Raw genomic sequence first — 56,216 nt, 5'->3', positions numbered from 1 at the left:
CCAGGATGGTCCCGATGTTGCTGGACTTGGCGAGCACGCCGTTCAGGGTCAGGTACCAGGTGTCGTGGTCGACGTCGTCCTGGAAGAGGCGGTCGCCACGGTGCAGCCGGTTGGGTACGACCACGTGGGTGAGCGGGGTCGCGGCGTTCTCCTGCAGCACGGCCGCCATGGACATCACCTTGGCGGTGGAGCCGGGCTCGTAGGCGTCCTGCAGGGCCGCGTTGCCCATGGCCTCCGCGTCCGCCTTGGACAGGTGGTTCGGGTCGAAGCCGGGTGCGTTGGCCATGGCCAGGATCTGGCCGGTGCGGGTGTCCTGGACGACGACGTACCCGCGGTCCGCGTTGGACCTCTCCACCTGCTCGGTGATGGCCTTCTGCGCGGCCCACTGGATGTCGCGGTCGATGGTCAGCTCCACGTCGGAGCCCGGTACGGCGGGGGTCTCGTTGGACCCGGCCGTGGGCACCTCGCGACCGCCGGACTGGGCGTAGCGGATCTTGCCGTCCTTGCCGGACAGCTGTTTGTTCAGCGCCTGCTCGATGCCGCCGCCGCCCTTGCCGTCGGCATTCACCCAGCCCAGTGTCCCGGCGGCGAGCTCGCCGTTGGGGTACACGCGCTGGCTGCTGGGGTCGGCGAAGACGCCGGCCAGCACGTTGGCGGTGTTGTTGTCCGTCGCCGCCTTCGCGGCGAGCGCGTTCCTCAGGTCCTTGATCTGCTTCCAGACCTGGGGGGTCTGCCGGGTGGCGAGCCGGGTGTACCGGGAGTTCTTGTTCTTGGGCCGCAGCTTGTTCACCAGCGTGGCCTGGTCCTGCCCGAGGATCGGCGAGAGCAGCGCGGCGGCCTGCTCGGGCCCGTCGTCGATCTTCAGCTGCTTCCGGCTGAACATCGTGGGGTCGGCCGTGATGTCGTACGCGTCCTCGCTGACGGCGAGGGCCACCCCGTCGCGGTCGGTGATCCCGCCGCGCTCGGCGGCCAGCGTGTGCACGACATACCGGTTCTGCTCGGCCCGCGCGGCGTACGCGCTGGCATCGACGGCCTGCACCTGGAGCAGCCGTACGACGAAGGCGAGCAGCACCAGGGTCAGCACGAGGCTGATCATGCGCAGCCGGGGCCGCGGGTTGCCGAGCCGGAGGGTGCGCTGGCCCGAGAACCGCGCACCGCTCGGCCGCCGCACCGGACGCGCCCCGGGCCCGGGCTGGCGCCGCGCGGCGCCACTTCTGGGCCGCGGTGGCTTGGCGGGCCCGGGCACACGGCGACGCGGCGCTTCCCTGTCGGACACTTCCGTCACCTGCCGGGGGTCGGGGTGGGGATGGGCTGGGGGATCGAGGGCGGCGGGGGGACGGCCGCCGCCGGGGCGGGGAGCGCGGGGACGGGCTGGGGGCCGGTGCGGGCGGACGGCCCCTGGGCCGGTGCGGTGGAGGGGAGGGGGGACCCCGTCGCGGCGGCGGGGAGGGCGGCCCCTGTCGCGGAGGGAGCGGGGGACGGAGCCAGGGTCTCGGGGGCGACCGGGGCGGAGAAGACGGCGGAGCGGGGGGCGGCGCTCGGGACGCCCAGGACCTTGCCGTCGGGGCCGAGGAAGGCCGGGTCGCCGCCCGGGACCATGCCGAGTTCGTGGGCCCGGCGCTGGAGGGCGTCGGGGGACGAGTAGGCGTCGATGTCCCGCTGCAGAGCCTGTTCCTCGTCGGTGAGGCTCCTCGTCCGCTTCTGCAGATCTGCCAGTTTGAACGAGCCTTCACTGAGCGCGGAGTTCAGCACCAGCAGCCCGATGAGGCCGCCGCCGAGGAGCAGGACGACGAGGAGGACGAACGGGGTGCGGGCGGCCTGGGCCCGGCCGGCCGGGAAGAGCCGGGCGAGTCGCGCGGCCCGCCCCCTCAGTTGGGGTTTCCTACTCACGGCTCCCCCGGTGGGTTCGGGGATCCAACCGACTCCCTCTGAGAGTCCGGGAATCCGGCCGGTCCCCCCGATGAGTCCGGGAATCCAGCCGACGCGTCTCGCTCACTCGGCGTCCTCCCTGATGCGCTCGGCGCCGCGCAGCCTGGCCGGTGCGGCCCGGCGGTTCTCGGCGACCTCTTCCTCGGTGGGAAGTTCGGCACCCCGCGTGAGCAGCTTGAGCCGCGGCTGGTACCGCTCCGGCACGACCGGCAGCCCGGGCGGCGCGGTCGACGCGGCACCGGCCGCGAACACGTGCTTGACCAACCGGTCTTCGAGCGAGTGGTACGACAGCACCGCGATGCGCCCGCCGACGTCGAGGGCCTGCACGGCGGCCGGGATGGCCCGCTCCAGGACGGACAGTTCGCCGTTGACCTCGATGCGCAGCGCCTGGAAGGTGCGCTTGGCGGGGTTGCCGCCGGTGCGCTTGGCAGCCTGCGGCAGGGCGTCCCGGATCAGCTCGACGAGCCGGGCGCTGGTGCTGAAAGGCTCCTTCTCCCGCTCGCGCACGATCGCGGACACGATCCGCTTGGCCTGCTTCTCCTCGCCGTACGCGCGCAGGATGCGCACGAGTTCACCCGCCGGGTAGGTGTTGAGCACCTCGGCGGCGCTGATGCCGGACGTCTGGTCCATGCGCATGTCCAGCGGCGCGTCCTGGGCGTAGGCGAAGCCGCGGTCGGCCTCGTCCAGCTGCATGGAGGAGACGCCGAGGTCGAACAGGACGCCCTGCACGCGCGCGGTGCCGAGCCGGCGCAGCACGTCGGGCAGCTCGTCGTAGACGGCGTGCACGAGGGTGGCGCGCTCGCCGAAGGGCGCCAGCCGCTCACCGGACAGCCGCAGCGCCTCCTTGTCCCGGTCCAGGCCGATCAGCCGCGCCTCGGGGAACCGGGTCAGCAGCGCCTCGCTGTGTCCGCCGAGGCCGAGTGTGCAGTCGACGACCACCGCGCCCGGCCGCTCCAGGGCGGGCGCCAGCAGATCCAGGCACCGCTGGAGCATCACCGGGACGTGTCGACTCTGGCTCAAGGGGGCCTCTCATCTTCCGGCAGGGCCGCACGCACCGCCGGGTCCCCGCCAGCTCGTGTAGGGGAGGCCTGCCGGCGCCGGAAGCGTCAGCCGGACCGGGAGCGGGAGGAGGCCGAGCCGTACGTACGCGCCGCGCACGTGGGGAGACGGACCGGGGTGAGCCGGGGTCTCCGGGGGTTTCACCAGCAGGGAGAGCCACGCCTCCCGCTTCGCGTCACTTTAGTCCACCCTGTCTCGCGGTCAATCAACCGGCCTGCGCGTCGCCTACCCCATCGCGGAGAGGGCCGCAATTCGAACTGATTCACCCGGCCGGAGCAGGTTTGCCCTCCCTGTGGGTTAGCTCACAACAAGCCACGATGACGTTCTTTGTCCCCTCTCACAGCGGGCCAGGACCGACCGTGACCAGTAACGTCATGAGTATGACGACTTCCGCAGCAGCTCCCACTGGATCCGAAGGCGCCATAACCGACAGCGGCACCGTGACGGACCGCCTGGTTGAGGCCAACCAGACGTACGCCGCCGAGTTCTCCGACCCGGGCATGGACGCACACCCCGTCCTCCAGGTCGCCGTCGTGGCGTGCATGGACGCCCGCCTCGACCTGCACGCCGCGCTGGGCCTGGAGCTCGGCGACTGTCACACCATCCGCAACGCGGGCGGCGTCGTCACCGACGACGTCATCCGGTCCCTGACCATCAGCCAGCGGGCGCTCGGCACCCGCAGCGTCGTCCTCATCCACCACACCGGCTGCGGTCTGGAGTCCCTCACCGAGGAGTTCCGGCACGAGCTGGAGATGGAGGTCGGCCAGCGGCCGGCCTGGGCGGTGGAGTCCTTCCGGGACGTCGACCAGGACGTGCGCCAGTCCATGCAGCGCGTGCGCACCTCACCGTTCCTGCCGCACACCGACGACGTGCGCGGTTTCGTGTTCGACGTGCGCACCGGTCTGCTGCGCGAGGTCGACCCGGCCTGACCGGGCGGACCGGCCGGCCGCCCCGAGAACGCGCCGCCTCCCACGCCGTCCCCTTATCGAAATCACGGTCGAAAAAGACGTAAGACCGACATCGTGCGGGCAGTTGTCCACAGGCGAGTGACACGAATCGGTAACGGCGGCAAGAATGCGGGGTGTGGCATCGCGCGGAACTATTCCCGCGTGGTGTCCGTGTTTCGGGGTGGGCCGGTTTCGCAAGCAGCGTCGGCCCGGAAAGAACGGGCCGAGGAGGGCCGGGTGACGACCTATGACGATCGAGCGAGCCTCACTGATCTGACCGCCACGGTGGAGCGGGTGCGTGGTTCGGTGGAGGGCGTGATCGAGGGCAAGCCCGAGGTCGTACGGCTCGCGCTGACCGTGCTGCTCGCCGAGGGCCACCTGCTGATCGAAGATGTCCCCGGCGTGGGCAAGACGATGCTGGCCAAGGCGCTGGCGCGGTCCATCGACTGCTCGGTGCGGCGCATCCAGTTCACGCCCGACCTGCTGCCCTCGGACATCACCGGCGTGTCCATCTGGGACCAGCAGCGCCGGGACTTCGAGTTCAAGCCGGGCGCCATCTTCGCGCAGATCGTGATCGGCGACGAGATCAACCGCGCCTCGCCCAAGACCCAGTCGGCGCTGCTGGAGTCCCTGGAGGAGCGCCAGGTCACCATCGACGGGCAGACGTACGAACTGCCCAGCCCCTTCATGGTGGTGGCCACGCAGAACCCGGTCGAGATGGAGGGCACCTACCCGCTGCCCGAGGCCCAGCGCGACCGCTTCATGGCCCGCGTCTCCGTCGGCTACCCGAGCGTGGAGGCCGAGCTGCAGATGCTCGACGTCCACGGCGGGGTGAGCCCGCTGGAGGACCTGCAGCCGGTGGCGCACGCGCACGAGATCGTGAAGCTGATCGAGGCGGTGCGCTCGGTCCATGTCTCCGAACCGGTCCGGCGGTACGCGGTGGAGCTGGTCGCCGCCACGCGCACCCACCCCGACCTCAGACTCGGCGCCTCCCCGCGCGCGACGCTGCATCTGCTGCGCGCGGCAAAGGCGTCCGCGGCCCTCGCCGGCCGGGAGTACGCCCTGCCGGACGACGTCCAGGCACTCGCCGTCGCCGTCCTCGCGCACCGCCTGCTCCCCACCGCCCAGGCCCAGCTGAACCGGCGTACGGCCGAGCAGGTGGTGCAGGAGATCCTCCAGCGCACCGCGGTACCCGCGGCGCCCGGACAGCAGAGCGGGTTCGGCGGCCTCGGGCGGGGTGTTCCGGCCTATCCGCAGCAGCCCCCGCGGAGTCTGTGATGAGCGCCGGGGGGACCGGGCAGGCGGAGGCCGACCGCGAGGAGACGGGCGGCGTCCGTACGGCCCTCGCGGGCCTCACGACCCGTGGCCGTTCCTTCCTGGCGGCCGGGATCGCGGCCGCGATCTGCGCGTACGTCCTGGGCCAGAGCGATCTGCTGCGGGTCGGCCTGCTGCTGGCCTCGCTCCCCCTGATCTGCGCGACCGTGGTGTACCGCACGCGCTACCGGGTGGCCGGCACCCGCCGGCTCGCCCCCGCGCGCGTGCCGGCCGGCAGCGAGGCCCGGGTGCATCTGCGGATGGACAACGTCTCCCGGCTGCCCACCGGCCTGCTGATGCTCCAGGACCGGGTGCCCTACGTCCTCGGACCGCGCCCCCGGTTCGTGCTGGACCGGGTGGAGCCGGGCGGCCGCCGCGAGGTGTCCTACCGGGTCCGCTCCGACCTGCGCGGCCGCTATCCGCTGGGCCCGCTGCAACTGCGCCTGACCGACCCCTTCGGGATGTGCGAACTGACCCGCTCCTTCTCGACGTACGACACCCTGACGGTCATCCCGCGCGTGGAGCCGCTCGCGCCGGTCCGCTTCAGCGGCGAGGCTCAGGGGTACGGCGACGGACGGCAGCGCTCGCTGGCCCTCGCGGGCGAGGACGACGTCATCCCGCGCGGCTACCGCTACGGCGACGACCTGCGCCGGGTGCACTGGCGGTCCACCGCGCGCTACGGCGAGCTGATGGTGCGCCGCGAGGAGCAGCCCCGGCGTTCGAGGTGCACCGTCCTGCTGGACACGCGGGGCGGCGCCTACGAGGGCGCGGGCCCCGACTCGGCCTTCGAGTGGGCGGTCTCCGCCGCCGCCTCGGTGCTGGTGCACATGCTCGAACGGGGCTTCTCGATAAGGCTGCTGACCGACAGCGGCAGCGTGGTGCCCGGCGAGGGCGCCGACGGGTTCGCGGGCAGCGGCCAGGAGACCGCGGAGGCGGCCGGGCTGATGATGGACACCCTCGCGGTGATCGACCACTCCGACGGCACGGGCCTGTCCCGGGCCTACGACGTGCTGCGCGGCGGGAACGAGGGGCTGCTGGTGGCCTTCCTGGGCGACCTGGACGAGGAACAGGCCACGACGGTCGCCAAGATGAGCCGGCGCGGCGGCGGCGCCGTCGCCTTCGTGCTGGACCCGGACACCTGGGCGCGGGAGCCGACCGATGTGCCGCGGCCCGGTGACCGGCACGCCGAGCGGCTGCGCATGCTGCGCGAGGCGGGCTGGACCGCGCTGAGCGTGCCGCGCGGTGCCGCGCCGAGCGCGCTGTGGCAGCAGGCGGAGCGGGAGCGCTCGGGCCTGGCCGCCGTGAGCAGGGAGACGGTGCGATGAGCGGGCGGGCGCGACTGGCGCTGTGCGCGGCCGCGGCCACCCTGATGGCCTCCTGCGCGCTGCTGCCCCTGGTGGCCGAGCCGACCTGGCTGCTGCAGCTGGTCCCGCTGGTGGCCGTGCAGACCGGGGTGGGCGCGGCGGCCCGCCGGGTGCCGCTGGGCCGACCGCTGACCGTGGCGGCGCAGGCGCTGGTCACCCTGGTCCTGCTGACCCTGGTCTTCGCGCGGGAGTACGCGATCATCGGGCTGATTCCCGGCCCGGAGGCCTTCCGGCACATCGCCGAACTGCTCCAGCAGGGCTCCACGGACGTCAGCGAGTACGCGATACCCGCGCCGCTCACCGACGGCATCAAACTGATGCTGATCGGCGGTGTCCTGCTCATCGGTCTCCTGGTGGACACGCTCGCGGTGACCTTCCGCAGCGCGGCCCCGGCCGGGCTGCCGCTGCTCGCGCTGTACTCGGTGGCCGCGGGGCTGTCCGACGGCGCGGCCGACTGGCTGTGGTTCCTGGTGGCGGCGGGCGGCTATCTGATGCTGCTGCTCGCGGAGGGCCAGGACCGGCTGGCGCAGTGGGGCCGGGTCTTCGGCGGCGCTCCCCGCTCCCCCGGCTCCCCCGAGGGCAGCGCGGTGGCCCCGGTGCGCACCGGGCGCCGGATCGGCGCGGTCGCGCTCGGCGCGGCCCTGGTGGTGCCGCTCGCCCTGCCCGCGATGCAGGGCGGCCTGCTGGACGCCGCCGGCGCGGGCATGGGAGCGGGCAACGGCAACGGCGGCACGATCTCCGCGGTCAACCCGCTGGTGTCGTTGCGCGACAGCCTGAACACGGACGACGACCGCCAGGTGCTGTCCCTGAAGACCAGCGCGAGCGACGTCTCGGACCTGTATCTGCGGATCGTCTCCCTGGACGACTTCGACGGCACCACCTGGAAGCCGGCCCAGCGGCACATCGTCGGCGTCCCGGACAGGTTCCCCACGCCCATGGGCCTCGGCGCGGACGTCAGGCGCAGCACGGTGACGACAACCGTCTCGGCGGCGAGCTGGTACGCCCAGGACTGGCTGCCGATGCCGTACCCGCCGAGCGGGGTGAAGATCGGCGGCCGCTGGCGCTACGAACCGGTCGGCATGACCCTCGTCGGCGACCACGGCCAGACCACCCGTGGTGCGACCTACCAGGTGACCAGCCTGGACGTGCGGCCGACCGCCGAGCAGCTGGCCGCCGCACCGGAGCCGCCGGCGGCCCTGAAGCGCGCATACACGACGGTGCCGTCCGTGCTGCCGCAGGTGGTGGCGCAGACCGCCAAGCAGATCACGGCGGGCGCGCGGAACCACTACGAGGAAGCCGTCAAGCTCCAGGACTACTTCGCCGTGTCGGGCGGCTTCCAGTACGACACCCAGGTGGAGGTCGGTCGCGGTCCCGACGCCATCGCGAACTTCCTGAAGAAGAAGCAGGGGTTCTGCGTCCACTTCTCCTTCGCGATGGCGGCGATGGCCCGCACCCTCGGCATCCCGGCCCGGGTCGCGGTGGGCTTCGCGCCCGGCACCCCGCAGGCCGACGGCTCGGTCGGGGTGAACCAGAAGGACGCGCACGCCTGGCCCGAGCTGTACTTCGCGGGCGTGGGCTGGACCCGCTTCGAGCCGACGCCGACCCGTGGTACCACGCCGTCGTACACGGTGTCGAACACGCCCGGTACCTCGCTGCCGGACCAGGACCTGCCGTCGCACCAGTCGTCCACGGCGCCCTCGGCGGCGGCCTCGCCGAGCGAGAGCTGCACGCCCGAGCTGGTCAAGCTGCAGGGCTGCGACACCGCGTCCGCCGCTGCGGCCCCGCACGGCGGCGGCGGGGGCACGGGCCCGTGGTGGTATCTGCTGATCGGCCTGGGCGCGCTGGTGGTGGCGGCGGTTCCGCTGTCGCCGCTGCTGTGGCGCGTGCGGGTGCGGTCGGGGCGACTTGGCGGGCATGCCCGGACCGAGGAGGGCGCGGTCGCGCACACCCTGGCGGCCTGGCAGGAGCTGACGGACAGTGCTTGGGACCACGGCATCCCACCGGACGAGTCGCTGACGCCGCGCCGGGCGGCCGCCCGGATCGTCGAGCTCGGTGAGCTGGATCCGGCGACCGGTGCCGCGGTGCATCGGGTGGCGGACTCGGTGGAGCAGGTGCTGTACGCGCCCCGGCCGCGCCCGGCGTCGGGTGCGGCGGAGGATGTGCGCCGGGTGATCGAGGCACTGCGGGGCACGGTGAGCACCGGCGCCCGGCTGCGGGCGCTGTTCCTGCCGCGCTCGTCGGTGCGGGTGCTGTGGGCGGTGTCGGCCCGCTGGTCGGCGCTCAGGGCCCGGGTGGCGGCGGCCAGGCCCGGTCTGCGCCGGCCGTCGGAGCAGCAGGGCTGAGACGGGTCATGGGTGAGGGGCGGCCACCGGCGGTGGCCGCCCCTCATACGTTGTCTGTCGGCGTCCGCGGAAACCGCCGGACGGCTAGCGGCCCTGTTCGTCTCGGCGGCGCTGCCAGCGCTCCTCGATCCGGTCCATCATGGAGCGTTTCGGCCGCGCCTGGCGGCGGACTGCGCCCGCGGGCTGCTCACCCGGCTTCGGGCCCCTGCGCCAGCCGGTGACGGCGAGTACGGCACAGCCCAGCATGACGAGGAAACCCACCACGCTGACCCAGATCAGCTGCGCGACCATTCCGGCCATGAGGAGCGCGATACCCACGAGAAAACCTGCGACCGCCTGGTAGACCCGCCGCCGGGTGTACGTACGCAGTCCGCTTCCCTCAAGCGCTGACGCGAACTTGGGATCTTCGGCGTACAGCGCTCGCTCCATCTGCTCGAGCATGCGCTGCTCGTGCTCCGAGAGCGGCACGGAGTCCTCCTCATCGTGCAGTCGCCGGGGCGACCCGGGGGGTCCCTTCAGGATAGGCAGGGAATCGCCCCCGTGAAACCCGCCCCTCTACGCCAATTGGCCAACCGGAACCCGCCATGACCGAACCGGCTCGCTGAGGCTTCCATTCCCCTGCGGCCGACCCGTCATGCCGGGTGGTGTAGCTCGATCATACGGCGCAAACCCCTCGATCGGAGGTCTTGTGGCGTACTCCATCCGCTGCCAAGGCCCTGATCAGGGACGGGTCCCGGTGGTGCGTTCAGGCCTCGGCGGCACCCCGCGTCTCTCCGAGCACATGCAGCTGGGTGGCGACGGAGTGGAAGGCGGGCAGTTCGGCCGCGGCCGCCTCCAGCTTCAGGAGCGCGTCGAGAGCGCCGGGCTCGGTGTCCACGAGGACGCCGGGCACCAGGTCGGCGAAGACCCGCACGCCGTGCACGGCGCCGACCCTGAGGCCCGCGCCCTCGACCAGCGCGGTGAGCTGCTCGGCGGTGAACCGGCGCGGCACCGGGTCGCCGGCGCCCCAGCGGCCCTCGGGGTCCTGCAGCGCCTGCCGGGCCTCCGTGAAGTGACCGGCGAGGGCGCGGGCGAGCACCGCCCCGCCGAGGCCGGCCGCGAGCAGGCTGAGGACGCCCTCGGAGCGCAGCGCGGCGACGGCGTTGCGGACGCCCTCGGCCGGGTCGTCGACGTACTCCAGGACGCCATGGCACAGCACGGCGTCGTAGCCCCCGCGCTCGACCACGTCGAACAGGCCGTGCGCGTCGCCCTGGACGCCCCGCACCCGCTCGGCGACACCGGCCTCGGCGGCCCGGCGCTCCAGCGCGAACAGTGCGTTGGGGCTGGGGTCGACCACGGTGACGCGGTGGCCGAGCCGGGCGAGGGGCACGGCGAACTTGCCGCTGCCGCCTCCGGCGTCGAGGACGTCGAGTGCGTCCCGTCCCGTGGCCTTGACCCGGCGGTCGAGAGCGTCCTGGAGGACCTCCCAGACCACGGCCGTACGCAGGGAGGCGCGGGATCCAGGGGTGTCGGAGCGCAGCGACGCCCACTGAGGGTGGTGGTGGGAGACGGGCGGGCGCATCGGGTCCGACACGGCAGTTGACTCCTCGGCAGAGCTGAATGGCTTCAGGCGACTCCAGCCTATTGCCTCCGGCGTCCCACCGGTCACCGCGGCCGGGTGGGCCGCGGTGCGTCTCGTCCGGCGGACTTCTCGGTGGTCAGCCCGCGTCCGGAAGGTCACCGCGCGCGCTCGGTCCGGTCACCTCCCCGGTCTCCGTCGCGTCCCTGCGAGGCTGGGGCAGGACGGGCTGGAGGACGAGCATCCGCTCGACGATGCGCAGGAACATCGCCACGTCCCGTATCAGGTCGTCGGCGTCCCGTCGACTCGCCGCGCCCTGGATGCCGGCCTCGGCGCGGGCGCGGCGGGCGGCACCGGAGGCGAACAGGGCGCTCCACTCGGTCAGTTCGGGGGCGATCTCGGGCAGCACTTCCCAGGCGCTGCGGATCCGGGCGCGGCGGCGTGGGGAGGTCTCGGGGCGGCCCAGGGCGGCGAGCACCGCGGCGGCGGTGCGCAGCGCGGCGAGGTGGGCCGTCGCATAGCGTTCGTTCGGCGTGTCCAGGACGGCGGCCTCCTCCAGTCCGGCGCGGGCCTGGGCGAGCAGGTCGAGGGCGGCGGGCGGGGCCGTGGCCCGGCGGAGCACGGGGTGCACATCGCTCGCCGGGCCGGTCAGTGAGGGGGCAGGGCCGGTGGCGCGGCGCCGGCGGGCGGCGGCTGCGGACGGGTTGGCCATGACGAACCTCCTGTCGTCTGGGTGACGGCACGGGTGCCGTATGTGCCCATCGTGCGATATGCCACTGACAATCCGTTCTGACCTGGGGTTTTGCTTCGATCGAAGGTTCGGGCGTATTTTTGCACTGACCAGTCAGTTCAAAAATACTGTCGCAGCGACAGGGGGGCTTGTGGACGGCGTGGACGTCAAGGCCGAGGGCCTCGGGCTCAAGGGACCACGGGGGTGGGCCTTCCGGGGCATCACCCTCGATGCGGAGCCCGGCTCACTCATCGCGATCGAGGGACCGTCCGGCTCCGGCCGTACCTGTCTGCTGCTCGCGCTCACCGGGCGGATGAAGCCCACCGAGGGAACCGCCGCCGTCGGCGGCTTCCGGCTCCCCCGGCACATGGCCCGGCTGCGCCGGGTCAGCGCGGTGGCCAACGTGGCCGGGGTGACCGACCTGGAGCCGGCTCTGACCGTCGGCGAGCACCTGCGCGAACGCGCCCTGCTGCAGAGCCGCTTCGGCGACTCCCTGCGCGACCTGCTGCGCCCCCGCGCCCAGCGCCTGCACGAGGCGCGGCTGCGCGTCGACGCGGCCCTGGCCGCGGCAGGACTGAACCTCGAAACGCTGCCCAAGGGCTCCCGCACGGCCGTACGCGACCTGCAGCGGCCGCAGGAACTGCGTCTGTCCCTCGCCCTGGCCCTGCTCGGCCGGCCCGGACTGATCGGCGTCGACGACATCGACCTGAAGCTCTCGGACATCGAGCGCGCCGAACTGTGGGACCTGCTGCGCTCACTCACGCGCGCGGGGACGACGGTCGCGGTCGTCTGCCGCACCGCCCCCGGCGATTGCGTGATCGTCTCCACCGAGGAGCACGACAAGAGCGAGGACGAGCACGACATGGACGACACGGACGACAAGAGCGTCGAGAACAGCGACCCGAAGGAGGACGTCGATGCGCTCGCCTAGGCTGGCCGCACTCGAACTGAGGCGCTTCGGGCGCGGGAAGCTGCCGCGCGCCGCCCTGGTCGCGCTGCTCGTGCTGCCGCTCCTCTACGGCGCCCTGTACCTGTGGTCGTTCTGGGACCCGTACGGCCGGCTGGACCGCATCCCGGTGGCGCTGGTGAACGACGACAAGGGCGCCACGGCGGCCGGCAAGAAGATCACCGCCGGTGACGACATCGTCGGCGGGCTGCGCGACAGCCGGACCTTCGCCTGGCACGAGGTGAGCGACGAGGAGGCCCGCAAGGGCGTCGAGGACGGCACCTACTACCTGTCGCTGACGATGCCTGCCGATTTCAGCCGGCGTATCGCCTCCAGCTCCGGCGCTGCCCCGGAGACGGGTGCCCTTCAGGTGCGCACCAACGACGCGAACAACTACATCGTCGGCCAGATCTCCCGCACGGTCTTCAACGAGGTCCGCTCGGCCGCCTCCACCAAGGCCTCCCGCACCTTCCTCGACAAGATTTTCGTCTCCTTCTCCGACATCCACGACAAGACCGTCACGGCCGCGCAGGGCGCCGACAGGCTGAACACCGGTATCGGGAAGGCGGAGAAGGGCTCGAAGGACCTCGCCGACGGACTGAAGGACGCCCGGAGCGGCAGCGGCGAGCTGGCCAAGGGCGTCAAGAAGCTGAACTCGGGCGCCGGTGACCTTCAGGTCGGCTCCCGGCAGGTGGCCGACGGCACCCAGGAGCTCGCCGACAAGGTCAACGGCGTCTACGACAAGGCCGGTCCGTTCCTGAAGGACAACGAGAAGACCATCGGGGACACCGCCCGGCTGGTCGGCGACTCGGCCAAGACCGTCGAGGACAATCTCGACGTCCTGGTGAAGCGCGCCCCGGACGCCGCGAAGCTCGCCCATGCCAACGCCGCCATCATGGACGAGTTCTACAAGGCACGCTGCGAGACCGCCCCGATCCCCGACCCGAACTGCGCCGACTTCAAGCGGGCCAGGACGGCCACCGAGGAGGTGGCCGGCGTGGCCGACGACCTCAACACGCTGATCGCCGACCAGAACGGCGACCTGAAGACGATGCGGGACAACCTCGGCACCCTCCAGAAGCAGGCCGCGGCCCTGGAGGACCGCGCGCCGCATCTGTACGAGGACGTCGACGACGCGGTCAAGAAGATCAACAAGCTGAACACCGGTGCCCAGGAGGTCGCCGCCGGCGCCAAGAAGCTGCACGCCGGGCTCGGCACCGCCCAGACCGGCGCCAGCGCGCTGGACAAGGGCATCGGCACGGCCGCGTCGGGCGCCGACACCCTGAACGGCGGCCTGTACAAGCTGTCCGACGGCTCCGGCAAGCTCGCCGGCGGACTGCACGACGGCGCCGGAAAGATCCCGGACTACGACAAGAAGGACCGCGACCAGCGCACCGACGTGATGGCCGACCCGGTCCAGCTGGCCTCGCACGACCTGCACAAGGCGCCGAACTACGGCACCGGCTTCGCCCCGTACTTCATCCCGCTGTCCCTGTGGGTGGGCGCGATGGTCGCCTACATGCTGATCGCGCCGCTCAACCGGCGTGCCCTGGCGGCCGGTTCGCCGGGCTGGCGGATCGCGCTCGCGGGCTGGCTGCCGGTGGTCGCGGTGGGGGTGCTCCAGGTCGGCGCCCTGATGGCCGTACTGCACTGGGTGATCGGTCTGCAGATGCTGCACGCGGCCGGCACGATCGGCTTCCTGTGCCTGGTCACGGCCTGCTTCGCGGCGATCGTGCAGTGGCTGAACGCCCGCTTCGGCGCGGCGGGCCGGATCCTGGTGCTCGCGCTGCTCATGCTCCAGCTGACCTCGGCGGGCGGCACGTACCCGGTGCAGACCAGTCCGGGCTTCTTCAACGCGGTCCACCCGTTCCTGCCGATGAGCTACATCGTGGCGGCGCTGCGCCGGCTGATCACCGGCGGCGGGCTCGGCCCGGTCTGGCAGGCGTGCGCCGTGCTCGTCGCGTTCACCGCGGGGGCGCTCGCCCTGACCGCCCTCGCCGCGCGGCGCCGCCAGGTGTGGACGCTGGACCGGCTGCACCCCGAGCTGAGCCTGTGACCCCCGGCCGTCCGCCGCACACGCGCGTACCTGTGAGAATCGGGGCCATGGAAAGCAGCAGCGCCAGGTCCGGGGGCGGCACGCGCCGTGAGGCCACCCGGCAGAAGCTCTACGAGGCGGCCGTCACGCTCATCGCCGAGCAGGGCTTCTCCGCGACCACGGTGGACGAGATCGCCGAGCGGGCAGGAGTCGCGAAGGGCACGGTCTACTACAACTTCGCGAGCAAGTCGGTCCTCTTCGAGGAGTTGCTGCGGCACGGCGTCGGTCTGCTCACCGCCTCGCTGCGGGAGGCGGCGGAGCAGACCGCGCGCGCGGGCGGCAGCAAGGTGGACGCGCTGGACGCGATGGTCCGCGCGGGCCTGGTCTTCATCGACCGCTACCCGGCCTTCACCCAGCTGTACGTGGCCGAGCTGTGGCGCACCAACCGGGCCTGGCAGTCCACGCTGATGGTGGTCCGGCAGGAGGCCGTCGCGGTGGTCGAGGGGGTGCTGCGCGAGGGCGTGGCGGCCGGCGAGTTCAGCGACGAGATCGATGTGCAGCTGACGGCGGCCGCGCTGGTCGGCATGGTGCTGGTGGCCGCCCTGGACTGGAAGGCCTTCCAGCCGGAGCGCTCCCTGGACGACGTCCACGCGGCCCTGTCCCGGCTGCTGCAGGGCCGGGTCAGCGGCAGGGACTGAGCACCCTGCGGGCAGGGGAAAGGCGCCGGTCCCTTGCCGGACCGGCGCCTTCCCGTTCCCCTTGTTCCCCCGTACTCCCCGTACGGTCCTCCCCCGATGGTCCCCCGCGGGTGGTCGTCCCCGCGGGTCCCCCGACTCGCTTCCGCCGACGGATCGGCGGAAGGAGCGGCTCGGTGACGGGCGCCGTTCCGCCGCCCCGTGCCGGCGGTGCCGGGCCGTGCCCCTTGCCGTGCCTCCACTCTCCCGTTCCCGCCGCTCGCGGCCCATCCGCGCAGGTACTCATCTCGTCACCTAAGTACGGATACTCAGCCGTACGCGCGCGTGCCCACACCTGCGGACCGCCGGCTGACTACGATCGCGGCCGTGTCCGTACTCCCCTTGGTCTTCACCAGCGGCTGGGCCAGCGGCATCAACGCCTACGCGGTGGTGCTGCTGCTCGGCCTGTTCGGCGCGACGGGCGTGAGCGACGACGTCCCGCAGACGCTGCAGCGCCCCGAGGTGCTGATCGTCGCCGGGGTGCTGTTCCTGTGCGAGGCGGTCGCCGACAAGATCCCGTACGTCGACTCGGTGTGGGACTCCGTGCACACGGTGATCCGGCCGCTCGCGGGAGCCTGGGTGGGCGCGCTGCTCGCCGGGCACAGCGGTTCGCTGCCGGACGTGGCGGCCGGTCTGATCGGCGGCTCGACGGCGCTGGCCAGCCATACGGTGAAGGCCGGGACGCGGATGGCCGTCAACACCTCGCCGGAGCCGTTCAGCAATTTCGTGCTGAGCACCGCCGAGGATCTCGGGGTGGGCGGCGTCGTCTCGATCGCGATGTTCCATCCGGAGGTGGCGGCGGTCATCGCGGCCGTGCTGCTGGCCGGCGGTCTGCTGGCGCTGGTGTTCCTCGTCGCGCGCATCCGGCGCTTCCTGCGGCGGCGGGCGCAGCGCCGCGAGGAGCGCAGGCTGGCCTCGCGGTCGCCCTGACCCGCCCGCGGGCCGGATTGTCAGTGGCGGTCGATAAAGTCGCAGGCATGGCACGGATTGCGGTGATCGGCGCCGGGATGGGCGCGATGGCGGCCGCTGCCCGGCTGGCCGTCGCGGGCCACCGGGTGGTGGTGTACGAGCGTACGGACACATACGGCGGCGGGGTGCGCCGCTTCGAGCGGGACGGGTTCGCCTTCGACACCGGCCCGGGGCTGCTGACGCTGCCCGCGGTGTACCGCGATCTGTTCGTCAAGACCGGCAAGGAGCCGCTGGAGGACTGCGTCGACCTGGTCCAGGTCGACCCGTCCGCGCGGCACGTCTTCGCGGACGGCTCCGAGGTGTCACTGCCGAACGCCTCGCGCGCGGGCGTCGTCACGGCTCTGGACGAGGCGCTGGGTGCGGGCGCGGGCGAGCGCTGGGGCGAGTTCCTGCTGCGGGCCCGGGAGGCCTGGGACCGCACCCGCAGGCCGCTGCTGGAGGAGCCGCTGTGGCCCAACTGGCGGGTGCTGGCGGAGAAGGAGCCGTATCCGGGCGTCCCGCAGCGGCGCCTGCTGCGCACCCGGCAGGCGCGCACCCTGTCCGAGATCGGCTCCTGGGAACTGCGCGACGAGCGCCTCGCGGCCCTGCTGGCGAGTTCCGCACTCGCCTACGGCCTCGATCCGCGGACCGCCCCGGCGAGCGCGGCCGTGCTGCCGTACATGGAGCACGCCTTCGGCACCTGGTATGTGCGCGGCGGCATCCGGGAGTTGGCGCGCGCGGTGTACGAGCGGTGTCTGCAGCGGCGGGTCGAGTTCGTCTTCGACGCGGAGGTCATGCGCATCCTGGACAAGGACGGCCGGGCCGCGGGCGTGGAGTTGAGGGACGGCACGGTGGCCGAGGCGGACCATGTCGTGGCGGACGTGGATCCGGCGCGGTTGAGGCTGATGACGGACCGCAAGCTGGACAAGGACGGGGATGTCCAGCCCAGTCCGTTCCCTACGGGTCCGGGGCGGTTCGCCCTGCTGCTGGCCCTGCGCGGCGGGCGCGAGGCCGGTGCCACGCATCGTACGGTCGTGCACGCGCCGGACCCGGAGTCCGAGCTGGACTTCCTGGACTCGGCGGAAGGAGACCAGCCGCCGCCCACGGTGACCGTGCTGCGCCCCGACGACCCCGCGCTCAGACCGGACGACGGGCACGAGTCCGTGGTGCTGTCCGCGGCGGTGCCGAGCGCCGCCGACTGGGAAGAGGAAGGCACCGTCCGGCGGTACACGGACGATCTCCTCGACGCCGCCCAGGCCGCGATACCGGGCCTGCGGGACCGCGTCCTGTGGCAGGAGGCGCGCACACCCGACGACACCGACGAGGAGACGAGTGCGTTCCTCGGCGCCGTGCCGGCCCCCGCGCTCGCCGCCGGGCACGGCCGTTTCCTGCACCCGGCGAACACCACGCGGCTCCCCGGTCTGTACCGGGTCGGCGGCTGGTCCCACCCCGGCGGCGGCCTGCCGCACGCGGGCATGTCGGGTGCGCTGGTGGCGGGGCTGATCGTGGAGGGCTCGCAGTTCCGCGGCTCCCAGTGAGCCGGACCGAGGCTTGAGAAACGGTACTGCTCAGGTCAGAAGCGGTACTGCTCGTCGAATCCGGCGCCGGGCTGCGGCTGCTGCGCATGGCCGTGGCCCTGCTCCTGGCCCTGGTACGGGTAGGGCTGCTCCTGCGGGAGTTCGCCGCCGTAGGTCTCGTCGGTGCGCTGCTGCGGCACCCACACCCCGCCCGCCGGGGTCTGGCCGTAGCCACCACCGGCGTACGGGTCCTGGGCGTAGCCCTGCTGGCCGTACTGCCCGGCGTAGCCGGGGTCGTACGGGGCGCCGCCGTAGGTCTGGTTGCCGATGTAGGGGTCGGAGTAGTTGGCGTAGGCCTGCTGGCCCGTGGCGTCGTAGCCGTAGCCCTGCTGGCCGTAGCCCGAGTAGTCGTAGGCGTAGGCCTGCTGGCCGGTGCCCTGCTGCTGGGCGGCGGCCGCGTGGGCGGCGGTGTCGCCGTAGACGCCGTAGGAGCCGGTGTCCTCGGGCATGGGCTGCGGTTCGTAGACGGCGGTGGTCTCGGCGGCGGTGGGGCCGCCGGCGCGAGCCGGGGTGAAGACGTCGTCGCGGTCGTAGTCGTCGTAGTCACCCTGCGCCTGGCCGTAGACAGCCTGGTCGGCGTCCCGGTCGGCGGCGGTGCCCTCGTGCTCCGGGCCGGCGGTGGCGGCCGGCTCCGGGTCGTGCCGGTCCACCTTGCCGCGGCGGCGCTTGCTGCCGCCGCCGGTCTCGGCGTCGGGGCGCTTGACCGCCCAGCCGGCGGCGAAGCCGCGACGGAACGACAGGGTGACGTAGGTCTGACCGATGGCGAAGGCGATGGCGCCGACGCCGATCACGATCACGGACGGCATCAGCACGCCGACCACGACCCCGAGGAAGCCGGCGAACGCGAGCAGCCGCCAGCGCAGGCGCGCCTTGTACTGCAGCAGTACCTCGCCGAGCAGCCACAGTGCGACGACGCCGAACGCGATGTAGAGGACCGTCCAGCCCATGTACGCCCCTCTCCCAGTAACCGCTACGCAGTGTGTCGTATCGCGGTGCGGCGGGTCTAGGCCTGCGGGGGGTGGTGCAGGCCCAGGTTCTCGTAGATTTCCAGGGTCGCCGTGGAGTTGTTCAGTGTGATGAAGTGCAGTCCGGGCACCCCCTCGGCGAGCAACCGAGCGCAGAACTCCGTGGCGAACTCGATACCGATGGAGCGTACCGCCGCCGGATCGTCCTTCGCTGTGAGGATCCGCTCTTTCAGAGCGTCCGGGAAGACGGCATTGCTGAGTTTGGGCAACCGTTCCAGCATCTTCACGCTGGTGACAGGCAGCACCTCGGGGATCACCGGGGTGCCGCAGCCGGCGGCGGCCACGCGGTCGCGCAGCCGGAGATACGACTCCGGCTGGAAGAACATCTGTGTGATGGCGTAGTCGGCGCCCGCACGGCACTTGTCCACGAAGTGGGACACGTCGGTGTCCCAGTCCGCGGAACGGGGGTGCATCTCGGGGAACGCGGCGACGCCCACGCAGAAGTCGCCCGACTCCTTGATGAGCCGGACGAGCTCGGCGGCGTAAGTGAGGCCCCGCGGGTGCGGGACCCAGTCGCCCATGGGGTCGCCGGGCGGGTCGCCGCGCACGGCGAGCATGTTGCGGATCCCGGCGTCCGCGTACTGGCCGATGATGTTGCGCAGTTCGGCGATGGAGTGGTCGACCGCGGTGAGGTGGGCGACCGGGGTGAGCGTGGTGTCGGCGACGATCTGCTGGGTCTCCTTGACCGTGCCGGCGCGGGTGGAACCGCCGGCGCCGTAGGTCACGGAGACGAAGTCGGGCGCGACCGCCTCGACCCGCCGGAGCGCGCTCCACAGGTTCCGCTCGCCCTTGGGGGTCTTCGGCGCCGAGAACTCGAACGAGTACGTGGTCTTGCCGCTGGCGAGGATGTCGCGCACGGTGCGTGCGCGATCAGTCCTGGTGGATGGGGTTCCGAGGGCCATACGGGCAGGTTAGCCACGGGTGGGCGGTCACCCAACCGGATGCCGATAATTTGCCCGGATTGTCGACTTACTGTCCACTCCTTGGACACTTCGCCGGACCGGCCTCCCGTCAGGCCTGCCGCAGCCGCTTGGCGAACTCGGCCGCGGCGGCTCCCGGGTCGTCGGCCTCGGTGATCGCGCGGACGACGACCACCCGGCGGGCGCCCGCGTCCAGCACCTCGTCGAGGCGGGCGAGGTCGATGCCGCCGATCGCGAACCAGGGGCGGTCGGTGCCGAGGCCGGCCGTGTACCGGACCAGGTCGAGGCCCGGGGCGTGCCGGCCGGGCTTGGTGGGGGTGGGCCAGCAGGGGCCGGTGCAGAAGTAGTCCACGCCGTCCTGCACGGCGGCCGCGGCGGCCTCGGACTCGGCGTGCGTGGAGCGGCCGATCAGCACCTCGTCACCGAGGAGGGCGCGGGCCGCGGGGACCGGCAGATCGCCCTGGCCGAGGTGCAGCACGTCGGCGCGGGCGGCGTGGGCGACGTCCGCGCGGTCGTTCACCGCGAGGAGCTTGCCGTGCCGGGCGCAGGCGTCCGCGAAGACCTCCAGGTGCGCCAGCTCCTCGGCGGCCTCCATGCCCTTGTCGCGCAGCTGCACGATGTCGACACCGCCGGCCAGGACCGCGTCCAGGAACTCGGGAAGGTCACCCTGACGGGTGCGCGCATCCGTGCACAGGTACAGATGCGCGTCGGCGAGCGCGGTGCGTGCGGTGTCGGACATACGTAGGTCCCCCCGGTCGGTGTCCCTGACGGATTGGGCGGGTGGCGTACGGGCAGCGACGGCCCGCACGCCACCCCTCGTGGTACGGGTCGCTCAGACGGCGAGCGCCTGGGCGCGGCGCTTCACCTCCGTGCCGCGATTCTCGCTCAGGGCCTGCGCGGGGGTGCCGGGCAGGGTCGGGTCGGGGGTGAAGAGCCACTCGAGCATCTCTTCGTCCGTGAAGCCGTCGTCCCGCAGGAGCGTCAGGGTGCCGGTCAGGCCCTTGACGACCTTGTCCCCGTCGATGAAGGCGGCGGGGACGTGCAGCGCGCGGTTCTCACCGCGGCGTACGGCGATGAGCTGGCCCTCCTTGACCAGCTGCCGCACACGCGTCACCTCGACGTCGAGCATCTCTGCGATGTCGGGGAGGGTGAGCCAGGCGGGGACGAGAGCATCGATCTTTGCGTCAATCTCGGTCACGCGACCTAGCGTAGGCGCTCCGCCGGGGTGGCCGCGATGAGTGGTGCCGGGTGGTGTCGTCCGTCGGGTGATGCGCCGTCGTGGCTGGTCGCGCCCACGCGGCGGAGCCGCATATCGATACAGCCCCGCGCCCCTAGGCAGCTGCCGTCGCGTCCTTCAAGGGGCGGGCCGGGTCGGACATCGCCTCCCGGTCCATCACGCGGCCCGCTTCGATCAGCCGCCGGCCCTGGGCGAGATCACGCGGGCGGCCCACTGCCAGTAGGGCCACCAGGCGATCTTCGCGGAGCCAGCACACCGACCAGGACGGGCCCGTCGGGTCGCCGCGCCAGACCATGTGGTCCGCCGCGGCGTGGTGACCGGCGTACTGGACGAAGCGGCCGAACTGCTCGGACCAGAAGTACGGCACCGGGTCGTAGGCCGCGGGGGTCTCGCCGAGGATGTTCGCGGCGACCGTGCGCGGGCCCTGCAGGGCGTTGTCCCAGTGGTGGACCAGCAGGCGTTCGCCGTAGCGGGCGGAGGGGAAGGAGGCGCAGTCGCCGACGGCGTAGACGTCCTCGACGGAGGTGCGCAGGTGGGCGTCGGCGAGGACGTCACCGTGCGGGCCGAGCGCGATGCCGGAGCCGGCCAGCCAGGCGGTGGCGGGGCGGGCGCCGATGCCGACGACGACGGCGTCCGCGGGCAGCCGGGTGCCGTCGGCGAGGATCACCGCGCCGGGCTCGATGTGATCCACGCGCGCGTGGGTGCGCAGTTCGGCGCCGGCGTCGGCGTACCAGGCGGCCATGGGGGCCGCGACCTCGGCGGGCAGGGCGCCGGCCAGCGGCCGGTCGGCGGCCTCCACGACGGTCACCGCACAGCCGGCCTCGCGGGCGGCCGTGGCGAACTCGGCACCGATCCAGCCGGCCCCGACGACCACGATGTCGTGCTGCTCGGTCAGCACCGGCCGCAGCCGTTCGGCGTCGTCCAGGGTGCGCAGCAGATGCACGCCGGGCACGCCCTCGGTGCCGGGCAGGGTGACCGGTTCGGCGCCGGTGGCCAGGACCAGGACGTCGTACGGCACCGGGCCCGTCTCGGTGTCCAGTTCGTGCGCGGCGGGGCGCAGGCCCAGCACCTCGCAGCCGAGCCGCAGTTCGACGCCGAGCGTCTCGAAGTCCACGTCGAAGGCGGAGCCCTCGGCCTTGCCGAGCAGCACGGCCTTCGACAGCGGCGGCCGGTCGTACGGCTGGTGCGGCTCCGCGCCGAGCACGGTGACCGGCCCCCTGAAACCCTGTTCCCGCAGGGCGACCGCGGTCTGCACCCCGGCCATGCCCGCGCCGACGACGACCACGCGTCGCCCCTCCGACGTGCCCCGTTGCGCTGTCTGCTCGCTCACCCGATCACCATAGACACGTGACAACGCGTCAGTCAGCGGGCGTGCTCGGTGACCTGTTCCACAACGCTCGTGCCGGCACCCGTCCGGGACTCCCACTCCCAGGTCTCCTCCAGCCGCACCCGCCCGTCCGGCAGCTGGACGACCGTGGACACGCAGTGCCCGGAAGCGGTCGTCCCGTCGGTCCGCAGCTGGACGTACCGGAAGTCCAGCCGGTCCCCCTCGCGGGTGCCGACCAGATGGCCGCGTACGACATCGCCGCCCGCGTACTCGGCCCAGATCTCGCCGTCCTTCTCGTGGTACGCGAAGCGGGTGCGGGTACCCACCTGACCTGGAGCCTGGTCCGCCACGGGGGCGAAGGTCAGGCCGTCGAGCGACCGGGGCATGGGCAGGGGCTCCCTTACGGGTGACGAGCACGGCGGGCTAGGGTGGCCACCGTACAAGCACTCGCGGGAGCCCGGACGCACCGGGCTGAGAGGGAGGCTGGCGGCCTCCGACCGTACGAACCTGATCCGGGTCATGCCGGCGAAGGGAGGGGCTGGACGCCCATGTCGTCACGTACGTCCGATACGTCCGACGTCCTCGTCATCGGGGGCGGAATCATCGGCCTGGTCACGGCCTGGCGCGCGGCGCAGCGCGGGCTCACCACGGCCGTCGTGGACCCCGAGCCCGGTGGCGGGGCCGCGCGGGTCGCGGCCGGGATGCTGGCCGCGGTCACCGAACTGCACTACGGCGAGGAGACCCTGCTCGCCCTCAATCTCGAATCGGCGCGCCGCTACCCGGACTTCGCGGCCGAGCTGACCGAGCTGACCGGCCACGACCTGGGCTATCGCCGCTGTGGCACCCTCCAGGTCGCGCTCGACGCCGACGACCGGGCCCATCTGCGCGAGCTGCACGCGCTGCAGCGGCGCTGCGGCCTGGAGTCGGAGTGGCAGTCCGGGCGGGAGTGCCGCCGCCTGGAGCCGATGCTGGCGCCCGGGGTGCGCGGCGGGCTGCGGGTGGACGGCGACCATCAGATCGACCCGCGGCGGCTGGCGACGGCCCTGGTGGCCGCGTGCGAGCGGGCCGGCGTCACGTTCCACCGCTGCTGGGCCGAGCGGCTGGACGTCGTACGGGACCGGGCCGCCGGGGTCTGCACGCGGGACGGTACCGAGCTGCGCGCCGGGCAGGTGGTGCTCGCGGCCGGCTCCCTGAGCGGACGGCTCACGGGCGTGCCGGAGGCCGTGCTGCCGCCGGTGCGGCCGGTCAAGGGACAGGTGCTGCGGCTGACGGTGCCGCGCCGGCACGCGCCGTTCCTCAGCCGTACGGTACGGGCCGTGGTCCGTGGCAGCCAGGTCTATCTGGTGCCCCGCGAGAACGGTGAACTGGTCGTCGGCGCGACCAGCGAGGAGCTGGGCTGGGACACGACCGTCACCGCCGGTGGCGTGTACGAGCTGCTGCGCGACGCCCATGAGCTGGTGCCGGGCATCACCGAGCTGCCGCTCACCGAGACCCGGGCCGGACTGCGCCCCGGCTCCCCCGACAACGCGCCGCTGCTCGGCCCGACCGGGCTGGCGGGGCTGCTGCTGGCCACCGGGCACTTCCGCAACGGGGTGCTGCTGACGCCGGTCACCGGGGATGTGCTGGCCGAGGTGCTGGCGAGTGGTCAACTGCCGGACGAGGCACGCCCGTTCACTCCGCAGCGCTTCGGCGCCGTACTCCTGGAGCAGTCCGCATGAGCATCTCCGTGACGTTTTCCATCTCCGTCAACGGCGAGCGTCGGGAGGTCTCCTCGGGCACCTCGCTCGACGCCGTCGTACGGTCCCTGGTCGCCGCGCCCTCCGGGGTGGCCGCGGCCGTCAACGAGACCGTCGTGCCGCGTGCGCAGTGGGCGGGCACGACGCTGAGCGAGGGCGATCGCGTGGAGATCCTCACCGCGGTCCAGGGGGGCTGAGTCATGGCCGACGATTCCTTCGTCCTCGGGGGTACGGCGTACTCCTCGCGGCTGATCATGGGTACGGGCGGTGCGCCCAGCCTGGACGTGCTGGAGCGGGCGCTGGTCGCCTCCGGTACGGAGCTGACGACGGTCGCGATGCGGCGGGTGGACCCGTCCGTGCACGGATCGGTGCTGTCGGTGCTGGAGCGGCTGGGCATCCGGGTGCTGCCGAACACGGCGGGGTGTTTCACCGCGGGCGAGGCCGTGCTGACCGCGCGGCTGGCGCGGGAGGCGCTCGGTACGGATCTGATCAAGCTGGAGGTCATCGCCGACGAGCGGACGCTGCTGCCGGATCCGGTGGAGCTGCTGGAGGCGGCGGAGACGCTGGTCGACGACGGGTTCACGGTGCTGCCGTACACCAATGACGATCCGGTGCTGGCGCGGAAGCTGGAGGACGCCGGGTGTGCGGCGGTGATGCCGCTCGGGTCGCCGATCGGGTCCGGGCTCGGGATTCGCAACCCGCACAATTTCCAGCTGATCGTCGAGCGGGCGGGGGTGCCGGTGATTCTGGACGCGGGGGCCGGTACGGCGTCCGACGTCGCTCTGGCGATGGAGCTGGGGTGTGCCGGGGTGATGCTTGCCTCGGCGGTGACGCGGGCACAGGAGCCGGAACGCATGGCTGCCGCCATGAGGCATGCGGTGGAGGGGGGCCGGTTGGCTCGGCTGGCCGGGCGGATTCCGCGCAGGCACTTCGCCGAGGCGTCGTCTCCTGCGGAGGGCTTGGCCGTGCTGGATCCCGAGCGACCCGCGTTCTGACGCAGCGCCGCAGCAGCCCACCACTCTCCCACCCACGCACCGCCCATGACTGTCGGCTGAAAGGCCGGACTCTCCCGTGGGACGTCCTCGCCATCGGCGGCTGCGGGTCGGGGGGAGCAGTAGCAGCTGCCGCGGGTCGGGGGGAGCCGGCGCGGGCCATGGGGGGATCAGCAGGCACGAGGCGCGGCTGCCGGGCTCGGGGCGTGGGGGGCGTGGCTGCCGTGGGGCGTGGAGGGGGCGGTGGTCGTGGGGGGTGGGAAGCGTTACAGGTCGGCTTCAGTGGGGTGGGGAAAGCGGTCTCGGCGAGGGGAGCGGTTGTTGGTCCTCGTAGACTCCCCTGCGTGGATACGACCCTTCAGGACCCCCTCGTCGGGCAGGTGCTCGACGGCCGTTATCGCGTCGACGCGCGGATCGCGGTCGGCGGGATGGCCACGGTCTACCGGGCCCTGGACACCCGTCTGGACCGCGTTCTCGCGCTGAAGGTGATGCACCCGACGCTCGCGGCGGACGGAAGCTTCGTGGAGCGGTTCATCCGGGAGGCGAAGTCCGTCGCCCGGCTCGCGCACCCGAATGTCGTGCAGGTCTTCGACCAGGGCACCGACGGGTCGTACGTGTACCTGGCGATGGAGTACGTCGCCGGGTGCACCCTGCGGGACGTGCTGCGCGAGCGCGGGGCGCTGCAGCCCCGCGCGGCGCTCGACATCCTTGAGCCCGTCCTCGCCGCGCTCGGCGCCGCGCACCGGGCCGGGTTCGTGCACCGGGACATGAAGCCCGAGAACGTGCTGATAGGCGACGACGGACGGGTCAAGGTCGCCGACTTCGGACTGGTCAGGTCCGTCGACACCGTGACCAGTACCACCGGCGCCGTCCTCGGCACCGTGTCGTATCTCGCGCCCGAGCAGATAGAACTGGGCACCGCCGACCCGCGCGTCGACGTGTACGCGTGCGGTGTCGTGCTCTACGAGATGCTGACCGGCGGCAAGCCGCACTCCGGTGACTCCCCCGCCCAGGTGCTCTACAAGCACATCCACGAGGACGTGCCGCCGCCCTCGGCGCTGGTGCCGGGGCTGCCGTACGCGCTGGACCAGCTGGTCGCGGCGGCGACCGCGCGCGTCCCGGACGCCCGCCCGCAGGACGCCGTGGCGCTGCTCGCCCAGGTGCGCGAGGCGCGGCAGGCGCTGAGCGCCGAGCAGCTGGACACGGTGCCACCGCAGGCGCTGTCCGCGGAGCACGACAACGCCGGGGACCGTACGAGCGTGATCCCGCGGTCGCTTACTGTTCCCCGGCCGCTGCCGGTCAATGAGGACGAGCCGGCGGAGGCCGGCGTCCAGCGCACCAGCCGGCTGCAGGCGCCGCCCGCCCCGTCGTCGCGTCGGTCCCGGCGGTCCGGGCGCTCTCCGCGCCTGGTGCTGACGATCGTCGCCGCCGTGCTGGTGGTGTTCGGCGTGGGCGCCGGGGTCTGGTACATCAACTCCGGCCAGTTCACCAAGGTCCCGCCGCTGCTGTCGAAGACCGAGGCGCAGGCGCGGGACCGGCTCAGGGCGGCCGGGCTCGACGTCGGTCAGGTCAAGCGCGAGTACAACGACGCCGTGAAGCGCGGCACGGTCATCGGCACCGATCCGGCCCCCGGCGCCCGGATCCGTGACCATGACTCGGTGACGCTGACCATCTCGCTGGGCCCGGACACGGTGAACGTGCCGGATGTGACGGGCCGCACGCTGGCCGAGGCGCGCTCGCGGCTGAAGGCGGACGGGCTGGAGCCGGGCATGGTCACCCAGGAGTTCAGCGAGGACGTCGACCAGGGCAAGGTGATCGGTACGACACCGCAGCCTGGCACCAAGCGGCATGCCGGTTCGGCGATCGCGCTGACCGTCAGCAAGGGCAGCCCGATCGCTGTGCCGAACGTCGCCGGCGCCGACCTGAACGACGCCAAGCAGCAGCTGACGGACGCCGGGCTGAAGGTGGAGATCGCCTCCACGCAGGTCAACTCCCCTTACGACAAGGGCAAGGTGGCGCAGCAGAGCCCCGGTAACGGCAGCCAGGCCGCCGAGGGCGACACGGTGACGCTGACGCTGTCCAAGGGCCCGGAGATGGTCGAGGTGCCGGACGTGGTCGGCGACAGCGTCGACGACGCCCACAAGGCGCTGCAGGACGCCGGTTTCAAGGTGGAGGACGACCGGGGGCTGCTCGGGCTGTTCGGCGACACCGTGAAGCAGCAGTCGGTGAAGGGCGGCGACAAGGCGGCCAAGGGGTCGACCATCACGATCACCATCCGGTGACACCGGGATCGCCGGGGGGGGGCCGCGGTCCGGTGGCCGGTGGCCGGTGCGAGCATGACACCCTGAACAGGTGAGCCCCGTTCAGTCGTCGCCCCCTCAGTCGTCGCTTCAGCCGTCCCCTCGGCCGTCGCTTCAGCCGTCGCATCGGCCGGCGTTCGTTCCGCGCAATCCCGTCGGCGGTCATGTCCCCGTGGCCGGCGGTCTGCACTCCGTGGGGCTGTCGTACGCCCGTGAGCTGAAGGCCGAGACCGTGCAGGTCTTCGTCGCCAATCCGCGCGGGTGGGCGACGCCCGCGGGAAACCCACGGCAGGACGAGGCGTTCCGCGAGGCGTGCGCCGAGGAGTCGATCCCCGCGTATGTGCACGCCCCGTACCTGATCAACTTCGGCTCGCACACCGAGGCGACCGTGGAGCGGTCGGTGGAGTCGCTGCGGCACTCGCTGCGGCGCGGGCGGGAGATCGGCGCGCTGGGCGTGGTCGTGCACACGGGAAGCGCGACCGGCGGGCGGGCCCGGGAGGTGGCGCTGAAGCAGGTACGGGCCCGGCTGCTGCCGCTGCTGGACGAGCTGACCCACGACGACGACCCGTTCCTGCTGCTGGAGTCGACCGCCGGGCAAGGGGCCTCGCTCTGTGCCCGCACCTGGGACTTCGGGCCGTACTTCGAGGCGCTGGACGCCCACCCGAAGCTGGGCGTGTGCCTGGACACCTGTCACATCTTCGCCGCCGGGCACGATCTGACCGGACCGAGCGGAATGCACCAGACCCTGGACCTGCTGGTGGGCACCGTCGGCGAGGGGCGGCTGAAGCTGATCCACGCCAATGACTCCAAGGACGTGGTCGGCGCACACAAGGACCGGCACGAGAACATCGGCGCCGGCCATATCGGCGAGGACCCGTTCCGGGCGCTCATGACCCACCCCGCGACCGAGGGCGTGCCGCTGATCATCGAGACGCCCGGCGGCAAGGAAGGGCACGCGGCGGACGTGGCGCGGCTGAAGCGGCTCAGGGACGGCTGAACGACAGCGGAGTACCGGCCCGGTGGCGCGGCCCGCTCGGTGTCACAGCTCGGGGCCGTCTCCCGGTTCCTCCTGGTAGGAGTACCGCTGTTCCTTCCACGGGTCGCCGATGTTGTGGTAGCCGCGTTCCTCCCAGAAGCCGCGGCGGTCGGCGGTCATGTACTCGACGCCGCGGACCCATTTGGGCCCCTTCCAGGCGTACAGGTGGGGCACGATCAGCCGGACCGGGAAGCCGTGCTCGGCGGTGAGGAGTTCGCCGTCCTTGTGGGTGGCGAAGATCGTGCGGTCGGAGGTGAAGTCGGACAGGCGGAGGTTCGAGCTGAAGCCGTACTCCGCCCAGACCATCACATGGGTCACATCCGGTGCCGGCGGCGCCAGGTCCAGGATCGCGGCGGCCGGGACACCGCCCCACTCCGCGCCGGTCATGCTGAACTTCGTCACGCAGTGCAGATCGGCCACGACGGTGGTGTACGGCAGGGCCGTGAACTCCTCGTGGCCCCAGGTGTGCTTGTCGCCGTCGGCGGTGGCGCCGAAGACCCGGAACTCCCAGCGCTCGGGCCGGAACTTCGGGACGGGCCCGTAGTGCGTGACCGGCCAGCCGCGCTGGAGCCGCTGACCCGGCGGAAGCTCGGACTCTGCCGTCGCTCCAGACTCTCGCTCCACCGGATGACCCATGTATCCATCCTGACAGAACTTGGGCAGTGCCCTTGACCACCCGTGCACCCTTACCCATGAATCGGACAACAAGTATCAAGTCAGGGCGAACTTACTAAGTATCCACTTACTGGACGATCTTGCTTGCCGGTGCAATCATGCGGCCGCATACGCACCTCCCCGTTTCCCGTGGAAGGAGCCTCTGCGATGCAGGGCGACCCCGAGGTCATCGAGTTCCTCAACGAGCAGCTCACCGGCGAGCTGACCGCGATCAACCAGTACTTCCTGCACGCGAAGATGCAGGAGAACTTCGGCTGGTACAAGCTCGCCAAGTACACGCGGCACGAGTCGTTCGACGAGATGAAGCACGCGGAGGTGCTCACCGACCGGATCCTGTTCCTGGAGGGGCTGCCCAACTACCAGCGCCTCTTCCACGTCCGCGTCGGGCAGACCGTCAAGGAGATGTTCGAGGCCGACCGGCAGATCGAGGTGGAGGCGATCGACCGGCTCAGGCGGGGGATCAAGGTGATGCGCGAGAAGGGCGACGTCACGTCCGCGAACATCTTCGAGGACATCCTCGCCGACGAGGAGAACCACATCGACTACCTCGACACCCAGCTGGAGCTGGTGGAGAAGCTCGGCGAGGCCCTCTACATCGCGCAGATCATCGAGCAGCCCGAGAGCAGCTGAACGCGGCTAGGCGGCCTCGTCCAGGCCGGCCGGGCCGGACAACTCGGCGAGCACGGGCTTGCCCTGGTCGGCCAGCTCGCGGCGCGGGCAGGCGCCCCGGCCCAGCAGTGCCTGGATCCGGCGGACGCACGAACCGCAGTCCGTGCCCGCCTTGCAGGCGGAGGCGATCTGGCGGGGGGTGCAGGCACCGTCCCCCGCGTGCTGCTTGACCTGCGCCTCGGTGATGCCGAAGCAGCTGCAGACGTACACGCGGATTCACCTCCCGACGGGATCGCTGTCTTGGTGCCATCTCCTTGATCGGTGAGGCAAACCTAACCTTACCCGTCGTGCAGGTCCCGCAAAAGTGGGGAGGGGCGCGGATCGCATGTGATCCGCGCCCCAGCCGCGCCGTAGTCCTCCGGCTGTCCTACTGGTCCCGGTACATCTCCGCGACCAGGAACGCCAGGTCAAGCGACTGGCTGCGGTTCAGCCGCGGGTCGCAGGCCGTCTCGTAGCGCTGGTGCAGGTCGTCGACGAAGATCTCGTCGCCGCCGCCCACGCACTCGGTGACGTCGTCGCCGGTCAGCTCCACATGGATGCCGCCCGGGTGGGTGCCGAGCGCCTTGTGGACCTCGAAGAAGCCCTTGACCTCGTCGAGCACGTCGTCGAAGCGGCGGGTCTTGTGCCCGGAGGCCGCCTCGAAGGTGTTGCCGTGCATCGGGTCGGTCACCCAGGCCACCGTCGCGCCGGACGCCGTGACCTTCTCCACCAGCTCGGGGAGCTTGTCGCGGATCTTGTCGGCGCCCATGCGGACGATGAAGGTCAGCCGGCCCGGCTCCCGCTCGGGGTCGAGGCGGTCGATGTACTGCAGCGCGTCCTCGGCCGTCGTGGTCGGGCCGAGCTTGATGCCGATCGGGTTGCGGATCTGCGAGGCGAACTCGATGTGCGCGTGGTCCAGCTGCCGGGTGCGCTCACCGATCCACACCATGTGCGCGGAGACGTCGTAGAGCTTGCCGGTGCGCGAGTCGACCCGGGTCAGGGCGGACTCGTAGTCCAGCAGCAGCGCCTCGTGCGAGGAGTACAGCTCGACGGTCTTGAACTCCTCCGGGTCCGTGCCGCAGGCCCGCATGAAGTTCAGCGCGTTGTCGATCTCGCGGGCGAGCTGCTCGTAGCGCTGGCCCGAGGGCGAGGTCTTCACGAAGTCCTGGTTCCAGGCGTGCACCTGGCGCAGGTCGGCGTAACCGCCGGTGGTGAAGGCGCGCACCAGGTTCAGCGTGGACGCCGAGGCGTGGTACATGCGCTTCAGCCGCTCGGGGTCCGGGATGCGGGACTGAGGGGTGAAGTCGAAGCCGTTGACGGAGTCGCCCCGGTAGACCGGGAGCGTCACGCCGTCGCGGGTCTCCATCGGCTTGGAGCGCGGCTTGGAGTACTGCCCCGCGATACGGCCGACCTTCACCACGGGCACGGCGGCCGCGTAGGTGAGGACGGCACCCATCTGGAGCAGCGTCTTCAGCTTGTTGCGGATGTGGTCGGCGGACACCGCGTCGAAGGCCTCGGCGCAGTCGCCGCCCTGGAGGAGGAACGCCTCTCCCTTGGCGACGGCCGCCATCCGGGCGCGCAGCTCGTCGCACTCGCCCGCGAAGACGAGCGGCGGATACGACTCGAGGTCCGCGATCACTGCGCGCAGAGCCTCGGCGTCGGGGTACTCGGGCTGCTGCGCCGCGGGCAGGTTTCGCCAGGTGTTGCCAGCGCTCGGACTGGTCTTAGCGTTCACGGTCACCTCGTAAACATTACGGGGTCGTGTCGTGTGACCCATCTTCTGGCTCGAAGGGTGAGACGCGAGGGTTGTCCTGTGGACCGGGGGCCGGGTGGGGTAGGGTTCCTGCCATGTTCGCGCTGTCGATCCAGAACTGGTGGTGGACCGCTTCCCCGGCGGCCCACTGACTGCGCGTACGCAAGACTTCGCGAAGGCCGCCCGAGAGGCGGCCTTCGGCGTGTCCGGGGTCGTTCCTCTCCATCGAGAAGGATCACCCATGAATCTCCAGGACCTCCTGCACGACGACCGCCCCTTCGCCCTGCTCCGCCGCCGCGTCCCGGGCCGTGCCGAGCATCCGGTGGAGTTGCTGATCGGCCCGGTGACCAGCCGCGACCGGCTGGCCGACCTGCCCGAGGAGGGCCTCGCACTGGTCCCGTTCCGGCAGATCCGCGAGCGCGGCTTCGACGTCCGCGACGACGGCACCCCGTTGCTGGTGCTGACGCCGCAGGAGTCGTACGAGATCCCGCTCGACGTGGCCCTGTCCCGGCTCCCGGCGCACAAGGTGCGGGTCGAGGGCGGCGGCTTCGACGTCGGTGACGCGGCGTACGGCGAGATCGTCGGGCGGGTGCTGGCGGAGGAGATCGGCCGGGGCGAGGGCGCGAACTTCGTGATCCGGCGGACGTACGAGGGCGAGATCCCGGGGTTCGGCCGGGCGGACGCGCTCGCGCTGTTCCGGCGGCTGCTGGAGGGCGAGCGGGGCGCGTACTGGACGTTCGTCGTGCACACAGGGGACCGGATGCTGGTGGGCGCCAGCCCGGAGGTGCATGTGCGGATGTCCGGCGGCACGGTCGTGATGAACCCGATCAGCGGGACGTACCGCTATCCCGCCGAGGGCCCGACCCCCGAGCATCTGCTCTCCTTCCTCGCCGACGGCAAGGAGATCGAGGAGCTGTCGATGGTCGTCGACGAGGAACTGAAGATGATGTGCACCGTCGGCGACATGGGCGGGGTGGTCGTCGGGCCGCGGCTGAAGGAGATGGCGCACCTCGCGCACACCGAGTACGAGCTGCGCGGGAAGTCCTCCCTGGATGTGCGGGAGGTGCTGAAGGAGACCATGTTCGCGGCCACGGTGACCGGGTCGCCGGTGCAGAACGCGTGCCGGGTGATCGAGCGCCATGAGGTCGGCGGCCGTGGGTACTACGCGGGCGCGCTGGCGCTGCTCGGGCGCGACTCCGGGGGCGCGCAGACCCTGGACTCCCCCATCCTGATCCGCACCGCCGACATCGACGCCCACGGACGTCTGCGCGTCCCGGTCGGCGCCACGCTGGTGCGCGGTTCGGACCCGGCGAGCGAGGTCGCGGAGACGCACGCGAAGGCGGCGGGGGTGCTCGCGGCCCTCGGGGTACGGCCGTCCCGGCCGCGCGCGGAGCGGGAGCGGCCCCGGCTGGCCGACGACCCGCGGGTGCGGGCGGCGCTGGACGGCCGGCGGGCCGCGCTCGCACCCTTCTGGCTGCGGATGCAGGAGCCGGCCCAGGAGCTGACCGGCCATGCCCTCGTCGTCGACGGCGAGGACACCTTCACCGCGATGCTGGCGCATGTGCTGCGCTCGGGCGGTCTGGAGGTGACGGTACGGCGGTACGACGAGCCGGGGCTGCGGGCGGCCGTGCTCGGACACGAGGGCCCGGTGGTACTCGGCCCCGGACCGGGCGACCCGGCGGATCTCGCCGACCCCAAGATGCGGTTCCTGCGGGAGCTGACCGCCACGGTGATCCGGGAGCACGGGCACGGGGTGCTGGGTGTCTGCCTGGGCCATGAGCTGATCGCGGCCGAGCTGGGGCTGGACATCGTCCGCAAGGAGGTGCCGTACCAGGGGGCGCAGACCACGATCGACCTGTTCGGGCGGGCCGAGACCGTCGGCTTCTACAACAGCTTCGTGGCCCGCTGCGACGACGAGGCGGCCCGGGAGCTGGCCGCGCACGGGGTGCGGGTGAGCCGGGCGGCGGGCGGCGAGGTGCACGCCCTGTGCGGGCCCGGCTTCGCGGGTGTCCAGTTCCACCCGGAGTCGGTCCTCAGCCTGAACGGGGCCGCGGTGGTGCGCGAACTGGTGGGTCGGCTGCGCGCCACGAGCACGAGTCCCTCAGGGAGTCGGACCGGGGCGGCCGCCGCCGGTGAGTGCGGGCCCTGACGGGCCACGTGCTCGGGGCGCCGGACCGGCCGGATCCGCCGGCCGGCGCCGAGAACGTGCCCCCTTCAGCCGAAGAAGACCCCGACCTCCTCGTACAGCTTCGGATCCACCGTCTTCAGCTTGGCCGTGGCCTCGCCGAGGGGGACGCGGACGACGTCGGTGGCGCGCAGGGCGACCATCTTGCCGAAGTCGCCGTCGTGCACGCAGTCGATGGCGTGCAGGCCGAAGCGGGTGGCGAGCCAGCGGTCGAAGGCGCTGGGCGTGCCGCCGCGCTGGACATGGCCGAGGACCGTGGTCCGCGCCTCCTTCCCGGTGCGGCTCTCGATCTCCTTGGCGAGCCACTCGCCGACCCCGGAGAGCCGGACGTGCCCGAAGGAGTCCAGCGAGCCGTCCTTGAGCACCATGTCGCCGTCCTTGGGCATGGCGCCCTCGGCGACGACCACGATCGGCGCGTATGACGCCCGGAACCGGGAGGTCACCCAGGCGCAGACCTGCTCGACGTCGAAGCGCTGCTCGGGGATGAGGATGACGTTGGCGCCGCCGGCCAGCCCCGAGTGGACGGCGATCCAGCCGGCGTGCCGGCCCATCACCTCCACGACCAGGACCCGCATATGGGACTCGGCGGTGGTGTGCAGCCGGTCGATGGCCTCGGTGGCGATGTTGACGGCGGTGTCGAAGCCGAAGGTGTAGTCGGTGGCCGACAGGTCGTTGTCGATCGTCTTGGGCACCCCGACACACGGCACCGCGTACTCGTCGGACAGCCGCGCGGCGACGCCCAGGGTGTCCTCGCCGCCGATCGCGATGAGGGCCTGGACGTCCAGCTTGGCCAGGTTGTCCTTGATCCGGCGGATGCCGTTCTCCGCCTTGAGCGGGTTGGTGCGCGAGGAGCCGAGGATGGTGCCGCCGCGGGGCAGGATGCCGCGCACCGCGGGGATGTCCAGACGGACGGTGTCGCCTTCGAGGGGACCGCGCCAGCCGTCCCGGAAGCCGACGAAGTCATAGCCGTATTCCTGCACGCCCTTACGGACGATGCCCCGGATGACGGCATTGAGCCCGGGGCAGTCGCCGCCTCCGGTCAGTACTCCGACCCGCATGAAATGTCCCTTCGCCGCGGTTCCCTGACAGTCGGTCACGCTAACGGTGACCCAGCTCACACCGGGAGAGGCGGGACGGGTGATTTCGGCGCATTGCCGGAATGCGCCCGGCGGCGCTACGCGTTGTCGAGGCCACGCTCTATGGCGTACCGCACCAGCTCGACCCTGTTGTGGAGTTGGAGCTTGCCGAGGGTGTTCTGCACATGGTTCTGGACCGTGCGGTGGGAGATGACGAGGCGTTCGGCGATCTGCTTGTAGCTCAGGCCCTTGGCGACCAGCCGCAGCACCTCCGTCTCGCGGTCCGTCAGCCGGGGCGCGCCGGGCTCGTCGGTGTCGGGGGCGGGCGCGGGCTCGGAGGCCAGGCGGCGGTACTCGCCGAGGACCAGCCCGGCGAGGCCCGGCGTGAACACCGGGTCGCCGACGGCGGTACGGCGTACGGCGTCCAGCAGTTCCTCGGTGGAGGCCGACTTCAGCAGATAGCCGGTCGCGCCGGACTTCACGGCCTCCAGCACGTCGGCGTGCTCACCGCTCGCGGAGAGGACCAGGACGCGCAACGCCGGGTTGTGGCCCACGAGTTCCTTGCACACCTGGACACCGGGCTTGGCGGGCAGGTTGAGGTCCAGCACGAGGACGTCGGGGGTGGCGGCCCTGGCGCGGCGGACGGCCTGCTCGCCGTCGCCGGCGGTCGCGACCACCTCGAAGCCGGACTCGGCCAGGTCCCGGGCGACCGCGTCGCGCCACATGGGGTGGTCGTCCACCACCATGACCTTGATCGGGCCCTGCTGCTCGCTCATCGACGCTCCGCCTTCGCGTTCTTCGGTACCTTCAGTTCGACTTCCGTGCCCTGCCCGGGGACGGAGATCAGCTCGGCGCTGCCGCCCAGGTCGCGCAGCCGCCCCCGGATCGACTGGGCCACACCGAGCCGGCCCTCGCCCTCGGCCTGGGCGAGCCGGCCCTCGGGGATACCGGGGCCGTCGTCCCGGACGGTCACCACGATCTCGTCCGGCTCGTCCTCGACCAGGATCCAGGCCCTGGCCTCGGCACCGGCGTGCCGGCGGACGTTGTCCAGGGCGGCGCCGACCGCGGCGGCCAGCTCCCGCGCGGCCGGCCGGGGCAGCCCGACCGGCGCACCGGGCTCGGCCAGGCTCACCCGGGCACCCGCACAGGACGCCAGCAGCGAGCGCAGATCGACCGGACCGTCGTCCTCGGGCTCGTCCACCGCGCGTACGACCGCTCCGGCGGAGGCGTCCTCCGACACCCGGGAGACCGGCACCAGTCCGCCGGAGACCAGCGTGCGCAGCGCCACCTCCTGCTCCCCGGCGAGCCGCCCCAGCTCCGCCGCCTCGCCGCCGATGACCGCACCGCGCCGCTGCACCATCGCCAGCACCTGCAGCACGCCGTCATGGATGTCCCGGGCCAGCCGCTCCCGCTCCCGGGTCGCCGCCTCGATCTCCAGGGCGCGGGCGAGGGTGCGCTCGGAGGCACGGGCGACCTCCACGACGTAGCCGACGGCGATCGAGGCCACCCAGACCAGGATCAGGCTGTGCACGGTGTCCCGGGCGGGATGGCCGCGCTCGATCAGGTTGGCGACCGCCACCGCCGTGGAGCCGACGGCGGCCCAGCGCCAGCCGCCCTTGATCGCGAAGGCCAGCACCGCGCCGCCGGTCCATATCGTCGGCAGCGTCGGGCCGCCGTCGACCGGCTGGTGGCTGTCGGCGAGCGGGGTGAGCAGGATGCCGGCGAGCGCGACGGTCAGATCGGCCATCAGGAAACGCCTGGTGCAGCTCGCCGCGTTCCGCACCCTCGGCAGGGTGGCGAGGGTCCAGACGAGCAGGACGGCGAAGTAGCCGACGGCGATCCAGGGGCGCGCATAGAGGTCGTACCTGGTGACGCAGAGGGCGATGGCGTACAGCATGGTCAGCACGCGGTAGCCGGCGAGCGCGCGCCACAGCGGCAGCTCGACCGACATCCGCATCACGCGCTCGCGCTTGGGCATGTCCCCCGGCCCCCTTGGTCCCCCGGCCCTCCGTCAGGCCTCCGCCTTCTTCTCGGCTTCCTTCTCGGCCTTCTCGGCTTCCTTCTCCTTGGCCTTCTCGGCTTCCCTGGCCTCCTTGGCCGCCTTCGCCGCGTCCGCGATCTGCCGCTTGGCCGCGGTCGCGTACATGTCGACGTACTCCTGGCCGGAGAGCTTCATGATCTCGTACATGACCTCGTCGGTCAGGGCGCGCAGCACGAAGCGGTCGTGCTCCATCCCCGCGTAGCGGCTGAAGTCCAGTGGCTTGCCGATGCGGATGCCGGGCCGCATCAGCTTCGGCATCACCTTGCCGGGCGGCTGGATCTTCTCGGTGTCGATCATCGCCACCGGGATGACCGGCGCGCCGGTGGCGAGCGCCACGCGCGCGAGGCCGCCGGGCTTGCCCCGGTAGAGGCGGCCGTCGGGCGAGCGGGTGCCCTCGGGATAGATACCGAACAGCTCGCCGCGCTCCAGCACCTCTATGCCGCTCTTGATCGCGGCCTCGCCGGCGCCGCGCGCGCCGGAGCGGTCCACCGGGAGCTGCCCGACGCCCTTGAAGAAGGCCGCGGTGAGCCGGCCCTTCACCCCCGGAGTGGTGAAGTACTCCGCCTTCGCGATGAAGGTGACCTTGCGGTCCAGGACCGCCGGCAGGAAGAACGAGTCCGAGAAGGACAGATGATTGCTCGCCAGGATGGCGGCGCCCTCGTCCGGTACGTTCTCCAGGCCTTCCACCCAAGGTCTGAAGGCGACCTTCAGCGGCCCCCCGATGGCGACCTTCATCGTGCCGTACAACACCCGCGTGCCTCCCGTTTCCGTCGAACAGACCTTAACCCGGAGGACCGTCAATGGGCCCGACGACCCTGGTCGGTGTCAGTGCGGTCGCGTACGGTGAAGCACATCCGCGCATTTTTCCCCTCGGCTTCCGCCGGCCACCGGTGGGGGCCCTCTTCAGGAACAGGAGCGTCGAAGGTGCCGGTCCTCCCCGGAGCCGAGCCGTACCGCCACGAGGGCGGGGAGGTGGGGGTCCTCCTCTGCCACGGCTTCACCGGCTCGCCCCAGTCGCTGCGCCCCTGGGCGGAGCACCACGCGGCGCACGGCCTGACCGTGTCGCTGCCGCTGCTGCCCGGCCACGGCACCCGCTGGGAGGACATGCAGGTCACCGGCTGGCAGGACTGGTACGCGGAGGTGGACCGCGAGCTGGCCGAACTCTCCGAGCGCTGTTCCCGGGTGTTCGTCGCGGGCCTGTCCATGGGCGGCGCCCTGGCGCTCCGGCTCGCCGCCCGGCACGGCGAGCGGGTCGCGGGCGCGGTGGTCGTCAACCCGGCGAACAAGGTGCACGGCCTGTCGGCGTACGCCCTTCCGGTGGCCCGGCATCTCGTACGGACGACGAAGGGCATCGCCAGCGACATCGCGAAGGAGGGCGCGGCCGAGCTGGGCTACGACCGCGTGCCGCTGCACGCGGCGCACTCGCTGCGGCAGTTCCTGCGCCGGCTGGACGGCGAGCTGCCCCAGGTCACCCAGCCGTTGCTGCTGCTGCGCAGCGCCCAGGACCATGTCGTCCCGGCGGCCGACTCGGCCCGCGTGCTGAGCCGGGTGTCGTCCACGGACGTGACGGAGATCGTGCTGGAACACAGCTACCACGTGGCGACGTTGGACCAGGATGCGGACCGGATCTTCGAGGAGAGCCTCGCCTTCGTCGGCCGGCTCGCACCCAGTCTCGGCAAGGAAGGGACGGCCACAGGTGGCTGAGCACGAGTCCGACCGCGAGGACCGCGAGGACCACGAAGGTCGCGAGGGTCGCGAGCCGGGCGGGCAGGGCGCGCCCCTCGACGAGGACGCCGCCTGGCGCGCCATCGTCGCCGGGTACGGCGAGGAGCCGCCGGACCCGCCGGGCGCCAGGCCCTTCAAGCCGGTCGAGGATCTGGCGCTGCCGGAGCCGGAGAAGGACGCCGAGAGCGACACCGGCAAGGCGCCGGTGCGGCCGCTGGGCAGCTCGGTCAGATTCGCGCCCGGCGTCGGCCCGCGCGACTACACGGCGCCGGAGCCCGCCGAGGACGACTTCGACGAGGACGACGAGGGCCACTTCGTCCCGCCGGAGCCGCCGCCGCTGCCGACCGCCGACACCACCGCGAAGTTCGCCTGGCTGGGCGTCGTCGGCGGGCCGATCCTGCTGCTGCTCGCGGTGCTGCTCGGCTGGGAGATGACCTGGTGGCTGACGACCCTCGGCATCGGCGGCTTCCTCGGCGGCTTCGCCACGCTGGTGATGCGGATGCGCACGGACGACGACGAGGACGGCGACGATCCGGGGCGGGGCGCGGTGGTCTGAACTTTGTACAAGTCCCGGGTGGCTCACCTATCGTGAGCCCATGCCGCGTGACACCCTCACCCTGGAGCAGATCGTCCGGACCGCCGTGGAGCTGCTGGACGACGAGGGCCTCGAAGGCCTGAACATGCGCAGTCTGGGCAAGCGGCTGGGGGCCGCGGCGACCGCCGTCTACTGGCATGTGAAGAACAAGGACGACCTCGTGCTGCTCGCCGCGGACCGGGTGTGGCGCGAGGTGGAGCTGCCCGAGCTCGACGCGGCCGACTGGCGGGGCCCCGCCACGGTGATGGCCGACCGGCTGCACACGATGCTCGTACGGCATCCGTGGCTGGTGCAGGCGATGAGCTCCCATCTGCTCTACGGCACCGGGAAGGCCCGTTACGACGACCATCTCCTCGGGGTCTTCGAGACGGCCGGGTTCGGGGCACAGGAGGCGGACCGCGCCGCCGGTGCGGTGGTGACGTATGTGCTGGGCAATGCGCTCGGGGCCGCCACGACGGCCTCCCTGTCGCGCAAGCTGCGGCGGGCCGGCCAGGATGCGGAGGGGCGGTTCGAGGCGACGATGGCCGAGGCGGCGGCGGTGGCGGAGCCGTTTCCGCGGTTGCGGGCGCGGCTCGGCACGGCGGCGGCCACGGGGTACGCGGACGCGCCCGACGGAACCTACCGGGCCGGCCTGCGGGCGTTGCTCGACGGGCTGCGGCCGGGCGGCGCGGACACCGGTGCCGGTTCAGGTGCCGGTGCCGGTGCCGGTGCCGCCTGAGGATCGGCAGGCGCCGCCCGGGAGCCGCGTTCGGTGCATCAGACCCGGGTGAAGAGGCGACCGGCCAGGTCGACCCCGGTCACCGCACCGTCCTCCCCTCGGGAGAAGTAGCCTCGCTGGCCCTTCAGGCCGCCCTCGGCGATCACGTACTCGTCGCCCTCTCCCGGCAGGAAGCCGATCTCCGCGGCCGGGTAGTCCGGCGGCATCGTCACGTCGGAGGCCGCGCGGATCTGCGGCTTGATGCCGACGGCCAGCGTGAGACGGCCGGCGTCGGCCGCGATGTCGAGGTTCATCGCGTCGATCTCGTACCGCCCGGCGACCTCCCGCGCCCGCTCCTCGTCGTACGGCAGCGGCTCCGGTTCCCGCTCGGCCACACCGAGGTACAGCTCCAACGCCCGCTTCAGCACGGCCTGGTTGAACTGGTAGCCGTCCGGGCCGATGTTGGCCAGCGAGACGACGGCGAAGTTCCGCTCCGGCACCAGGAGCAGCTCGGCGAACTGCCCGTTGCCCGAGCCTCCGTGGCCGACCGTGCGGACGCCTTCCACGTCCCGCAGGAACCAGCAGATGCCGAAGGCGTCGCCGAGCGTGCTGCCCCGCAGTTCGACCGTGGGCTGCTTCATGCGGGCCAGCGTCTGCGCCGACAACAGGCCCTCGCCGTCGCCCAGTTGGAAGCGCGCCCAGCGCAGCAGGTCGCTCGCCGAGGAGACGATGCCGCCGCCGGGGTTGTTGCCCCGGGTGCCGGCCCGCCAGGACTTCCAGGGGCGGGCGGGCGTCACCGTGCCGTCGTCGGCGCGGTTGTGGCCCGCGGCGAAGCGGCGGACCACGACCTCGTCCAGGTCGTAGACGGTGTCGGACAGGCCCAGCGGCTCCAGGACCAGCTCGGCCACGGCCTTCTCGAACGGCAGCCCGGTGACGTTCTCCAGCACCAGCCCGGCCAGGTTGTACCCGGCCTGGCTGTACGAGGCGCGGGCACCGCGCGGGGCGATGAGCGGCAGCCGGTCCAGCTGGGCGACCCAGGCGGCGAGCGAGGTGTCGGTCTCGTCGGCGTCGACCAGGTTCCAGTCCAGGCCCGCCGTGTGGTTGAGCAGGTTCAGCACGGTGATCCGGGCGGCGGTGTCCTCGTCGGCGAGACGCAGCTCGGGGACGTACCGGCGGACCGGGGCGTCGAGTTCCACCCTGCCCTGCTCGACCAGACGCATCAGCGCGGTCGCCGTGAAGCTCTTGCTGACCGAGGCAAGGTGGAAGAGCGTGTGCTCGTCGACCGGGAGGGGGTGGTCCACGTTGGTCACGCCGTGCGTGACATGGACCTCCTCACCACCCGTCAGCACGGCGACGGCCGCCCCCGGCACCCCGAACTCCTGCGCAGCCGCCGCCACGAACGCGGCCAGCGACTCCCGCTTTTCCAGCATCTGGATCTCCCCCTTGGGCACTTGAACTAAGTACAGGAAGGACTGTAGAGGGGTCGGGACGAGACCCGCAAGACCTTTCCAGTACTTAGTTCAAGTGGTGGCTCACGCCACCGGTACGCGGAGCGCGGCCAGCACCGGGAGGTGGTCCGTGGCCGCGACCAGGTCGGCCCGGGTGACCCCCGGCTGCTCAAGGGGGACCCCGCAGCCCAGCACCTCGATGCCCTTCGTGGCGAAGATCGCGTCGATACGGCGGTGCGGCTCGCTGTACCTCCAGGTCTCCTCACCGCCCCAGGGAGCCACGGCCCGGCAGTCCTGAAGGGCGCCGGAGAGCAGGCGGAAGGCGGGGCCGTCGGGGCCCTCGTTGAGGTCGCCGCCGGCGATGGCGTGCTCCACGCCCAGGCCGGCGAGGCGGTCGAGCAGCATCCCGGCCTGCTCGCGGCGCTCGTCCTTCCGCAGGCTCAGATGGCAGCTGAGCACGCCGACGCGGGCGCCGCCGAAACGGACCACTGCCGTGGCGAAGCCGCGGCGGTGCTGGCCTGGGGTGAGGGGCAGGAGGACGTCTTCCGTGCGCTCGACGGTGGCCCGGAGCGAGCAGAGGATCGCGGGCCCCGCGGCGGTGGCTCCGCCGGTGAGGACCACCTGGCCGGAGGCCGCGGCCAGGTGGGCGAGCTTCTTGCGCCAGCGGAAGAAGCGGGGGGCTTCCTGGATGAGGACCAGGTCGGGAGCGCAGGCGGAGATGACTCTGGCCAGGGCATCCGTGTCGTCGCGCATCGAGCGGATGTTGTAGCCGAGAACGCGGATGACCGCTGAACCGTCGGATTCGGTACGGGAGTTGGGAAGCAGCGTACTGGTCGCCATACCGGTCAACATACGACGGTGCCCGCCCGTCCCGGGACCGGACGCGGCGGGCACTGTCGTACGACCTAGTGCCCCCAACAAGCAACGTTCGCCCCGTCGCGACGCCCGGCACGCCCTCTCGCCGCACCGGCCGAAAGCCCGCGTACGCCCAGTACGAGGACTTCCGGCCGGCACACCGAGAGCACGCACCGAACGCCGCTCCTTGACGGGCAAACGTTGCCTGCCGGGGCACTAGCTACATGATCGGGTCGGGCTCCCGCGCCAGGTCCGCCGCGCCCACCAGGCCCGCCTTGTTGCCGAGCTGGGCCGCGATCACGTCGGCCACCGGGCGCCAGTTGCCGCCGACCAGCCAGCGCTTGTAGGACTTACGGATCGGGTCGAGGACCAGTTCGCCCTCGTCGGAGAGGCCGCCGCCGACGATGAACGCGGACGGGTCGAAGAGGGAGGCCAGGTCGGCCAGGCCCGCGCCCGCCCAGCGGGCCAGCTCGCGGTAGGAGTCGACGGCGACCGGGTCGCCCTGGCGGGCGGCCATGGAGATGTGCTTGCCCTCGATGCCCTCGGGGGTGCCGTCACCGAGCGAGAGCAGCAGCTCGGCGTGCTCGGGGGTGGCGTTGGCGCGCTGCTTGGCGTACCTGACCAGCGCCCGCCCCGACGCGTACTGCTCCCAGCAGCCCTGGCTGCCGCAGCCGCACAGCAGGCCGTCCGGGACCATCCGGATGTGGCCGAACTCGGCGGCCACGCCGAAGTGGCCGCGGCGCAGCTTGTTGCCGATGATGATGCCGCCGCCGAGGCCGGTGCCGAGGGTGATGCAGATGACGTTGCGGTGGCCCTTGCCGGCGCCGAACTTGTACTCGCCCCAGGCGGCGGCGTTGGCGTCGTTCTCGACCACGACCGGGAGGCCCACACGGGCCTCGACCTTCTCCTTCAGCGGCTCCTGGCGCCAGTCGATGTTCGGCGCGAAGTACACCGTCGAGCGCTGCCGGTTCACATAACCGGCCGCACCGATGCCCACGCCGACGATGTCGTGGCCCACGCGTGCGCCCTCGACGGCGGCGGCGATGGCGTCCACGATGCCCTCGGGCGTGCCCGGGGTCGGCACCTGGTGGGTCGAGAGGATGTTGCCTTCCTCGTCGACCACGCCGGCCGCGATCTTGGTGCCGCCGATGTCGACGCCGATGGTGAGTCCCATGAATCCCTCAGTTTCGGTCGAGCCCCGCTACGGCCAACCGTACCCGAGGCCCCGCCGGGGGACGGGTTCAGTCCAGGTCGATGCGTTCTCCCGGGCCGCTGCCCTCGCCCCGGTCGCGCCGGTCGTCGCGCCATTCGCCGGCCAGGTCGGACGAGCGGGCGGTCCAGCGGTGCTCCTGGGCCTGGACGGCGGAGCGATAGGCGGCGAGCAGTTCGCCGCCGGCCGCGGCGAGGTGGTCGAAGACGTCGGGGTTGCGCTCTATGACGGGCTCGACGGCGGCCTTGGCCTGCTGGACGACCTGGCGCACCACCTGCTGGGCGGCGGGTCCGGCGAGGCCGCCGAGGAGGGGTGACGGGAGGCCGGACAGCTTGTCGGCCACCGTGTCCACGAGCTTCTTCAGTTCCTCGGCGGCCGAGCCCGGCTGCGGGCCGCGCTCGGCGCGGCGGCGGGCCTTCTCGGCGGCGAGGTCCTCGGCGCAGGCCGTCGCCCAGGCGTCGGCGTCGGTCGCCCGGCCCTGCTCCTCGGACGACTCCTTGGACGAGTCGGTTACGGGGCGCTCTTCGCTCATGGCGGACTCCTGACTACGGTTCGCCCCTACGACGTTACCCGAACGGGCGTACCCGGTTCATCGTCCGCGGGCGGGCCACAGGTCGGGGTCCGGGGCGAACCGGACGCGCAGCTCGCCCTCGCGCAGGCCGGCCCCGGCGACGGTGCAGCGGCGCAGGGCAGAGGGCAGGGGCACGATCCGCCGGAAGGGCCCCACCGTGATGACGAGTTCGTCGCCGCGCCGGATCAGGTCCAGCTCGTCCCGTATCGCGCCGGGCAGCGGAATGTGCCAGACCAGCACGCCGTCCTCGGCGATCCGGTCGGCCACGGGCCACTCGACCGGGGCGGGCGCCGGATTGACGGCGGGCACGGCGAGGGCGGCGAGGTCGTCGGCGCCGCGCGGGTCGCGGCCGAGGTGCGGGACGGGGCGGACGTCGTACGGCTGCTGCTGCCAGTCGGCGAGCGTCTTGCGCTGCTGGGCGAGGAGGGAGGAGAGCCAGCTGTCGGGGGTGGCCTCGGGCAGCGTGCGGTTGGCGATCAGGGCTTCGGTGCGCAGACCGCGCAGGGCGAGGCCGAGGCGGGCGGCGGGTACGGCGTCGGCGCCGGCCGGGCCGGGTTCGGCGACCAGGCGTACGGCGGTGTTCCGGTCGGTGAGGACGGTCTCGACGGCGGCCAGTTCGACGTCCCAGCGGGCCGCCGTCTCGTACAGCCAGTCGGCGGGCATGGGCACGCCGACCAGCCGGCCGAGGACCGGGCGCAGGGCGCGGGCCGCCTGCCGCTCGGGCGGGAGCAGACGGCGCAGATAGCGGCGCAGCTCCTCGGGGAGGGCGAGCAGGGCGAGGGCCTGCGGGAGGGGCGGGAGGTCGACGACGAGGAGGTCGTAGCGCTCGCAGAGGGCGGCGTCCCGGAGCGCGCGCAGGAAGGACAGCTCCTCGGCGCCGGGGAGCGGGGTGACCTCCTCGGGGTCCAGGCGGGCGGCGCCGAGCAGGTCGAGGACGTTCGCGGCGCGGGTCTGGAAGGAGGTGAGGTCCTCCCGGAACCGGGCGGCCGCGTCGGGACGCCAGGTGGTGAGGTTCGGCGCGGCGTCCTCGGGGGCCGGTCCTGTCGCGGAGCCGAGCGCGGCACCGAGGGTGTCGGTGCGGTCGGCGCTCAGCAGGAGGGTGCGGGTGCCCTCGCGGGCGGCGGTGAGCGCGGTGGCGGCGGCGATCGTGGTACGACCGCTGCCGCCGGGGCCCGTGATCAGGATGGTGCGCATGGGGGTGAACGGTACCGGTGCCCGGCCGGCGGCTCGGCGCGCGTGACCGGGGGCCGAGCCCCCGGACCGCCGCTTCGGCCTGACCGGCCTCGTCCTGACCGGCCTCGTCCTCAATGGCCGGACGGGCTGCCTTCTTCCACCCTCTTCTTCAAACCGGCCAGGGCCCGGTCGATGATGACCTTCTCCGCCTTGCGCTTGATCATGCCGAGCATGGGGATCTTGACGTCGACCGTGAGGAGGTAGGTGACCTCGGTGGAGCCGGGGCCGGTGGCCTTCAGGACGTACGAGCCGTCCAGGGAGCGGAGCATCTGGGACTTGACGAGGGTCCAGGAGACCTCGTTGGCGCCGGTCCAGGTGTAGGCCAGGGTCTGGTCGTCCTTGATCGCCCCCGCGTCCATGACGAGGCGGACCTGCTCGGCGCGGCCCTGGTCGTCGGTCTTGAGGACCTCCGCCTCCTTCACCTCGCCCGTCCAGTCCGGGTAGCGGGCGAAGTCGGCGATCACCCCCATGACGTCGGCCGGTGCCGCCTCGATCGTGATGCTCGAGCTGGTGTGTTCCGCCATCGCCGTGGCTCCTCCAGATGCGGGCCGGTACTGAGGTCGTCGTGCGCACGTGTGTGCAGCGTGAAGGCTACCGCGCCACCGACCAGCCGCCTTCACCCCATCTCCCGCCGGCCGCCGGCCGGTCACCATTCGAGCGCCCAGGGCCGGCCCGTGCCCGCGAAGTGGCCCACGTTGACGCACTCGGTCGCGCCGATCCGCATACGGCGCGCGAGCGGCTGGTGCACGTGCCCGAAGAGCGAATAGCGGGGTTTCGTACGGCGGATGGCGTCCAGCAGGGCGCGGCTGCCGCGTTCGAAGCGGCGGGCGACGGTGTCGTAGACCAGCTCGGGGACCTCCGGCGGGATGTGCGTGCACAGCACGTCGACCTCGCCGACCGCCTCGATCTTCGCCGCGTACTCCTCGTCGTCGATCTCGTACGGCGTGCGCATGGGCGTTTTCAGGCCGCCGCCGATGAACCCGAAGGTCCGGCCGCCGATCTCGACCCGCTGGCCGTCGAGCACGGTGGTGCCGGGGCGTATGTACTCGCGCCACAGGGGCGGCATGTCGACATTTCCGTATGTGGCGTACGTGGGGGTGGGGAACGCGGCGAACATCTCGGCGTACTGCTTGCGCACCGCCTTCTCGATGGCCGCGGCCCGGTCCGTGCCGATGCCGGCCCACAGCCGGGCGCCGAACTCCCGGGCCTCCGCGAAGCGGCGGGCGGTGCGCAGCTCGACGATCCGGTCGGCGTTCTCCTTGCCGAACAGGTCCGGGAAGATGCCGCGCGAGTGGTCGGCGTAGTCGAGGAAGAGCACGAGGTCGCCGAGGCAGATCAGGGCGTCGGCACCCTCTCCGGCGCGGACCAGGTCCCGGGCGTTGCCGTGCACGTCGCTGACCACGTGGACGCGCGTCCTGCGGTTACCGGAGGGTGTGGATGCCATGGCGATCAAGGGTAGGCGTGTGCGGTGTGCGTGAACAGTGTCGGCCCCGCCTGGGGTTACTCGCCGGTCGGTTCAGCCGTGGACTACTGTGCGCGAAGGAACGCCAACGTGTGTGACGCAGCGAACATCTGGCTCGGACCCCCTGTCGGGAACACCATACCGGCGGGTAACGTCCGGGCAGTCCAGTCGTGCTCTGGAATTCAACCACCGAAGACCCGAGCACCAGCCCGAGCCTTGGACCGCACCGTCGCATCACACAGTGTCGTGGCGCCGGCGCCCTATGAGGAGCAGCAGTCTTGCGCGAGTTCAGCCTTCCGGCTTTGTACGAGGTCCCCGCGGACGGCAATCTGACCGACATCGTCCGCAGAAACGCCGCGCAGCATCCCGACGTCGCCGTCATCGCCCGCAAGTCGGGCGGTGCCTGGCAGGACGTGACCGCCCGGGAGTTCCTGACCGAGGTGCACACGGCGGCCAAGGGCCTCATCGCCGCCGGGGTGCAGCCGGGCGACCGGGTGGGTCTGATGTCCCGCACCCGCTATGAGTGGACGCTCATGGACTTCGCGATCTGGAGCGCGGGCGCGGTCACCGTGCCGGTGTACGAGACCAGCTCGCCGGAGCAGGTGCAGTGGATCCTCTCCGACTCGGGCGCGACCGCGTGCGTCGTGGAACTGCCGGGCCACGCGGCGGCCGTGGAGTCGGTGCGCGAGTCGCTGCCCGCCCTCAAGCACGTCTGGCAGATCGAGGCCGGCGGCGTGGAGGAGCTGGGCCGGCTCGGGCAGGACGTGTCGGACCAGACGGTGGAGGAGCGCAGCTCGCTCGCCTGCGCCGACGACCCGGCGACCATCGTCTACACCAGCGGCACGACCGGCCGTCCCAAGGGCTGCGTGCTCACTCACCGCAGCTTCTTCGCCGAGTGCGGCAACATCGTGGAGCGGCTGCGCCCCCTGTTCCGTACCGGCGAGTGCTCGGTGCTGCTCTTCCTGCCGCTCGCGCACGTCTTCGGGCGGCTCGTGCAGATCGCCCCGATGATGGCGCCGATCAAGCTGGGCTGTGTCCCGGACATCAAGCACCTCACCGACGAGCTGGCCGCCTTCCGGCCGACGCTGGTCCTCGGTGTCCCGCGGGTCTTCGAGAAGGTCTACAACTCGGCGCGCGCCAAGGCGCAGGCGGACGGCAAGGGCGCGATCTTCGACAAGGCGGCGGACACCGCGATCGCCTACAGCAAGGCGCTGGACAGCGCCTCGGGCCCGTCGTTCGGTCTGAAGGTCAAGCACAAGGTCTTCGACCGGCTGGTCTACAGCAAGCTGCGCGCGGTCCTCGGCGGCCGGGGCGAGTACGCCATCTCCGGCGGCGCCCCGCTGGGCGAACGGCTCGGCCACTTCTTCCGCGGCATCGGCTTCACGGTGCTGGAGGGCTACGGCCTGACCGAGTCCTGCGCGGCGACCGCGTTCAACCCCTGGGACCGGCAGAAGATCGGCACGGTCGGCCAGCCGCTGCCCGGCTCGGTGATCCGGATAGCGGACGACGGCGAGGTGCTGCTGCACGGCGAGCACCTGTTCAAGGAGTACTGGAACAACCCGGGCGCGACGGCGGAGGCGCTGGCCGACGGTTGGTTCCACACGGGCGACATCGGCACCCTGGACGAGGACGGCTACCTCAGGATCACCGGCCGCAAGAAGGAGATCATCGTCACGGCGGGCGGCAAGAACGTGGCGCCGGCGGTGATCGAGGACCGGATCCGGGCGCACGCGCTGGTCGCGGAGTGCATGGTGGTGGGCGACGGACGGCCGTTCGTGGGCGCGCTGGTCACCGTCGACGAGGAGTTCCTGGGCCGTTGGTCCGAGGAGCACGGCAAGCCGGCGGGTTCCACCGCGGCGTCGCTGAAGGACGACCCGGATCTGATCGCGGCAATCCAGACGGCGGTCGACGACGGCAACGCCGCGGTGTCGAAGGCGGAATCGGTGCGGAAGTTCCGCATTCTGCCCTCCCAGTTCACGGAGGAGTCGGGCCATCTCACCCCGTCGCTGAAGCTCAAGCGGAGCGTGGTGGCGAAGGACTACGCGGCCGAGATCGAGGCGATCTACGCCAAGTAGAGCGGTTTTTGACGGTGCGTCATGGCGCGGTGTCCTCGGCGAGGACCCGCGCCATCGTGCGTTCGGCGAGCGCGGTGATGGTGACGAACGGGTTCACGCCGATGTTGCCGGGCACCAGCGAGCCGTCGGTGACGTAGAGCCGGTCGTACCCCTTCACCCGGCCGTAGTCGTCCGTCGCCTGCCCGAGGACGCAGCCGCCCAGCGGGTGGTAGGTGAAGTCGTCGGCGAAGACCTTGCTGGTCGGGCCGAACAGGTCGTAGCGGTAGATGGTCGCGTTGGCCAGATTGATCCGGTCGAACAGCTTCTTGGCCATGCTCACCGACACCGCGCTCTGGGCGGCGCTCCAGCCGAGCTTCACCGCGCCGGAGGCGGAATCGTAGGTGAAGGAGGCCCGTTCGGGGTTCTTGGTGATCGCCAGGTAGAGGCTGATCCAGTGCTCGAACCCCATGGGCAGCGGGGCGATCTCGGCGAAGACCGGGTTGTCGGTGTTGGCCCAGTCGTCGATGCCCATCACGGGCATGGTGGCCTCGCCCGCGCCGACGGTGTCCCAGACGTGGTTGGCGCGGCCGAGCATGGTGTTGCCGTTGGTGCCCCAGCCCGCGCCCACGGCGGGGTTCAGGTCGGGCAGGGTGCCGGTGTCCCGGGCGCGGACGAGGAGTTCGGTGGTGCCGAGGCTGCCGCCGCCGAGGAAGAGGTACGTGCAGCTGTACTGCTTGGTCTCGACGACGGCGCCGGTGAGGTCGATCCGGTCGGCGGTCAGGACGTACGACCCGTCGCCCGCCCGGCTGATGGACCTCACCTTCTCCAGGGTGTGGAGGGTGACGTTGCCGGTGCCGAGGGCGGCGGCCCAGTAGGTCTTGTCGAGGCTGCGCTTGCCGTGGTTGTTGCCGTAGATGACCTCGCCGGCGAGCGCGGACTTCGTGGCCGTACCGGCGGCCTCCTGCTGCATGTAGCCGAAGTCGTAGACGTTCGGCACGAAGGTGGTCTTCAGGCCCGCGTTGCCGGCGGCCTTCCGGGAGGTGCGGGTGAACCGGTACCACTCGGTGGACTCGAACCACGCCGGGTCGACGGTGTTGACGCCGAGCATGGCGCGGGCGCGCGGGTAGTAGGTGCCGTACATCTCGTCGGCGTCCACGGTGGGGAACTGCTCGGTGAAGTACGACTTCAGGGGCGTGACCGCCATGCCGCCGTTGACGAGGGAGCCGCCGCCGACGCCGCGGCCGACGTAGACGGACATGTCGTCGTAGTGCACGCGGTCCAGGACGCCGGGATAGGCACTGATGTCCTTGTTGACCACGTCCAGCCAGAGGAAGGCGGAGAGCGGGGCCTCGGTGCGGGTGCGGAACCACATCGAGCGCTGGTCGGGGGCGGAGGTGGAGCAGAACACCTTGCCGTCGCTGCCGGCGGTGTTCCAGAGGCGGCCCATTTCGAGGACGAGGGTACGGATGCCGGCCTGGGCGAGGCGGAGGGCGGCGACCGCGCCGCCATAGCCGGAGCCGATGACGATGGCGGGGGCGTTTTCGACCGCGTCGGGCTCGGCGGCCCTGGCCGACGGGAGTCCGATGCGGGTGAACCCGAGGGCGGCCGCGGTTTGCAGTGCGGCCATACCCAGTATGTGACGTCTTGTCAGCTGACGCTGCATCAGGTTTGCTGTCATGTGCGCAGCATGGGCGGATTATGGGGTTCCGCCTAGGGCCGCCGTGCGGTTTTAGAGGAGGGCTTTGAGCTTCTCCGCCAACAAGTCCCAGCGCCATCTCTCCTCCACCCACTGGCGGCCCCGCTCGCCCATCCTCCGGCGCAGCTCGGGGTCGGCCAGGAGGGGCACGATGCGGCCTGCGGTCTCGGCCGGGTCGCCGCCCCTGACCACCCAGCCGGTCTCGCCGTCCAGGACGGCGTCGGGGGCGCCGCCCGAGTCGCCCGCGACCACCGGGAGGCCCGTTGCCGACGCCTCCAGGTAGACGATGCCGAGGCCCTCGACGTCCAGGCCGCCGCGGCGGGTGCGGCAGGGCATGGCGAAGACGTCGCCGGCGCCGTAGTGGGCCGGGAGCTCGGACCAGGGGACGGCGCCGGTGAAGCGGACCGAGGCCTCGACGCCGGTCTCGCGGGCCAGGCGGCGCAGGTCCTGTTCGTAGGGGCCGCCGCCGACGATGAGCAGGACGGTGTCGGGCTCGGCGGCGAGGATGCGGGGCAGGGCCTGGATCAGGGTGTCCTGGCCCTTGCGCGGGACCAGGCGGGAGACGCAGACCACGACCGGGCGGTCGGTGAGGCCGAGGCGGGCGCGGACCTCCTCGCCGCCGGAGCCGGGGTGGAAGGTCTTCTCGTCGACGCCGGGCGGCAGCTGGGCCATGCGGGCGGCCGCCGCCGGGGTGAGTGCGGTGGCGATGCGGGAACGGGTGTACTCACCCAGATAGGTGATCGTGTCCGTCGATTCACCGATCCGGCGCAGCAGCTGCCGGGCGGCGGGCAGCTGGGCCCAGCCGGCCTCGTGGCCGTGGGTGGTGGCCACCAGTCGCTCGGCGCCGGCCCTGCGCAGCGCCGGAGCCATCAGGCCGAGCGGGGCCGCCGCGCCGAACCACACGGAGGTGCACCCGTGCTCACGCAGCAGCCCGACCGCCCGCCGGGTCGCCTGCGGGGTGGGCAGCAGCATGGTCGTACGATCGCGTACGACGGTGAAGGGCTGCTCGGCGTCGAAGGCGGCCGTGGCCTCGGTGCCCTCCCGGCCGCGCTTCCAGGTGGAGGCGTAGACGACCAGCCGGCCGGGGTCCAGGCGGAGCGCCATGTTGTGCAGGAAGGCCTGGATGCCGCCCGGCCGGGGCGGGAAGTCGTTGGTGACGATCAGGGTCTTGTGCATCGCCGCCGACCCTACCGAACGGGTTCTCGCCGACCGGAGCGGACGGCCTCCGATCGGCCGGACCGGACGGGCTCTTGCTAGCCGGACCGAATCGGCCGTCCGCGGCCGGTCGCGGACGGGCGCGGCCGGGTCTGTTGGCAGGGGCACGGCCGGTCAGGACATCATGGTCCCGCGACAGCGGACAGAGAAGCGGACACAGAAGCGGGAACCGAACGGCAAGGGGATCACGTGGAGACCAACGGCACCGGGCGGTCCCTGGCATGGCCGCTCGCGACCTGGGCCGTCACCCGTGCGGTGCTGCTGCTGTTCGTCTTCGGGGTGTACGCCTTCTCGGACCTGGACGTCACTTCCGATGTGTCGGTGATCTACCGGGGCTGGTACGAGGTGCTGCGCCAGGGAACGTTTCCGGTGGACGACGTGACCTGGCAGTACCCGCCGGCCGCCGCCCTCGCGATCCTCTCGCCCGCCGCCCTGCCCTTCCTGTCGTACACGCACGCCTTCTTCCTGCTGGCGTTCCTCGCGGACGTGGTCGTCATGGCGCTGCTGGTGTATCCGGGCCGGCGCAGCGACCGGTCGCTGCGCGGCGCCTGGGTGTGGGTGGCGGGCGTGCCGCTGCTGGGCCCGACGGTGTACGCCCGCTACGACGTGATGGTGACCGCGGTGGCCGTGGCGGCGCTGCTCGCCGGGGTCCGGCATCCGCGGGTGATGGGCACGCTGACCGCGTTCGGGGCGCTGCTGAAGGTGTGGCCGGCGCTGCTGCTGGTGGGCTGCTTCCGGCGGCGGGCGTGGGCGTCGACGGCGGTGACGGCGTCCGGGCTCGCGGCGCTGTTCGCGGTGTCCATGCCGGGGGCCTTCTCCTTTCTGACCTTCCAGCGGGACCGGGGCACCGAGGTGGAGTCGCTGGGCGCGCTGGTCTTCCATGTGGCCCGGCACTTCGGCTGGCAGGGCCAGGTGCTGCTGAACTACGGCTCGCTCGAGTTCCTCGGCCCACATGTGAACCAGGTCAGCACCGTGGCGCTGGCGCTGACCGGGGCCGCGTTCGGCTGGCTGCTGCTGTGGCGGCTGCGCGCGACCCGCAGGGCGCCGCACACAATCGCGGAGGCTGCCTTCACGGCTGTCCTGATGTTCACGGTGACCAGCCGGGTGATCAGCCCGCAGTACCTGGTGTGGCTGGTCGGCCTCGCCGCGGTCTGTGTCTCGTACCGGGCGAGCCGGATGGGGGTGCCCGCGCTGATGGTGGTGGCCGCGTCCTTCGTGACCGTCCTGGAGTTCCCGCTCGGCTTCGTGCACGTGGTGACGAGCGACCGGTATGGCGTCCTGCTGCTGATGACGCGCAACGGCCTGCTGGTCGCGGCCGCGCTCACGGCGGCCCACCGGCTGTGGCGCTCGACCGTGCCCCCGGCCCCCGCCACCCCGCTGCCACCCCAGCCGACCCGACACCGCAAGACCCCGGTCTCCCCCTGACCCCGACCGACACCCGCCGGAACCCCCGGCTTCCCCGCCACGCCCGGCTCGACCGCACAACGCTCCTGCCGCCCTCGGACCCCGACCAGCACACGCCGAAAACCCGGCCTCCCCGTCACACCCGCAGGCCACAGCCGCACGACCCGGACACCACCGAACACCGGCCCCCACCGCCGCACAAAGCCCCGACCTCCCCCGAACCCCGGCCGACGACACACGCCGGAAGCCCCGACCTCCGCACCACGCCCGGCCCGACCGCACAACACTCCGCCCACCCCGGGACCCCGACCAGCACACGTCGAAAGCCCCGACCACCGCGCCACACCCACTCCGCCACAACCGCACGACCCGGACACCACCGAACACGCCCGCACCGCCACACCAACCACGGCTCACCCACCACCACCCGCCAACCACCGCCCCCCACCACCACCCCACCCCAGCCGACCCGACCACACACGGGCCCGGCCTCCCCCTGCCCCCGACCAACCCTGCCGCCGGTGCTCAGGTGAGCTGTGTTCTGACGTACTCTCGCCAGCGCTCGGTGAATGCGTTCATCGTGGTGTCGAGGACCTTCTTCAGGGCGTCCTCGACCGCGCCCGTCCGTTGGGCGTGGGCGCCGACGGCTCGGTAGAAGGTGCCGAGGCGGGCCGTGCCCCAGTGGGCGGCGATCATCCGGCAGGCCAGCCAGCCGCCCTCGTAGGCCTGGGCCAGCTCGGTGGGGTCGCTGGTGAAGCCGAAGTCCTTGTCGGTGGGGAGCGCGGCCGGGGCGTGGCCGTTCCGGACGGCGCGGGTCAGCTCCGGGGCGGCCTCGGTGGGGGTGCGGCCGGTGTCCAGGTAGCCGATCCAGTCCGCGAAGCCCTCGGAGAGCCACAGCGGGGTCGCGGCGGTGGTGTCCGCGCGGGTGGCGACATGGGTGGTCTCGTGGGTGAGCACCACCTGCTTGCCGAGGTCGCCGAGGACGGCGTACGCCTCCGGGTTGACGACCACCCGGTCCGCGGGCGCCTGGCCGGATCCGCCCGCCTCGCCGGTGGTGACGGCGGCGATGCCGCGGTAGTTCGCGGCGGGCGAGCCGAGCAGTGCCGCCATGTCGGCCAGGGAGCGCGGGACGAGGACGACGACATGGCGGCTCCAGGCGGTCCCCCAGGCCCGGGAGACGGCCGGGACGGCCCGGTCGGCCAGCCTGGCGTAGCCACGCAGCTCGGCGGCGCTCCGGCCGGTGCCCAGCACCAGGCTGTGCGCGCCCTCGACGGCGGTCACCGGGCCCTGGTCCCACAACTGCTGCCCGGCCTCCTCGGCGGGCCGGTCGGCGGTGACGTACCACTTGCCGTCGGCGGTACGGCCGAGGGTGAGGGTGCGGCGGGCGTCGACCGGGGCCTTGTCGTACCCGGCGACGCGATAGCTCAGGTCGGCGTCGGCGGTGGCGCCGGCGGACGTGGTGCGTACATCGGTGACCCGGTAGGTCCAGGAGGCCAGCGGGAGGGCGCGCAGCCGGGTGTACTCGGTGCGGGTGCCCGTCGCCCCGTACGCCGTCTCGTCGTGACCCAGGAGGGCCGCGGAGCGCCGGTCGAGCAGGTGCTGCACCTCGGTGCGGGCGGAGTCGGCCGCCGTGTCGCCGGCGCATCCGGCCAGCGGCAGCAGCAGAGCGAGCCCCACGGCCCCGAGGCCCCACGTCCGTCTGCGACCAGCCACTTCCCGATCCTAGGGCCTGTGTGACAATTCCCGCCTGCCCCGCCCTGAGGGCGGACGACGGGCATTGTCACACAGGACCTGACGGCGAGCGGCGCGATCAGGGCCGGGTGACCGACGAGATCGGCATCATGCCGACCGGGTCGTAGCGGACCGCCGCTCCCGGATAGGGCGCGTGGATGACCTGGCCGTTGCCCACGTACATCCCCACATGGCTGGCGTCGGAGCGGTAGACCACCAGATCGCCGGGGCGGGCCTCGGAGAGCGGGATGTGCCGCCCCGCGAAGCGCTGCTCCTGCGAGGTGCGCGGCAGCTCCATCCCGGCGTGCGCGTACGACCACTGCATCAGGCCCGAGCAGTCGAAGCCGGTGGGGCCGCTGGCGCCCCACACGTACGGGCGGCCGAGGGCGGAGCGGGCGGCGGCCACCGCGGCGGCGGCGCGGGCGTCGGGGACTTCGGAGCCGAAGACGCCGGTCAGGTCGGGCAGGTCGAGGCGGCCGGAGCCGTCGTCGCGCGAGGCCCGGTCGAAGGCGGCGCGATCGTGGGCCGGCATCGCGTTGAGCAGCTGCCGGGCCTTGGCCAGTTTCCGCTCCACGGTCCGCTTGTGCGTGGCCACGGACTTGCGGCTCTTGTCCAGCTCGGCGAGCTTCCCGGCCGTCTGCGCGCGTTCCTGGGCCAGCTCCCGCAGCGCCGACTCCAACTCCCGCAGCCGGTCGGCCTGTTGGACGCCGATGCGGTCGATGGTGGACGCCTTGTCGAGGTAGTCGGCGGGGTTCTCGGAGAACAGCAGCGCGACGGTCGGGTCGATGGCGCCCTCGCGGTACTGGGCGCCGGCCAGCGAACCGAGCTGCTCGCGCAGGGTGTTGATGTGCTGCTGCTGCCGGGCGATGAGGTCCTGGGCGTCCCGCACCTCGCGACGCAGCGTGTCCGACCGCTCCTGGGCCTTGTCGAAGGCCTGGGTCGCCTGTTCGGCCTCCTGGTAGAGACGGTCCACCTCGGCGCGGGCGTCGGCCCGCGGAGCCGCGTGCGCGGGTACGGCGCCGAGTGCGGCGGCCGCGGCCGACAACATGCACAGCGTGACGGCTCCCCGGTCGAACCCGGACGAGGCAAGGCGGCGATGAGACCCCACGGCAGTCCTTCTGCTGGCGGACACGGACCGCTCCCCCGGCGCCTGGGGACGGGGAGGCCCCGGCGCCAGGGAAGCGCGGCAGACAGTAGCCGTGCGGAAGGGCCGCGACCAAAGACCGCGATGGCAACACACAGTGACGCCCCGCCGGTTACGCAGGTAACTGGCGGGGCGTGGGGTCAGTTCCGGTCCGCGGGATTCGCCCGTTCGGGCGCCCCCGTTGAAGTGTTTCCCGCGGAGCCGCGGGGGTATCAGACCGGGTTTCCCGAGGGTGCCGGAGCGGGTTGCGCGGGGGACGTCAGACCCGGACGCCGAACTGGAACGGCATGTCGGACATCGACTCGTAGCGGACCACGGCGCCGGTGTGCGGGGCGTGCAGCACCTGGCCGTTGCCCGCGTACAGACCGACGTGGTGGATGTCGCCGTAGAAGAACACCAGGTCGCCGACCTGCAGGTCGTTCGCCGAGTCGATCCGGGTCCCTATGGTCGCCTGCTCCTGGGAGGTGCGCGGGATGGAGATGCCGGCCTGGGCGTAGGCCCAGGAGGTCAGGCCCGAGCAGTCGTAGGAGGCGGTGCCGGTGGCGCCGTAGACGTACGGCTTGCCGATCTGCGACTGGGCGGCCGAGAAGGCGGCCGCGGCCCGGCCGGAGGCGGGCGGCGTGTTGCCGAGGTCGACCCGCTGGCTGGAGGAGCGGTCGGCCCGCTGCTGCTCGGCGGCCAGGTCCGCCTTCTCCTTGGCGGTCAGGGTGTTGAGCAGCTTCTGCGCGTCGGCGAGCTTGCT

Annotated in this window: 52 protein-coding genes, 1 pseudogene and 1 riboswitch (2 of these 54 running past the window's edge); of the genes and pseudogenes, 22 read left to right on the top strand and 31 right to left on the bottom strand. The window is 72.2% G+C overall.

Going from position 1 to position 56,216, the window contains the following annotated elements; genetic code table 11:
- The 3 genes from AB5L52_RS31990 to rsmH form a co-directional block, all read right to left on the bottom strand.
- A protein-coding gene (locus AB5L52_RS31990; RefSeq protein WP_351018025.1) for a penicillin-binding protein 2 crosses the window boundary here: on the bottom strand, positions 1-1,276 show its 5' portion. The gene continues 692 nt to the left of window position 1, outside the view; 1,276 of the gene's 1,968 nt are visible here — the first part of the coding sequence; its start codon is at positions 1,274-1,276; the stop codon falls past the left edge of the window.
- Positions 1,277-1,281: 5 nt separating this feature from the next.
- Positions 1,282-1,890, bottom strand: a complete 609-nt coding sequence (locus AB5L52_RS31985; RefSeq protein ID WP_351018027.1) for a septum formation initiator family protein — start codon at positions 1,888-1,890, stop codon at positions 1,282-1,284.
- 102 nt (positions 1,891-1,992) lie between these two features.
- Positions 1,993-2,949 (bottom strand): 16S rRNA (cytosine(1402)-N(4))-methyltransferase RsmH, encoded by a 957-nt coding sequence (gene rsmH, locus AB5L52_RS31980; RefSeq protein WP_351018030.1) that lies wholly within the window; start codon positions 2,947-2,949, stop codon positions 1,993-1,995.
- 356 nt (positions 2,950-3,305) lie between these two features.
- Here rsmH and AB5L52_RS31975 point away from each other — a divergent pair, with 356 nt between their 5' ends.
- The 4 genes from AB5L52_RS31975 to AB5L52_RS31960 all read left to right on the top strand — a co-directional run bounded on the left by AB5L52_RS31975 (position 3,306) and on the right by AB5L52_RS31960 (position 8,955).
- The gene (locus AB5L52_RS31975) at positions 3,306-3,917 is read left to right on the top strand and encodes a carbonic anhydrase (protein ID WP_351018033.1); all 612 of its coding nucleotides are present in this window, start codon (positions 3,306-3,308) and stop codon (positions 3,915-3,917) included.
- 255 nt (positions 3,918-4,172) lie between these two features.
- On the top strand, positions 4,173-5,213 hold the full coding sequence (locus AB5L52_RS31970; RefSeq protein ID WP_369367349.1) for an AAA family ATPase: 1,041 nt from the start codon (positions 4,173-4,175) through the stop codon (positions 5,211-5,213).
- Positions 5,213-6,574, top strand: a complete 1,362-nt coding sequence (locus AB5L52_RS31965; RefSeq protein ID WP_351018039.1) for a DUF58 domain-containing protein — start codon at positions 5,213-5,215, stop codon at positions 6,572-6,574. Before AB5L52_RS31970 ends, AB5L52_RS31965 begins: the two co-directional genes overlap by 1 nt.
- The gene (locus tag AB5L52_RS31960) at positions 6,571-8,955 is read left to right on the top strand and encodes a DUF3488 and DUF4129 domain-containing transglutaminase family protein (protein WP_369367348.1); all 2,385 of its coding nucleotides are present in this window, start codon (positions 6,571-6,573) and stop codon (positions 8,953-8,955) included. The genes AB5L52_RS31965 and AB5L52_RS31960 overlap by 4 nt, the downstream gene beginning before the upstream one ends.
- Positions 8,956-9,039: 84 nt before the next feature.
- Here the strand turns inward: AB5L52_RS31960 and AB5L52_RS31955 are convergent, their stop codons facing one another.
- From AB5L52_RS31955 to AB5L52_RS31945, 3 genes are all read right to left on the bottom strand, one after another.
- Positions 9,040-9,423: a DUF3040 domain-containing protein gene (locus tag AB5L52_RS31955; protein ID WP_369367347.1), complete on the bottom strand. Its 384-nt coding sequence runs from the start codon at positions 9,421-9,423 to the stop codon at positions 9,040-9,042.
- Between the two features lie 277 nt (positions 9,424-9,700).
- Positions 9,701-10,528 (bottom strand): methyltransferase, encoded by an 828-nt coding sequence (locus AB5L52_RS31950; RefSeq protein ID WP_351018047.1) that lies wholly within the window; start codon positions 10,526-10,528, stop codon positions 9,701-9,703.
- A gap of 124 nt (positions 10,529-10,652) precedes the next feature.
- On the bottom strand, positions 10,653-11,225 hold the full coding sequence (locus AB5L52_RS31945; RefSeq protein WP_369367346.1) for an SAV_6107 family HEPN domain-containing protein: 573 nt from the start codon (positions 11,223-11,225) through the stop codon (positions 10,653-10,655).
- Between the two features lie 169 nt (positions 11,226-11,394).
- Here AB5L52_RS31945 and AB5L52_RS31940 point away from each other — a divergent pair, with 169 nt between their 5' ends.
- The 5 genes from AB5L52_RS31940 to AB5L52_RS31920 all read left to right on the top strand — a co-directional run bounded on the left by AB5L52_RS31940 (position 11,395) and on the right by AB5L52_RS31920 (position 17,444).
- Positions 11,395-12,174, top strand: coding sequence for an ATP-binding cassette domain-containing protein (locus AB5L52_RS31940; RefSeq protein WP_369367345.1), 780 nt, complete (start codon positions 11,395-11,397; stop codon positions 12,172-12,174).
- On the top strand, positions 12,161-14,245 hold the full coding sequence (locus AB5L52_RS31935) for a YhgE/Pip domain-containing protein (RefSeq protein WP_351018055.1): 2,085 nt from the start codon (positions 12,161-12,163) through the stop codon (positions 14,243-14,245). Before AB5L52_RS31940 ends, AB5L52_RS31935 begins: the two co-directional genes overlap by 14 nt.
- Before the next feature lie 47 nt (positions 14,246-14,292).
- A complete protein-coding gene (locus AB5L52_RS31930; RefSeq protein ID WP_351018058.1) occupies positions 14,293-14,922 on the top strand; it encodes a TetR/AcrR family transcriptional regulator in 630 nt (209 codons plus the stop codon).
- A 363-nt stretch (positions 14,923-15,285) separates the two neighbouring features.
- Positions 15,286-15,888, top strand: a complete 603-nt coding sequence (locus tag AB5L52_RS31925; RefSeq protein ID WP_351018061.1) for a DUF4126 domain-containing protein — start codon at positions 15,286-15,288, stop codon at positions 15,886-15,888.
- A gap of 47 nt (positions 15,889-15,935) precedes the next feature.
- Positions 15,936-17,444 carry an NAD(P)/FAD-dependent oxidoreductase gene (locus AB5L52_RS31920; protein ID WP_351018064.1) on the top strand — a complete coding sequence of 503 codons (1,509 nt, stop codon included), beginning with the start codon at positions 15,936-15,938 and terminating at the stop codon, positions 17,442-17,444.
- 35 nt (positions 17,445-17,479) lie between these two features.
- Here AB5L52_RS31920 and AB5L52_RS31915 read toward each other — a convergent pair whose 3' ends face one another.
- The 6 genes from AB5L52_RS31915 to AB5L52_RS31890 form a co-directional block, all read right to left on the bottom strand.
- Positions 17,480-18,430: a hypothetical protein gene (locus AB5L52_RS31915; RefSeq protein WP_351018067.1), complete on the bottom strand. Its 951-nt coding sequence runs from the start codon at positions 18,428-18,430 to the stop codon at positions 17,480-17,482.
- 56 nt (positions 18,431-18,486) lie between these two features.
- Positions 18,487-19,410: a methylenetetrahydrofolate reductase [NAD(P)H] gene (metF, locus tag AB5L52_RS31910; protein ID WP_351018070.1), complete on the bottom strand. Its 924-nt coding sequence runs from the start codon at positions 19,408-19,410 to the stop codon at positions 18,487-18,489.
- A gap of 109 nt (positions 19,411-19,519) precedes the next feature.
- On the bottom strand, positions 19,520-20,167 hold the full coding sequence (gene thiE / locus AB5L52_RS31905; RefSeq protein ID WP_351018073.1) for a thiamine phosphate synthase: 648 nt from the start codon (positions 20,165-20,167) through the stop codon (positions 19,520-19,522).
- A 93-nt stretch (positions 20,168-20,260) separates the two neighbouring features.
- Complete coding sequence (locus AB5L52_RS31900) at positions 20,261-20,626, bottom strand: Rv2175c family DNA-binding protein (RefSeq protein WP_023551406.1); 366 nt, start codon at positions 20,624-20,626, stop codon at positions 20,261-20,263.
- Between the two features lie 133 nt (positions 20,627-20,759).
- A complete protein-coding gene (locus AB5L52_RS31895) occupies positions 20,760-21,995 on the bottom strand; it encodes an FAD-dependent oxidoreductase (RefSeq protein ID WP_351018077.1) in 1,236 nt (411 codons plus the stop codon).
- 32 nt (positions 21,996-22,027) lie between these two features.
- Positions 22,028-22,378 carry a hypothetical protein gene (locus AB5L52_RS31890; protein ID WP_351567752.1) on the bottom strand — a complete coding sequence of 117 codons (351 nt, stop codon included), beginning with the start codon at positions 22,376-22,378 and terminating at the stop codon, positions 22,028-22,030.
- A 53-nt stretch (positions 22,379-22,431) separates the two neighbouring features.
- Positions 22,432-22,543: riboswitch (TPP riboswitch) on the top strand.
- Between AB5L52_RS31890 and thiO the strand changes: the two genes are divergently transcribed.
- From thiO to AB5L52_RS31865, 5 genes and pseudogenes are all read left to right on the top strand, one after another.
- A complete protein-coding gene (gene thiO, locus AB5L52_RS31885; protein ID WP_351018081.1) occupies positions 22,541-23,710 on the top strand; it encodes a glycine oxidase ThiO in 1,170 nt (389 codons plus the stop codon). Its footprint overlaps the riboswitch before it by 3 nt.
- A complete protein-coding gene (thiS, locus tag AB5L52_RS31880; protein ID WP_351018084.1) occupies positions 23,707-23,925 on the top strand; it encodes a sulfur carrier protein ThiS in 219 nt (72 codons plus the stop codon). Before thiO ends, thiS begins: the two co-directional genes overlap by 4 nt.
- A gap of 3 nt (positions 23,926-23,928) precedes the next feature.
- Entirely contained in the window at positions 23,929-24,723 is a 795-nt protein-coding gene (locus AB5L52_RS31875) for a thiazole synthase (protein ID WP_369367344.1), read from the top strand.
- Positions 24,724-25,064: 341 nt separating this feature from the next.
- The gene (gene pknB / locus AB5L52_RS31870; protein WP_369367343.1) at positions 25,065-27,002 is read left to right on the top strand and encodes a Stk1 family PASTA domain-containing Ser/Thr kinase; all 1,938 of its coding nucleotides are present in this window, start codon (positions 25,065-25,067) and stop codon (positions 27,000-27,002) included.
- A 157-nt stretch (positions 27,003-27,159) separates the two neighbouring features.
- Positions 27,160-28,017: pseudogene (locus tag AB5L52_RS31865) on the top strand (deoxyribonuclease IV); the annotation flags it as partial.
- Positions 28,018-28,059: 42 nt separating this feature from the next.
- Here the strand turns inward: AB5L52_RS31865 and AB5L52_RS31860 are convergent.
- Entirely contained in the window at positions 28,060-28,692 is a 633-nt protein-coding gene (locus AB5L52_RS31860) for a sulfite oxidase-like oxidoreductase (protein ID WP_351018093.1), read from the bottom strand.
- Positions 28,693-28,878: 186 nt separating this feature from the next.
- On the opposite strand from AB5L52_RS31860, the gene bfr reads away from it, so the two are divergent.
- Positions 28,879-29,361, top strand: a complete 483-nt coding sequence (gene bfr, locus AB5L52_RS31855) for a bacterioferritin (protein ID WP_351018095.1) — start codon at positions 28,879-28,881, stop codon at positions 29,359-29,361.
- Positions 29,362-29,367: 6 nt separating this feature from the next.
- Here bfr and AB5L52_RS31850 read toward each other — a convergent pair whose 3' ends face one another.
- Positions 29,368-29,610, bottom strand: coding sequence for a (2Fe-2S)-binding protein (locus AB5L52_RS31850; protein ID WP_351018098.1), 243 nt, complete (start codon positions 29,608-29,610; stop codon positions 29,368-29,370).
- Positions 29,611-29,767: 157 nt separating this feature from the next.
- Positions 29,768-31,120, bottom strand: a complete 1,353-nt coding sequence (locus AB5L52_RS31845; protein ID WP_351018101.1) for a class II 3-deoxy-7-phosphoheptulonate synthase — start codon at positions 31,118-31,120, stop codon at positions 29,768-29,770.
- A 107-nt stretch (positions 31,121-31,227) separates the two neighbouring features.
- Between AB5L52_RS31845 and AB5L52_RS31840 the strand changes: the two genes are divergently transcribed.
- Positions 31,228-31,284 carry a trp operon leader peptide gene (locus AB5L52_RS31840; protein ID WP_073894098.1) on the top strand — a complete coding sequence of 19 codons (57 nt, stop codon included), beginning with the start codon at positions 31,228-31,230 and terminating at the stop codon, positions 31,282-31,284.
- Between the two features lie 89 nt (positions 31,285-31,373).
- Positions 31,374-33,281, top strand: a complete 1,908-nt coding sequence (locus AB5L52_RS31835; protein WP_369367342.1) for an anthranilate synthase family protein — start codon at positions 31,374-31,376, stop codon at positions 33,279-33,281.
- Between the two features lie 65 nt (positions 33,282-33,346).
- Here the strand turns inward: AB5L52_RS31835 and AB5L52_RS31830 are convergent, their stop codons facing one another.
- The 4 genes from AB5L52_RS31830 to AB5L52_RS31815 form a co-directional block, all read right to left on the bottom strand.
- Positions 33,347-34,375 carry a 6-phosphofructokinase gene (locus tag AB5L52_RS31830; protein WP_351567735.1) on the bottom strand — a complete coding sequence of 343 codons (1,029 nt, stop codon included), beginning with the start codon at positions 34,373-34,375 and terminating at the stop codon, positions 33,347-33,349.
- A 116-nt stretch (positions 34,376-34,491) separates the two neighbouring features.
- Positions 34,492-35,169, bottom strand: a complete 678-nt coding sequence (locus AB5L52_RS31825; protein WP_351567732.1) for a response regulator transcription factor — start codon at positions 35,167-35,169, stop codon at positions 34,492-34,494.
- Positions 35,166-36,371, bottom strand: coding sequence for a MacS family sensor histidine kinase (gene macS, locus AB5L52_RS31820; RefSeq protein WP_369367341.1), 1,206 nt, complete (start codon positions 36,369-36,371; stop codon positions 35,166-35,168). Before macS ends, AB5L52_RS31825 begins: the two co-directional genes overlap by 4 nt.
- Before the next feature lie 33 nt (positions 36,372-36,404).
- A complete protein-coding gene (locus tag AB5L52_RS31815; RefSeq protein ID WP_351568100.1) occupies positions 36,405-37,169 on the bottom strand; it encodes a lysophospholipid acyltransferase family protein in 765 nt (254 codons plus the stop codon).
- A 189-nt stretch (positions 37,170-37,358) separates the two neighbouring features.
- Between AB5L52_RS31815 and AB5L52_RS31810 the strand changes: the two genes are divergently transcribed.
- From AB5L52_RS31810 to AB5L52_RS31800, 3 genes are read left to right on the top strand one after another with little or no spacing between them, the layout of a single operon-like run.
- Positions 37,359-38,138 carry an alpha/beta fold hydrolase gene (locus AB5L52_RS31810; RefSeq protein ID WP_351018114.1) on the top strand — a complete coding sequence of 260 codons (780 nt, stop codon included), beginning with the start codon at positions 37,359-37,361 and terminating at the stop codon, positions 38,136-38,138.
- Entirely contained in the window at positions 38,131-38,715 is a 585-nt protein-coding gene (locus AB5L52_RS31805) for a hypothetical protein (RefSeq protein ID WP_369367340.1), read from the top strand. The genes AB5L52_RS31810 and AB5L52_RS31805 overlap by 8 nt, the downstream gene beginning before the upstream one ends.
- 40 nt (positions 38,716-38,755) lie before the next feature.
- Positions 38,756-39,472, top strand: a complete 717-nt coding sequence (locus AB5L52_RS31800) for a TetR/AcrR family transcriptional regulator (protein WP_369367339.1) — start codon at positions 38,756-38,758, stop codon at positions 39,470-39,472.
- Between the two features lie 38 nt (positions 39,473-39,510).
- Here the strand turns inward: AB5L52_RS31800 and AB5L52_RS31795 are convergent, their stop codons facing one another.
- From AB5L52_RS31795 to AB5L52_RS31765, 7 genes are all read right to left on the bottom strand, one after another.
- Positions 39,511-40,881: a serine hydrolase domain-containing protein gene (locus AB5L52_RS31795; protein WP_369367338.1), complete on the bottom strand. Its 1,371-nt coding sequence runs from the start codon at positions 40,879-40,881 to the stop codon at positions 39,511-39,513.
- A gap of 102 nt (positions 40,882-40,983) precedes the next feature.
- The gene (locus AB5L52_RS31790; protein WP_369367337.1) at positions 40,984-41,739 is read right to left on the bottom strand and encodes an endonuclease/exonuclease/phosphatase family protein; all 756 of its coding nucleotides are present in this window, start codon (positions 41,737-41,739) and stop codon (positions 40,984-40,986) included.
- Positions 41,740-41,974: 235 nt separating this feature from the next.
- Positions 41,975-42,928 carry an ROK family glucokinase gene (locus AB5L52_RS31785; protein WP_076090237.1) on the bottom strand — a complete coding sequence of 318 codons (954 nt, stop codon included), beginning with the start codon at positions 42,926-42,928 and terminating at the stop codon, positions 41,975-41,977.
- Positions 42,929-42,995: 67 nt separating this feature from the next.
- The gene (locus AB5L52_RS31780; RefSeq protein ID WP_369367336.1) at positions 42,996-43,496 is read right to left on the bottom strand and encodes a DUF5304 domain-containing protein; all 501 of its coding nucleotides are present in this window, start codon (positions 43,494-43,496) and stop codon (positions 42,996-42,998) included.
- A gap of 57 nt (positions 43,497-43,553) precedes the next feature.
- Positions 43,554-44,729, bottom strand: coding sequence for an ArsA family ATPase (locus tag AB5L52_RS31775; RefSeq protein ID WP_369367335.1), 1,176 nt, complete (start codon positions 44,727-44,729; stop codon positions 43,554-43,556).
- Between the two features lie 110 nt (positions 44,730-44,839).
- On the bottom strand, positions 44,840-45,292 hold the full coding sequence (locus AB5L52_RS31770; protein WP_369367334.1) for an SRPBCC family protein: 453 nt from the start codon (positions 45,290-45,292) through the stop codon (positions 44,840-44,842).
- 122 nt (positions 45,293-45,414) lie between these two features.
- Entirely contained in the window at positions 45,415-46,212 is a 798-nt protein-coding gene (locus AB5L52_RS31765) for a metallophosphoesterase (protein ID WP_351018137.1), read from the bottom strand.
- Between the two features lie 296 nt (positions 46,213-46,508).
- On the opposite strand from AB5L52_RS31765, the gene AB5L52_RS31760 reads away from it, so the two are divergent.
- Positions 46,509-48,305, top strand: a complete 1,797-nt coding sequence (locus AB5L52_RS31760) for a long-chain fatty acid--CoA ligase (RefSeq protein WP_369367333.1) — start codon at positions 46,509-46,511, stop codon at positions 48,303-48,305.
- Between the two features lie 19 nt (positions 48,306-48,324).
- On the opposite strand, the gene AB5L52_RS31755 is transcribed toward AB5L52_RS31760, so the two are convergent.
- A complete protein-coding gene (locus AB5L52_RS31755) occupies positions 48,325-49,911 on the bottom strand; it encodes a GMC oxidoreductase (protein ID WP_369367332.1) in 1,587 nt (528 codons plus the stop codon).
- Positions 49,912-50,013: 102 nt separating this feature from the next.
- Positions 50,014-51,156 carry a glycosyltransferase family 4 protein gene (locus AB5L52_RS31750; RefSeq protein WP_369367331.1) on the bottom strand — a complete coding sequence of 381 codons (1,143 nt, stop codon included), beginning with the start codon at positions 51,154-51,156 and terminating at the stop codon, positions 50,014-50,016.
- Between the two features lie 228 nt (positions 51,157-51,384).
- Between AB5L52_RS31750 and AB5L52_RS31745 the strand changes: the two genes are divergently transcribed.
- Positions 51,385-52,620, top strand: coding sequence for a glycosyltransferase 87 family protein (locus tag AB5L52_RS31745; RefSeq protein WP_369367330.1), 1,236 nt, complete (start codon positions 51,385-51,387; stop codon positions 52,618-52,620).
- A gap of 504 nt (positions 52,621-53,124) precedes the next feature.
- Here the strand turns inward: AB5L52_RS31745 and AB5L52_RS31740 are convergent.
- The 3 genes from AB5L52_RS31740 to AB5L52_RS31730 form a co-directional block, all read right to left on the bottom strand.
- Entirely contained in the window at positions 53,125-54,312 is a 1,188-nt protein-coding gene (locus tag AB5L52_RS31740) for a hypothetical protein (RefSeq protein ID WP_351567696.1), read from the bottom strand.
- A gap of 97 nt (positions 54,313-54,409) precedes the next feature.
- Positions 54,410-55,438 carry an NlpC/P60 family protein gene (locus tag AB5L52_RS31735; RefSeq protein ID WP_351018154.1) on the bottom strand — a complete coding sequence of 343 codons (1,029 nt, stop codon included), beginning with the start codon at positions 55,436-55,438 and terminating at the stop codon, positions 54,410-54,412.
- 295 nt (positions 55,439-55,733) lie between these two features.
- Positions 55,734-56,216, bottom strand: the end of a protein-coding gene (locus AB5L52_RS31730; RefSeq protein WP_351018157.1) for an NlpC/P60 family protein. Its footprint extends 552 nt past the window's final position; the window shows 483 of its 1,035 coding nt (coding positions 553-1,035); its start codon lies beyond the right edge, outside the window; its stop codon occupies positions 55,734-55,736.

The sequence above is a fragment of the Streptomyces sp. CG4 genome (assembly GCF_041080655.1).
Taxonomy (GTDB): domain Bacteria; phylum Actinomycetota; class Actinomycetes; order Streptomycetales; family Streptomycetaceae; genus Streptomyces.
The sequence above is the reverse complement of the archived record's forward strand: the minus strand, read 5'-3'. Positions and strand labels throughout refer to the sequence as shown.

Excerpts from the sequence above, each read along its gene's own strand:
- AB5L52_RS31975 (WP_351018033.1), top strand. The coding sequence starts at position 3,306 with ATGACGTTCTTTGTCCCCTCTCACAGCGGGCCAGGACCGACCGTGACC.
- AB5L52_RS31965 (WP_351018039.1), top strand. The coding sequence starts at position 5,213 with ATGAGCGCCGGGGGGACCGGGCAGGCGGAGGCCGACCGCGAGGAGACG.
- AB5L52_RS31960 (WP_369367348.1), top strand. The coding sequence starts at position 6,571 with ATGAGCGGGCGGGCGCGACTGGCGCTGTGCGCGGCCGCGGCCACCCTG.
- AB5L52_RS31945 (WP_369367346.1), bottom strand. The coding sequence starts at position 11,225 with ATGGCCAACCCGTCCGCAGCCGCCGCCCGCCGGCGCCGCGCCACCGGC.
- AB5L52_RS31935 (WP_351018055.1), top strand. The coding sequence starts at position 12,161 with ATGCGCTCGCCTAGGCTGGCCGCACTCGAACTGAGGCGCTTCGGGCGC.
- AB5L52_RS31930 (WP_351018058.1), top strand. The coding sequence starts at position 14,293 with ATGGAAAGCAGCAGCGCCAGGTCCGGGGGCGGCACGCGCCGTGAGGCC.
- AB5L52_RS31920 (WP_351018064.1), top strand. The coding sequence starts at position 15,936 with ATGGCACGGATTGCGGTGATCGGCGCCGGGATGGGCGCGATGGCGGCC.
- AB5L52_RS31915 (WP_351018067.1), bottom strand. The coding sequence starts at position 18,430 with ATGGGCTGGACGGTCCTCTACATCGCGTTCGGCGTCGTCGCACTGTGG.
- metF (WP_351018070.1), bottom strand. The coding sequence starts at position 19,410 with ATGGCCCTCGGAACCCCATCCACCAGGACTGATCGCGCACGCACCGTG.
- thiE (WP_351018073.1), bottom strand. The coding sequence starts at position 20,167 with ATGTCCGACACCGCACGCACCGCGCTCGCCGACGCGCATCTGTACCTG.
- AB5L52_RS31890 (WP_351567752.1), bottom strand. The coding sequence starts at position 22,378 with ATGCCCCGGTCGCTCGACGGCCTGACCTTCGCCCCCGTGGCGGACCAG.
- thiO (WP_351018081.1), top strand. The coding sequence starts at position 22,541 with ATGTCGTCACGTACGTCCGATACGTCCGACGTCCTCGTCATCGGGGGC.
- thiS (WP_351018084.1), top strand. The coding sequence starts at position 23,707 with ATGAGCATCTCCGTGACGTTTTCCATCTCCGTCAACGGCGAGCGTCGG.
- AB5L52_RS31875 (WP_369367344.1), top strand. The coding sequence starts at position 23,929 with ATGGCCGACGATTCCTTCGTCCTCGGGGGTACGGCGTACTCCTCGCGG.
- AB5L52_RS31860 (WP_351018093.1), bottom strand. The coding sequence starts at position 28,692 with ATGGGTCATCCGGTGGAGCGAGAGTCTGGAGCGACGGCAGAGTCCGAG.
- bfr (WP_351018095.1), top strand. The coding sequence starts at position 28,879 with ATGCAGGGCGACCCCGAGGTCATCGAGTTCCTCAACGAGCAGCTCACC.
- AB5L52_RS31835 (WP_369367342.1), top strand. The coding sequence starts at position 31,374 with ATGAATCTCCAGGACCTCCTGCACGACGACCGCCCCTTCGCCCTGCTC.
- AB5L52_RS31830 (WP_351567735.1), bottom strand. The coding sequence starts at position 34,375 with ATGCGGGTCGGAGTACTGACCGGAGGCGGCGACTGCCCCGGGCTCAAT.
- AB5L52_RS31825 (WP_351567732.1), bottom strand. The coding sequence starts at position 35,169 with ATGAGCGAGCAGCAGGGCCCGATCAAGGTCATGGTGGTGGACGACCAC.
- macS (WP_369367341.1), bottom strand. The coding sequence starts at position 36,371 with ATGCCCAAGCGCGAGCGCGTGATGCGGATGTCGGTCGAGCTGCCGCTG.
- AB5L52_RS31815 (WP_351568100.1), bottom strand. The coding sequence starts at position 37,169 with ATGAAGGTCGCCATCGGGGGGCCGCTGAAGGTCGCCTTCAGACCTTGG.
- AB5L52_RS31800 (WP_369367339.1), top strand. The coding sequence starts at position 38,756 with ATGCCGCGTGACACCCTCACCCTGGAGCAGATCGTCCGGACCGCCGTG.
- AB5L52_RS31795 (WP_369367338.1), bottom strand. The coding sequence starts at position 40,881 with ATGCTGGAAAAGCGGGAGTCGCTGGCCGCGTTCGTGGCGGCGGCTGCG.
- AB5L52_RS31790 (WP_369367337.1), bottom strand. The coding sequence starts at position 41,739 with ATGGCGACCAGTACGCTGCTTCCCAACTCCCGTACCGAATCCGACGGT.
- AB5L52_RS31785 (WP_076090237.1), bottom strand. The coding sequence starts at position 42,928 with ATGGGACTCACCATCGGCGTCGACATCGGCGGCACCAAGATCGCGGCC.
- AB5L52_RS31780 (WP_369367336.1), bottom strand. The coding sequence starts at position 43,496 with ATGAGCGAAGAGCGCCCCGTAACCGACTCGTCCAAGGAGTCGTCCGAG.
- AB5L52_RS31775 (WP_369367335.1), bottom strand. The coding sequence starts at position 44,729 with ATGCGCACCATCCTGATCACGGGCCCCGGCGGCAGCGGTCGTACCACG.
- AB5L52_RS31770 (WP_369367334.1), bottom strand. The coding sequence starts at position 45,292 with ATGGCGGAACACACCAGCTCGAGCATCACGATCGAGGCGGCACCGGCC.
- AB5L52_RS31765 (WP_351018137.1), bottom strand. The coding sequence starts at position 46,212 with ATGGCATCCACACCCTCCGGTAACCGCAGGACGCGCGTCCACGTGGTC.
- AB5L52_RS31755 (WP_369367332.1), bottom strand. The coding sequence starts at position 49,911 with ATGGCCGCACTGCAAACCGCGGCCGCCCTCGGGTTCACCCGCATCGGA.
- AB5L52_RS31750 (WP_369367331.1), bottom strand. The coding sequence starts at position 51,156 with ATGCACAAGACCCTGATCGTCACCAACGACTTCCCGCCCCGGCCGGGC.